Raw genomic sequence first — 57,671 nt, 5'->3', positions numbered from 1 at the left:
GTTTCATATATGTAAACCGATGTCAGTAGGTGCTTAAAATTCTGAAGTTTCATTTTTTGCGAAAATTTCTGTTGACATGGTGAGCGTATATTGATACAATTCAATTCATAAAATATAGACAATTTCATAAATTTCAAATCAGACGAAAATTGAATCTGATTTCTCTTATCAAGAGAGGTGGAGGGACTGTGCCCTGTGAAGCCCGGCAACCGTCAACTTATGTTGAAATGGTGCCAATTCCTGCAAAGCGAATGCTTTGAGAGATGAGAGAGAGGGATAATGTTGTTATATACGCATATAAACCTTTCTGCTTCTCTAAAGCAGAAAGGTTTTTTTATTGTTTGAATGTGGAGGACATTCAAATAATAAAAGTAATGATAACAGTGGACTACACGCATTAAAAATAAAAAATTGCGGAGTCGACCTAAACAAAAAAGGGGTGAACATCATGATTCTATTAGAGAATGTAAGGAAAATATATAAGGCGAAAAGCGGTGATGTCACTGCTGTAGATAACGCCAATTTAAAAATAGAAAAAGGCGAAATATTTGGTGTTATCGGATATAGCGGCGCTGGGAAAAGTTCTTTAATCAGATTGTTTAATCAGTTAGAGAAACCGACTTCTGGCCAAATTACAATTGCGAATCGTGTCATATCAGCAATTACAGGAAGTGAACTTCGTAAGGCAAGGCAAGAAATCGGAATGATTTTTCAGCACTTCAACTTACTTTGGTCACGAACTGTACGTGAAAATATAGAGTTTCCACTTGAAATTGCAGGTGTTGATAAAACGAAGAGAAGAAAACGTGTTGATGAATTAATTCATCTTGTTGGATTAGAAGGAAGAGGAGACGCGTACCCATCTCAGCTGAGCGGGGGACAAAAACAACGCGTTGGGATTGCAAGAGCATTAGCTAACAACCCACAAGTACTTTTATGTGATGAAGCAACGTCAGCTCTTGATCCAGAAACGACAGATCAAATTTTGGATTTACTATTAGACATTAATAAGCGCCTTGGTTTAACAATTGTACTCATTACACATGAGATGCACGTAATTCGAAAGATTTGTAATCGAGTGGCGGTAATGGAGAGAGGAAAGATTGTAGAAACGGGTCCAGTACTTGATGTATTCCGTAATCCGAAGCAAGATATTACGAAACGATTTGTACAGCAGTTAACAGATTCTGAAGATACAAATGAAACGATTGAAAGTTTAATTGAAAAATATCCAGATGGAAAAGTGATTCGTTTGCAGTTTATCGGTGAGGCTGTAGAAAGACCAGTGCTTCAACGATTGATGCAACGCAGTGATATAGAAGTTAGCATTTTGCAAGGAAATATCGCACAAACGAATAACGGTTCTTACGGTAGTTTAGTTGTTCATTTAAATGGTGAGGAAACAGCGATCCAGCAAGCAATAGAAGGAATTCATCAAGATCAAGTAGAGCTGGAGGTGATTGCACATGGATAAGTTACTTGCAAATGTTGATTGGAATCAAATGTTAGAAGCAACTGGTGAAACGTTATATATGACGGCAATCGCAGCTCTTGCGACATTTGTTTTAGGACTAATTTTAGGATTGTTACTTTTCATGACAGCGAAAGATAATTTATGGGAAAACAAATCAATTAATACGGTGATTGGAGCATTCGTAAATATATTCCGTTCTATACCGTTCATCATTTTAATTATTTTATTAATCCCATTCACAAAGATTCTTCTTGGAACAATTCTTGGAGCAAGTGCAGCGCTGCCAGCTTTAATTATTGGGGCGGCACCATTCTACGCGAGAATGGTTGAAATCGCACTTCGCGAAATTGATAAAGGTGTAATTGAAGCTTCAAAAGCAATGGGAGCAAAAACAAGCACAATTATTTTAAAAGTATTGATTCCAGAATCGTTACCAGCATTAGTATCTGGTATTACGGTTACAACAATTGCTTTAGTAGGCTATACAGCAATGGCGGGAGTTGTTGGTGCTGGTGGCCTTGGAACACTTGCTTACTTAGAAGGATTCCAAAGGGGAAATAACGATGTAACAATCGTTGCGACAATTTGTGTATTACTAGTTGTATTTTTAATTCAGTGGATTGGTGATAGTTTAACGACTCGAATAGATAAACGATAATAAAAACGGGAGGATGTTTCAAATGAAAAAATTATTACTTACGGCACTTATTTCAACTTCAATTTTTGGTTTAGCTGCTTGTGGCGGGAAAGATAAAGATGAAAAGAAACTCGTTGTTGGTGCTTCTAACGTACCGCACGCTGAAATTTTAGAAAAGGCAAAACCGTTACTTGAGAAAAAAGGAATCGAGTTAGAAATTAAAAAATTCCAAGACTACGTATTACCAAATAAATCGTTAGCGGATAAAGATTTAGATGCAAACTACTTCCAGCACATTCCGTATTTAGAAAAAGAAATTAAAGATAAAAAATATGATTTTGAAATAGCGGGGAAAATTCATTTAGAACCAATTGGTGTATACTCTCAAAAGTATAAGAGCCTAAAAGAACTTCCAGACGGGGCGACAATCATTATGAGTAATTCCGTTACTGACCATGGACGTGGTTTAGCAATTTTACAAAAAGAAGGCATTTTAAAAATTAAAGACGGAGTAGAGCCAGTTAATGCAACTCCAAAAGATATTGCAGATAATCCGAAAAACTTAAAATTTAAAACAGATATCGAGCCTGGTTTATTGCCACAAGTGTATAACAATAAGGAAGGCGATGCTGTTTTAATTAACTCTAACTATGCAATTGATGCGAAATTAAACCCAGAAAAAGATGCAATTGCAATTGAAGGTGATGATTCACCGTACGCAAACATAGTAGCTGTTCGTAAAGGTGATAAAGATAAAAAAGAGATTAAAGAGCTTGTAGAAGTATTGCATTCTAAAGAAATCGAAGACTTTATTAATAAAGAATATAAAGGAGCGGTTGTTCCTGTAAAAGAATAATTGCTGAAAAGGCTGGTGTATGCCAGCCTTTTTTATAACTACATAACTATAGGGGAGAAGGGGACATCATATGAAAAAGATTCTATTGTCAGTTGTTACAGCGCTGTCTGTATTTACATTAGCTGCTTGCGGAGGAAAAGAAGAGAATAAGCTTGTTGTTGGAGCTTCTAACGTGCCGCATGCTGTTATTTTAGAGAAAGCACAGCCAATCTTAGAGAAAAAAGGCATTAAGTTAGAGATTAAAAAGTTCCAGGATTATGTACTGCCAAATAAAGCGTTAGCGGATAAAGAGATTGATGCGAACTACTTCCAGCATATTCCGTATTTAGATAAGGAGATCCAAGAAAAGGGATATAAAATTGTAAACGCAGGAAAAATTCATTTAGAGCCAATGGGTATTTATTCTAAGAAATATAAAAGCTTAAAAGACTTACCAGATGGCGGGACAGTGATTATGAGTAATAACGTAGCGGAGCGAGGCCGTATGTTAGCATTGTTACAAAAAGGCGGCGTGATTAAGCTTAAAGATGGTGTAGATGTGGTTAAGGCGACAGTAAAAGATGTAGTCGAAAATCCGAAAAACTTAAAATTTAAAACAGATGTTGAACCTGGACTTTCACCGAAGTTGTATGAAAATAATGAGGGAGATGCTTTATTCATTAATTCGAACTACGCAATTGATGCAAAATTAAATCCAACGAAGGATGCAATTGCGATTGAAGGAGCAGACTCTCCGTATGCAAACATCATTGCAGTTCGTAAAGGTGATGAGAAGAAAAAAGAAATTAAAGAGCTAGTAGAAGTGTTACATTCAAAAGAAATTCAAGATTTTATTAATAAAGAATATAAAGGTGCTGTACTTCCGGTAAGTGAATAAATATAAGGAAAGGACTGGGAAATTACCAGTCCTTTTTTCTTTATATAAATAAGAAGAAAGGTGTATCATAGAAAGATGTAAAGGAAATACTTATATACATTTGTGAAAAAACGGTTACTTTTTTTCGTCGTTTGCGATATCATTTTATTTGATATAAAATTAGAATGAGAATAAAATGAGAATATGAACGTTTTAGGAATTTTTAAAATGTATATATAGGATTAATGGAGGTATTGAGATGGCTGGTTCTACATTAACGGTTAAAGACTTACACGTATCAATTGACGGCAAAGAAATTTTAAAGGGTGTAAACCTTGAAGTAAAAGGTGGAGAAATCCACGCAATTATGGGACCTAACGGAACAGGTAAATCAACTTTATCTTCTGCAATTATGGGTCACCCAAAGTATGAAGTAACAGAAGGTAGCATCATCATTGACGGTGAAGATGTATTAGAAATGGAAGTAGACGAGCGCGCACAAGCGGGTCTATTCCTAGCAATGCAATATCCAAGTGAAATTAGCGGAGTAACAAACGCTGACTTCTTACGTTCTGCAATTAACGCACGTCGTGAAGAAGGCGATGAAATTTCTCTTATGAAATTTATCCGTACATTAGATAAAAACATGGAATTCCTAGAAATGGATCCAGAAATGGCACAACGTTACTTAAACGAAGGTTTCTCTGGTGGAGAGAAAAAGCGTAACGAAATTCTTCAATTAATGATGATTGAGCCAAAAATCGCAATCTTAGATGAAATCGACTCAGGTCTTGATATCGATGCATTAAAAGTTGTATCTAAAGGTATTAACCAAATGCGCGGCGAAGAGTTCGGTTGCCTAATGATTACGCATTACCAACGCTTATTAAACTACATCACTCCAGACTTCGTTCACGTTATGATGAACGGTCGTATCGTTAAATCTGGTGGCCCTGAGCTTGCACAACGTCTAGAAGCTGAAGGTTACGACTGGATTAAAAAAGAATTAGGTATTGAAGACGAAACAACAGAGCAAGAAGCGTAAGAGAGGAGCATAAACATGACAATCGGTACATTACCTTTCGATCAAGAAACAATCCGTCAACGCGCAAGCGAAGTAAACGAAGCTGCTTGGTTGACTGAGTTCCGCTTACAAGCTCTTGCACAAGCAACAGAACTTCCAATGCCAACGCCTGATAAAACGAAAATTGAAAAATGGGACTTTATCGGAAAAGGCGACGCTGCTAAGCAAGAGCCTGTAAGTTCTTTAACAGAGCTTCCAGAAGCAGTGAAAAACTTAATCGATGAAAATAACAGCGTATTAGTGCAACGTACTGGTACAACTGCGTTCGTTTCTTTAGCAGACGAAGCAAAAGACAAAGGTGTTATTTTCACAGATATCGTAACAGCTGCAACAGAGCATGCTGAATTACTACAAAAGTATTTAATGAAAGACGGAGTGAAAGTAGACGAGCATCGTCTAACTGCACTTCATGCTGCATTAATCAACGGCGGTGCATTCGTATATGTTCCGAAAAACGTTGTTCTTGAAACTCCACTTCAAGCTGTATTCTTAGTAGACGGCGAAGAAGCTAACGTATATAACCACGTATTATTCGTAGCTGATGCGAACAGTACTGCAACTTATGTAGAAAACTATGTTGCAAATGAAAATGCTAAAGGTATTGCAAATATCGTAGCAGAAGTAATTGTGGAACAAGGCGCACAAGTGAAATTCGGTGCGGTTGATCTATTAGCAAAAGACGTAACAACTTACGTTAACCGCCGCGGTGTTGTTGGACGCGACGGCCGCATTGATTGGGCTCTAGGCCTTATGAATGATGGAAACACAATTTCAGAGAACGTTACGAACTTAATGGGCGACGGTTCATATGCTGATACGAAAACAGTAACAATTGGCCGTGGTAACCAAACACAAAACTTTACAACTAAAGTTGTTCACTTCGGTAAACACTCTGAAGGTTGGATTTTAAAACACGGTGTACAAAAAGATAGTGCAACATCTATCTTTAATGGAATTGGTAAGATTGAACACGGTGCATCTAAATCAAATGCACAACAATCTTCTCGCGTTCTTATGCTAGACGAAAAAGCTCGCGGTGATGCGAATCCAATTCTTTTAATTGATGAAGATGATGTTATGGCAGGTCACGCAGCTTCAGTAGGCCGCGTAGATCCGTACCAATTATACTACTTGATGAGCCGTGGTATTCCAAAACGCGAAGCAGAACGTTTAGTCATCCATGGATTCTTAGCACCTGTAGTAAATGAGCTTCCAATTGAAGGAGTAAAAGCACAGCTTGTTGAGGTAATTGAAAGGAAAGTTCGCTAATGAATATTCATGAAATACGCAAACAGTTTCCAATTCTTGATCAAAAAGTGAACGGCAAACAACTTGTTTATTTCGATAGTGCAGCAACTTCTCAAAAACCAATTCAAGTCATTGAAACGTTAGAACGTTACTATAAAGAATATAATTCTAACGTGCATCGCGGTGTTCATACGCTCGGTACGAAAGCTACCGACGCGTATGAAGGTGCACGTGAGAAAGTTCGCAAGTTTATTAACGCGAAATCAATGGAAGAGATTATTTTCACGCGCGGAACGACAACTGCATTAAATACAGTAGCGGCTAGCTATGGCCTTGAAAATGTAAAAGAAGGCGATGAAATCGTTATTTCTTACATGGAACACCATAGTAACATCATTCCGTGGCAACAAGTTGCGAAGAAAACTGGCGCAACTTTGAAATACCTTCCGCTTCAACCAGACGGTACAATTTCTTTAGAAGATGTTCGTCAAACTGTTACACCGAATACAAAAATCGTTTCTATTATGCAAGTATCAAACGTACTTGGAACGATTAACCCTGTAAAAGAAATCGGAGCAATCGCACACGAAAACGGAGCAATTATGGTCGTTGATGGTGCACAAAGTACACCTCACATGAAAGTGGATGTGCAAGATTTAAACTGTGATTTCTACGCATTATCTGCTCATAAGATGTGCGGACCTACAGGTATCGGCGTATTATATGGTAAGAAAGAATTGCTAAACAATATGGAGCCAATTGAATTTGGTGGTGAAATGATTGATTTCGTAGATTTACAAGAATCTACTTGGAAAGAGCTTCCGTGGAAGTTTGAAGCGGGTACACCGATTATCGGTAATGCAATCGGACTTGGTGCGGCAATTGATTTCCTAGAAGAAATCGGTCTTGATAATATTGAAAAGCATGAGCATGAATTAGCGCAATACGCTTTAGAAAGACTATCAGAAGTAGATGGCGTTACAATTTATGGTCCAAAGCATCGCGCTGGTCTTGTTACATTTAATATTGAAGACGTACATCCTCACGATGTAGCGACTGTATTAGATGTAGAAGGCATTGCAGTTCGCGCAGGACATCACTGTGCACAACCGCTTATGAAGTGGCTAAAAGCTTCTTCAACAGCACGTGCGAGCTTCTATTTATATAATACAAAAGAAGAAATTGATACATTTGTTGAATCGCTAATCAAGACAAAGGAGTATTTCACAAATGTCATTTAATAATTTAGATACGTTATATCGTCAAGTTATTATGGATCATTACAAAAATCCTCGTAACCATGGCGTGTTAGAAGATAGTGTTACCGTTAACTTGAACAATCCAACTTGCGGCGATCGTATTCAACTTACGATGAAAGTAGAAGAAGGTATTGTGCAAGAGGCGAAGTTTGAAGGCGAAGGATGTTCAATCTCAATGTCTTCAGCTTCAATGATGACACAAGCAGTAAAAGGTAAGAAAATTGAAGAAGCACTTCAGCTTTCGAAAATTTTCTCTGACATGATGCTAGGAAAAGAGTACGATGACAGCATCGATTTAGGAGATATTGAAGCATTACAAGGCGTATGCAAGTTCCCTGCACGTATTAAATGTGCAACATTAGCGTGGAAAGCGTTAGAAAAGGGCTTAAACGAAGATAAGTAATGTTAAAGGTTCCTAAAAATGAGGTTATCTAAGGAGGGACACACCAACATGGCGAAGCAACTGCCAGATATCGGCGATTACAAATATGGTTTCAAAGACAAAGACGTTTCGATTTTCCGTGCTGGACGCGGTTTAACAAAAGAGATCGTTGAAGAGATTTCACGTATGAAAGAAGAACCACAGTGGATGTTAGACTTCCGTTTAAAATCACTGGATAAGTTCTATGAAATGCCAATGCCACAATGGGGCGGCGACTTAAACGACTTAGATTTCGATGAAATTACGTACTACGTAAAACCATCTGAGAAATCTGAGAAGTCTTGGGATGAAGTACCTGATGAAATTAAAGCAACATTTGATAAATTAGGTATTCCAGAAGCTGAGCAAAAATATTTAGCTGGTGTATCTGCACAGTACGAATCTGAAGTTGTATACCACAACATGAAAGAAGACCTAGAAGCTCTAGGAATCGTCTTCAAAGATACAGATAGCGCATTAAAAGAGAACGAAGATATTTTCCGTGAGCATTTCGGAAAAGTAATTCCACCAACAGACAACAAATTCTCTGCATTAAACTCTGCAGTTTGGTCTGGTGGATCATTCATCTACGTTCCAAAAGGTATTAAAGTTGATACACCACTTCAAGCGTATTTCCGTATTAACTCTGAAAATATGGGACAATTCGAGCGTACGCTTATCATCGTAGACGAAGGCGCACACGTACACTACGTAGAAGGTTGTACAGCACCTGTTTACACTACTAACTCACTTCACAGTGCGGTAGTAGAAATCATCATTAAAAAAGATGCGTATTGCCGTTATACAACAATCCAAAACTGGGCGAACAACGTATACAACCTAGTTACAAAACGTGCGGTTTGTGAAGAAAACGCAACGATGGAATGGATTGATGGTAACATCGGTTCTAAATTAACGATGAAATACCCAGCAGTTATCTTAAAAGGCGAAGGCGCTCGCGGTTTAACATTATCAATCGCGATTGCTGGTAAAGGCCAACACCAAGATGCTGGTGCGAAAATGATTCACTTAGCACCAAACACGTCTTCAACAATCGTTTCTAAATCGATTGCGAAGCATGGTGGTAAAGTAACTTACCGTGGTATCGTACACTTCGGACCAAAAGCGAAAAACTCTCGCTCTAACATCGAGTGTGACACGTTAATCATGGATAACCAATCTACATCTGATACAATTCCTTACAACGAAATCAAAAACGATTACGTTTCACTTGAGCACGAAGCGAAAGTATCGAAAGTATCAGAAGAACAATTATTCTACCTAATGAGCCGTGGTATTTCTGAGCAAGAAGCTACAGAAATGATCGTAATGGGCTTCATCGAGCCATTCACTCGCGAACTTCCAATGGAATACGCAGTTGAAATGAACCGTCTAATCAAGTTTGAGATGGAAGGTTCTATTGGTTAATAGATAAAGTAGAAGCGCCCTGCTGTGCAGGGCGCTTTTTTGTTTTGCGGATTTGTCTTGGCTTGGGAGATGATACCCGGGTGGGTGTTCAGCTAAATATATCAACGATTTTTCAAATATATCGATCATAAACGGGAATATATCAACGATTATTTCAATATATCAACGTTTCGACAAGGAATATCGATTTGTCGACAAGATAAGACAAAAGAAAATCCTCACATACCCCAAACATTTTATAAGAACAGAGAACGACTAGGTTTAAGACAAAGATACTGACAAATCCACTTGAACAACCACCCACTGAATTCTCTATTAAACTTTTTGACAAATCCACCCCTCCCTCCACTATCTGGAATTCTTTCCTGCATTAGCAAAAGTTTCTCATATGAAAAGGACAATCTTTTGCTTTTTCTCACAATGCGAGTACAATGTAAAATAGCAAGAAAAGACGAAAAGTATTTACAGGATTATTGTGTGCGCATAGCGTAAATGGCAGTAAGGAACTGAGAGGAGGTTTTTTCTCTGAATACAAATAAAGAAACAATCATCCACCTTTATCATACAAACGATATACATAGTCATTTTGAAAATTGGCCGCAAATTTCTCGGTTTGTTCTAGGGGAGAAAAAGCGAAGACAGGAAGCGGGAGAGACTGTTTTGACGGTTGATATCGGTGATCATGTGGATCGTTTTCATAGTATTTCGGAAGCGACAAATGGCCTTGGGAATACGAAGCTTTTAAATGAGGCGTTATATGATTATGTAACGATCGGAAATAATGAAGGCATTACGTTAGCGAAGGAGCATTTGAATCGTCTATATGATGATGCTGGATTTGAGGTGCTCGTTGCGAATTTATTTAAAAAAGAAGGGGTACGTCCAGCGTGGGCGAAGCCTTATAAATTACATACGACGACAGATGGGATTATCATTGCTTTTATCGGATTAACGGTAGCTTATCCAGAGTTTTATCATATGCTCGATTGGCATATTGAAGATCCGCTTATCCATTTAGAGTCTATTTTAGAAGAAGTGAAAGATGAGGCGCATATTACCGTTGTCCTATCTCACCTTGGAAAAAGTATGGATGAGTATATGGCAGAGCATTATGATATAGATGTTATTTTAGGTGCACATACGCATCATTTATTTGAGCGTGGTGTTCTACTGAACAATACTTTACTTTGCTGTTGTGAAAAGTGGGGACGTTACGTTGGCCACGTTCAGCTTACTGTGGATAAAGAGACGAAGAAGCTGTTGAAAAAGGACGGTAGAGCGATTAAGACGGAACGGTTAGGTGCTTATAGCGAGCCGTTATCCACAATTGAAATACTGCAGGAAGAAAGTAATCATATAATGGCAGAGCCTGTCGTTCATTTAAAAGAGTCATTACCGGTTGATTGGTTTCAGGAGACGCCGTTTTCTCATATGTTAGCAAGTGCGCTGAAAACATGGTGCGATGCAGAGATTGGCATGGTGAACGCCGGTGTACTTCTTGAAGGGCTAGAAGAGGGTGTTGTAACGCGCGGAGATATTCACAGAATTTGTCCACATCCAATTAATCCGTGTGCTTTGAAAGTTCCAGGAAAGATATTAAGAGAAGTTATTTTGAAAGCACGTAAACCGAACATGGAGAATCTTGAGGTGAAAGGATTCGGATTTCGGGGGAAAGTGATGGGGAAAATGATTTATGCTGGTGTAGAAGTCATTCCAGATACGATTCCTGGCAATAAAATTTTATTAGAAGATGTATTGATTAACGGCGAATCGCTGGAGTTAGACCGTATATATACGGTAGGAACAATCGATATGTTTACGTTTGGATACTTATACCCAGAGCTATCCACACTTTCTGGCAAACAATATTATATGCCAGAACTACTTAGAGATGTGTTAACGGATATGTTAATAACTCATACAACTTCCGTTAAACTATAGGCTAGTTAACTTGTAACACTCATTTTTCTCTTGTCATACAGATAAGAAAGAGAGGAGTGTGAACTATGGTTAATGTGGAGCCAATTATAATTGATAATTATACGTTTATTGCGGTTAGCGTGAAACTTCCAAAGACGAATTTGCTAGCTGTAATGAGCGATAAAGGATATATTATGTGTGGTGCATTAGATGTAGGTCTTTTAAATGAGAAATTAGGTGATCGAGGAATTATTGCTGGCCGTGCGGTTGGTGTAAGAACGATTGAACAACTTCTTGAAGCGCCACTAGAATCGGTAACGACTGGAGCTGAAACGTTAGGCATTCCAGTAGGAACGATTGGAAAAGAAGCATTATTAAAAATGAGATAAGCATATATCGTCCCTCCTTCTTGCATAGAAATGATATAAGAAGGAGGTTTTTTTATGAGTATATTTCGCTCGAAAAACTCGCGGTTTCGAAGGGGACCTATTGCCTTTCGGTATATACTGCTTATGTCGTTTATTCTTTTTGTTATATTACTTACGCAAGGGTTGTGGATTGTGAATAATAGTATTCAGCCGACCTTAATTAAATATGGGGAAGTAGAGACACATAAAATGGCGACAGCAATTATGACGAAGGCGGTAAAGGATAGAATTAATGAAGGATTCGATGTCGATTCATTAATGAAAGTACAGAATGATAAAAACGGAAAAGTATCCACAATTAATTTAAATACGAAGCAAGTAAATGAAATCGTAACGTCAACGACCACGTACATAGAAAAATATTTGCAGCAAGTAGAACAAGGGAAGTTGAAGGAGCTAGGTATTTCTGAAAAAAACGGGGCGACTATGGCAGTTCCTTTTGGACGTGTAACTGATAATGCACTTCTTGGTAATATAGGACCAGATATTCCGATTCATTTCACGCCAATTGGGCATGTGAATACAGATATTAAACAAAAAATTGAGCCGCATGGAATTAATACTACAGCGATTCAAATTGTTATGGAAATGGAAGTAACATTGCAAGTAATTATTCCATTTCATACGAAAGAGATAACTGTGAAACAAAATGTTCCGATTGCGACGCGTATCGTTCAAGGGGAAGTGCCTACGTATTATGGAAGCGGAAGTGTTGCTGTACCTGATAAAAAGAAAACAGATAGTTAGTTGCATATAAAGTGAAACTCAGCTGAGCCGAGCTGTTACTGGATAAAAAATAACCGTAGCAATGCAGCTACGGTTATCTTTTTGTATTTGCTCGTTCTTTGCGTTCCCAAAGGCTTAAATGCATGTATGGATCGAAGGCCCATTCTGTATAGCCATTGTCTTTATATATGCCAAAATGTAAGTGGGGTGGGAATTTTCCGGCTGTACCAGGAGGTCCATAACCAGTGCTACCAACAAATCCAATTACTTTTCCTGGCTCAACAATTTGTCCAAGCTGTATTTCTTTTGAGAACCCGCCTAAATGAGCGTAATAATGGTAATTGTTATGAAGGTCACGAATACCAATGCGCCATCCACCAAGGCGGTTCCAGCCTTTTGTTTCAATAATGCCATAGCAAGTCGATCTTACTGGCACGCCATATCCGGCGAAAATATCGGTTCCTTCATGAATTCGTCTTCCGCCAAAACTTCTTCCAGCGCCGAAAGTACTACGGTAGCTATGGTCACTACGAATCGGAAGAGGAAAAGCATTTCCTTCTAAATTAATACGTCCATAATGTTTATAAATTTGGGCGTACTCGCTAATTAAATCAACTGTTTTTGCACGTCTATAATATTCCCAAAGCATAATTTTAATACGGTCTTCTGACGTTCCTTGTTTCCTTAAAATAGTCGCTGCGGTATGCAGAAGATCACGGTCGCTATTTGCATTTGCAAATCCATCTTTGTCACCATCTAAACCTATTCCGCCAAATAGAGAAATTGTATGGGGGAGAGTATCGTTACTATTAACAGGTCCAGCCCATATTTCTGGTTTGAAATAAAGGGAAATGATGGCATCTGGTTTTTTTGGAATATCTTTTCTTACGCTCCGTATATTTCTTTCATATTGATCCATTGCAGCTAAGTAATACCATGGAATGCCTGAAGACTGCTCGGTTTCTTTATATAGTGCCATGCGCTTTTCGTATATGCTTTGCTGATTATCTTCACCGTAAGCGATGTTTTGGTGGAGAAGAAAACAAATAGAAAGCAAAAGAGAAATTTTTCGAAGCATGAAATAGACTCCTTTCACAACATCACTCTTTTTAGTGTGGGATATACGGAGTATTTCATTATAGGGAACGATTGGAAAAAATCTTAGAATCTTCATTTGAGCAAATCGCTTTCATACGTTAGAATAGATATGTTACATTGAAAGAAGCGAACACGGTAAACTATTTCATATTGTGCGGAGTTGATAACCATGACAAAACAAACAGAATATAAGCGCAAGCCCGAATGGTTGAAAATTAAGTTAAACACGAATGAAAACTATACAGGCTTAAAGAAAATGATGCGTTCTAAAAATCTTCATACCGTTTGTGAAGAGGCAAAATGTCCGAATATTCATGAATGCTGGGCTGTAAGAAAAACAGCAACATTTATGATTTTAGGTGCGGTTTGTACACGTGCTTGTCGTTTTTGTGCGGTTAAAACAGGCTTACCAACTGAGCTTGATTTACAAGAACCAGAACGCGTAGCAGATTCAGTAGTACAAATGGGCTTAAAGCACGTTGTTATAACAGCGGTTGCACGTGATGATTTAAAGGACGGCGGAGCAGCTGTTTTTGCTGAAACAGTACGAGCAGTACGTCGTAAAAACCCATTCACGTCTATCGAAGTATTACCATCTGATATGGCTGGGGTAGAAGAAAACTTAAAAATGTTAATGGATGCAAAACCAGATATTTTAAACCATAACATTGAAACAGTACGTCGATTATCTAACCGAGTTCGCGCTAGAGCAAAGTATGACCGTTCATTAGAGTTTTTACGTCGAGCAAAAGAAATGCAGCCTGATATTCCAACTAAATCGAGCATTATGGTCGGCTTAGGTGAAACAAGAGAAGATTTAATTGAAGCAATGGATGACTTACGTGCAAACAATGTGGATATTTTAACTCTTGGACAATATCTACAACCATCTAAGAAGCATTTACCAGTTATTAAATATTATCCACCAGCAGAATTTGCAGAGCTTAAAGAAATTGCACTTAGCAAAGGATTTAGCCACTGTGAAGCTGGCCCACTTGTGCGTTCTTCTTACCATGCGGACGAGCAAGTACGTTCTGCAAAAGAAAAAACAGCAGAAGCTAAATAATGAAAAAAGAGAGCTAACGATCAGCTCTCTTTTTGTTTGTACTCTAAAACGGTATTTGTACATGTTAATAAAATCTTTTTTAATTCTTCTGTGGATAATTCAATTGTAAATTCAGGTACACCAGGTGTAATTAAAATTTTATCGTACGTATAAATAGCGTTATCCACAATAATTGTTACATCGTGTGAATATCCGAAAGGAGCCACACATCCCGGCGTACAACCAGTTTTGTCTCGCAGTTCATCAGGAGAACAGAGAGATAAGCGTTCTCCTGTTAGTTCTTTCATCTCTCCCCGGTTAAGCCTTGTGCCCTCTAACGTAAAAAATACGTAATAATCTCCAGACTTTGATTTTAAAAATAAGCTTTTACTTGGAGTGCCTTGTAAGCCAAGTCTCTCGCGTACGATCCGATCCGTCTCATAATCGAGTACTGGTTCGTGTTCGAATTTTTCATAAGAAACATTTGTTTTATGTAGTAAAGCAAGTACGTCTTCGTACATATGAAATGATACCCCTTTCTATTGTTAGAACAGTCTCTTCTCGTGGCGTCAACTGAATGTTTTGGAAAGGGATATTACTTGGACGATGCTTCCCATAAGCGTGTTATGATACATTGTTCGTCGATTGTAATTTCGTAAATATCAGGATTCGTTAAAGTTCTCCATTCATTAAAGCCAATCGTATGATCAAAATGCTTTAAAATGAGCGTAAGTAAATTGCCATGTGTAACAAGTAGTGTTGTCGTATGGTTTAATTGTAAAACGTCTTGAATAAGCGATATGGCACGGTCTGTTGCTTGTTTTGTTGACTCTCCGCCTGAAAAGGCAATATCTATATTCGTAAAAGTGGATTCTAGTTTTTGCATCCAATCATCCATTGGAACGTTGCTCAATATGCGTTCAGTTAATCGTTCATTTTCTTGGATAGATAAGTTAGCTTGGAGTGCATAGGGCCGAATGGAATCGATAGCTCGGACAAATGGGCTTGAAATAATATGATCGATTTGTAGAGTATTTTCTAAGAGGAATGTAGCAAGGGTATTTGCTTGGTCTTTTCCATCGGTCGTTAATTCAGCATCACATTCTTGCCCAGTTGCTGAACAATGTCGTATTAAAATAATTTTCTTCATAATTCATCCCCATCTTTCAAGTTGACGCTATATACTTCGACAAATGTGGAAAAAATTCCTTTTTATTGGAAACAGCATATGGATTTAAATATGTGGAAAAGTAATGTGGATAATAAAAAATTGAGGTGCAATGATGAAAAAAATGATATGTATCGTATTCATTATTTGTTTTCTTGCGCAATTGTCCACAACATATGCAGAATCCAACCGAAAACTAAATTATCCAAGCAATCAAAATAAGTCATTTGTGAGTGGGGATGTTTTTTATAAACAGTTAGATAAGAAAATTTATAAAGAGTACAAAAATGCAGCATATAGTGTTCGTAAAAAAATTTCATTTAAAGAAGTGGCTGATGAGGAATTTTCTTTCCTGCAAAAAACAGCTGTCGGTTGTCGAAGTAGAGTGGTGCTTCAAGATTTTTTTGTTCACCCTGATCGCCAAGTCTATTTTTTCGCTTCTTTTACTCAAAATGAAGTAGAAGCGTTTCATAAGTACATCGTTATAGATGCAGAAACAAAGAGGGAGCTGCAAGAGGGCAAAAGTTATCATCCATATAAAAAATAAACCACCAATTTTGGTGGTTTATTTTTTACTCCGGTACACTCATTAATTTCTCTTTCATTTTGCGAATAAGAACGACAGCGCCAATTGTACACAGAAGTGTAATTCCTTCGGCAACGAAGATGTTGATTGTTTTTGTTTGGTAAAGTGCCGCGAAAAAGTCTACAAATGCGTGGAATAGTATAGCGTATACTAGGAAGATGTATTTCTTCTGTTTTACTGCGTATAAAACAAGCATTGTAAAGGCGATTTGAAGCACGAGTGCCATAATTCTTTCTAAGCTACCAAGGAAGTATAAGTAGGCAGGTTGCTGAATTAACATGTCCTGTAAAATACTGAGCTCGGGTTTTTGTTCAATCAGTCGAGAGAAGCTACCATCGTTAATAGAATTAGCAAAAATTAATGCTTGTAATGCAGAAAAACCGCCAATTAAAATAGATTCAATTCCGCCGTGACCAATTCCATAAGCGAAGCCATCTTTATATTCTAGATATTTTTTTAGTAAGAAGAAGAAGGCAACGAAGCGTCCTAATTCTTCAAAAATACCAGCAGTCAATCCGCCATAAATTGCGAAGACAAACGGATTTTCTAAAAATGGAGCGATTGTTGGATTACCGCGCATAAATAGGTGGAATGGTGTTTCAAGAATTTGGGTGAATCCGATAAAGATAAGAACACCAACGCCGACTACTTTCCAATTAATATTATATTTTTTACGGAAATAAACGAGTACGATAATTGGGACCAGAATCGAGACAATGAGTTGAAAAATGATGCTGGCAATTACAGTATTTGAAACCATACTTTCACCGCTTTCTAATATATGTACATATCTATTATGCATGAAATAGGGGAGAGATGAAACTTTTAGAAAGAAAATGAATTTACTTATTGACTCTAACGTTGCGTCATACTTTATCGTATGTACTAAGGGGGAGATACAAATGACAATGAGAGTAAAAGAAGTAGCTGATTTAGTTGGAATTAGTGTGCGCACACTGCATCATTACGATGAAATTGGGTTGTTAACCCCAGATGAGACGACAGAGTCTGGATATCGTCTGTATTCCAATGAAAATTTAGAGACATTGCAGCAAATTTTGTTTTTTAAAGAGCTTGGCTTCCCTTTGAAGAAAATTAAAGAGATTATCATGAGTCCATCATTTGATCGCGAAGAGGCACTACAGCTTCATAAGAAGATGCTTCTTGAAAAGCGTGCCAGATTAGATAAGGTGATTGCGACGATTGATAAAACAATTCAGCATACAAAAGGAGAGATTGAAATGACGAATAAAGAGAAATTTGAAGGATTCGATTTCAGCCATAACCCATATGAAGAAGAAGCACGTGAAAAATGGGGAGATGCAGCTGTAGATAAAGCGAACGAATATGCAAAAGGTATGTCAAAAGAGAACCAAGAGGAGTTTAATGCTATTTATAGAAATTTAGCAACGCTTAGACACGATGCACCAGATTCTAAAGAGGCGCAGGCAGCTATCAAAGTATGGTACGATTACTTGCAAAACTTTAGTCACTATTCATTAGACGCTTTTAAGGGACTCGGTCAAATGTACGTCGCTGATGAGCGCTTTACGAAAAATATCGATAAGTTTGGCGAGGGGTTAGCGCAGTTTATGTGTGATGCGATGGAGATTTATGCGGATCGTAATAAAAAATAAAAAGTAAAACAGGTGGAGGTTCTCTCCACCTGTTTTACTTTTTAATCATATTATTTAAAGTCTGATCCCCCGTATTGTTCAAATGAGGATTTTTACTCATTTCACGTTTTAGCATATCGAGGCTTTGCGTATATTCTGTATCATTTAATGCGCCAGATTGAAGCCCTTGAATTTGAGAAATTAACTTTTGGTCTGTTGATACATATGCTTTATAATAGCGAGGGACGATGGACAAAGCGGTTTTATATACTTGATCTGCTACGAGTTTTGGATCCGTTGTGTTTGCACGGTATACAACAAATACTTCATCATCGGTAACGAGTGTAGCAGCGTTTGTAACGTCAGGAAGTTTGACTGTCATGCTTGTAATCATTTCAGCGACTTTCTCGCGATTAATGGCCCCTACTTGTTTGTTAGATACTTCATGCTTTTGTTTAGAAGAATAACCGACTCTTGTGAGTCTTGTATTTGTATTTTCCGTATGATACATGTCGTTTTTATTGGAAACAAGAACACGGCTTCCTTCTTCACGTTCCATTTCAGCTTTGTTCGCTGATTGGCAGCCTGCAAATAAGGAAAGAGTGAGAAGGGAAAGTAAAATTTGTTTTTTCACGATGTATCACCTCCTTCTCCATAGCATGTACTAATTTGCAATTTTTTGTATTTGAAATTGTTGGTTGTTATGCTTTGTGATACGATAAAAAGAAGAATGCTTAGAGAGGAAGTTAATGATGGAGCAAAAGCAAGAGCAAGAGATTCATGCTACGGTGAGCATTAATAATGTTCAGTACGAAGTAATTAAAAACTTTCGTGACGGTTTTAGTGAAGAAGCATTTAAAGAGCGCTATGCAGAAATTTTAAATAAATATGATTATATCGTTGGAGACTGGGGATATGAGCAACTTAGACTGCGAGGATTCTTTGATGATAGTAACCAACGTGCGACATATGATACGAAAATTAGTACGTTAACGGAGTATTTATACGAGTACTGTAACTTCGGTTGTGCACACTTCGTATTACGAAAAGTGAAGAAATAAAAAAATCCTCTTACAATTGTAAGAGGATTTTTTACATATTCTCGCTTATAAACAAATCGAGATATGATCGCCTTCAGAAAGTATTGCATTTGGTTTCATTTGTTGTCCATTTAATTGAATATCCCCATTTTTAATTTTATCCACAATGCGTGTACGGCTCCAGTCGGAAATATATGTGGATAAGGCTTTATCAATGCGGTGGGAACCGAAAACGATATCTAATACGATCGTGATTTCAGCTACGCCACTTTCTTTATGTTGCGTAATAGAAATAGTAGTACTTGTTTCTGTTTGATCTTGCTGAGTCATATCAATCGTTTCAACGTGATCAGTAAATGATTTATAAATACGCAGTTTTTGATTCCACGTATGATCTTTCGAACATTTATAAATGGCAAAGCGGTATATGTTTTTTCCATTGGCGTTATGCCTACGAATATTCGTATCAGTAAATAGGGTAGTACGTCCGCAATTTTTACAATATTTTTCGATTGTGTGTTGCTGATTTTCATATAAACTCCAAGAAAGTTGTACTTTCTGCATTTTCCTTCACCTCTTATAGTAGTGGCAAAGAAACGTAATACAGCTATTTGGATGTCTTGTAGTATGAAGACATGAGAAAAAGACAAAAATAAAAGGAGGTTCCCCAAAGAGGAACCTCCGTAAACATCATACTACAGATGCAATACGTTCCTTTGTAATGGGAATGGGCAGACTACTCCCTTGAAAAAGCGTGGTGCTTTTTTGAGAGTAATGCTATCCAATTGCTGGTCCATTACAAAGTAAATGTTGGCATACGTAGATAACGTCCTTTCTATCCAAATAGATTTATTCTTCATTATAACATATAATACTGAAAATTCGAAATAATGAAGGCGGAAAAACACCAGCTAAAATAGCTGGTGCATACGATAAATTATATAAGTTCAAATAAAAATGAGCGTAATTCTTCTGCAATTTCTTCAGTCATAGAAAATGCGTGCTCTAAGTAGCCTGGTTCGTTTAAATCGTCAGCACCGATAATTGCAAATTTATTACTTTGCATATCAAGTACAATTGTTTTACCGTAATGACGATCGGAGTATAAAAGCGCTAAATCGTGACGCTCATTTTCTCCCATAAAGCTAACGAAACGAGTTTTTGTAGCGACAGTGTCGTCGTACAGAAAGAAACGTTCTTCCATACACATGGCTCCTTTATTAAATATCTAAGTTTAAGTGTGGTTTATGATCTAAATGGTGATGTGTTTTAATGAATCGTACTGTTCTTGTTTTGTAACGCATTACGATAGAGTATGTTTCAGCTAAATCTCCGCCAAGGAATTTAACACCGTCTAATAACTCACCAGCAGATACACCAGTTGCTGAGAAGATTGCATCATCCCCAGATACTAAGTCATCTAACATAAGAAGTTGACGAGGGTCTTCTAATCCCATTTCACGACAACGAGCTTCTTCTTCTTCGTTCATTGGAACTAAGCGAGCTTGCATTTCACCTTCAAGGCACTTTAATGCTGCTGCAGAAATAACACCTTCTGGAGCTCCGCCAATACCTACGAATAAGTCGATACCCGTTCCAGGTAGTGCTGTTGCGATTGACGCACCAACATCACCGTCACCAAATAATTTTACGCGTGCACCTTTTGCACGAACACGGTCAATAATATCTTGATGACGTTCACGTTCTTGAACGATAACCGTTAGGTCACGAATCTTTTTATTGTTAGCTTCTGCTACAATTTCAATTGTTTTTTCAATTGGATCATCTAAGCTAATTTTACCAGCTGCTTTTGGACCAACCGCGATTTTTTCCATGTACATATCAGGAGCATGAAGAAGGTTCCCTTTGTCTGCGATTGCAATAACTGCCATTGCATTTGCAAGACCTTTTGCAACGATGTTTGTACCTTCTAATGGATCAACGGCGATGTCTACTTCCGGACCGTTACCTGTTCCTAGTTCTTCACCAATATACAACATCGGTGCTTCATCAAGTTCTCCCTCACCAATTACAACTGTACCTGCCATGTTTACTGAATCGAACATATCACGCATTGCTGTAGTTGCTGCATCATCTGCTTCATTTTTCTTTCCGCGGCCCATCCACTGTGCGGATGCTAAGGCTGCTGCTTCTGTTACACGGACAATTTCTAGTGCGAGTTCACGTTCCAAGATTCCATTCCTCCAATTTCAAAAATCATACAAATATAACTATAACAAATAACGGAGAAAAGGTGAATTCGAAAAATTGTCGATTTTTTCAGAAGAAAGCGTTACAATTAAAATGTAAATGCTTTAATTTCCAGGTAGGTGACATTCATGTATTTTGTAGACAGAAAGAAAATAGAACAAATGCTAGTATGTTTAGAACGAGCAACAAGTACATTTCAAGAGAAAAAGATATATGAAACCGAGTTTGAATTTTACGCATTAGAGCGCATAGCCCATCTTATTATTGATACTGTATTAGATGTAGGAAATGCGATGATCGATGGATTTATTATGCGCGATCCAGGAAGCTATGAAGATATTATTGATATTTTAATGGACGAGCGAGTGATAAGTGAAGAAGATGGCCAAGGGATGAAAGAAATTATCCTTCTTCGAAAAATGCTTACGCAAGATTATATTCAAATGAATCATGATGAATTATATAAGACGATTCAAAAACATATTGCAGTGGTGGAAAAGTACCCAGCAAATATTCGCAGTTATTTAGAAAAGGAATTAGGACCTGTATCTGCATTTGTACCAGAATAATTATGCTTATAAGATCCCCAGAGAATACCTTTTGGGGATCTTATATTGTATGTGAGAAAGAAAAGGGAGAAGGGTGAAGTATGGGGGAAGCACGTACTACGAAAGACGAGATTGTACAATTGTTGAAAGTAAAGGGAGAGCACACAGTAGCTGAACTAGCTGACGTTTTAGAGATTACAGAAATGGCAATCAGAAGACATTTAAGTAATCTTGAGAAAGACGGACTCATTTATTCTAAGATGGTAAGGCAACATGTCGGAAGACCAACTTATTTGTATGGATTAAGTGAAAAGGGAGAAGATACATTCCCGAAAGAGTATAAGCAATTTGCGATTGATATGCTAGAAGATTTAGCTCGAATGGGCGATGAAAAAATACTTCGTTACGTTTTAAAAGAGAGAACGAAGCGAATGGAAGAACAGTTGCAAAAGAGAGTAAGTAATCAAAAGAATTTAGCATATAAAGTGCAAGAGATAGCAGCTATGCAAGAGAAAAATGGTTATATGGTTCAAATAAAGAGAGATGGAGAGAACTCTTTCGTAATTGAAAAACAAAACTGTCCGTTAAAAGAAATTGCAGAGAGATTCCCGCAAGTATGTGAAGATGAAAAAGAGATGTATAAGCGTTTATTTACGAACGCAGATGTGAAAACGCTAGCAAACATGTGCGAGGGCGATTGTAGTTGTTCTTACCAAATAAAAGAGAAAAAATGAACGTTATGGGGCGCTTTAAGGTAAAGCGTTTTTTTCTTTGGAAAAAGCGGGTAATATAAGAGTGGTATGATAGGTGAGAACGTTAGCATAGAAGGAGAGACATAATGATGTATAAAGGTTACTTAATTGACTTAGACGGTACGATGTATCGCGGAGAAGAACAAATTGAAGAAGCGAGCGACTTCGTAAAAGCTTTAGGAGAGCGCGGCATTCCTTATTTATTCGTTACGAATAACTCAACGCGTAAACCAGAACAAGTGGCAGAAAAACTTGTTCGTTTCGATATTCCAGCGAAAGCAGAGCAAGTATTCACAACGAGTATGGCGACTGCGAACTTCATTTATGAACGTAAACAAGATGCAACTGTATATATGATTGGTGAAGAAGGCTTACACGATGCACTTGTGGAAAAAGGATTTGAACTTGTGGATGAAAATCCTGATTTCGTTGTTGTTGGTTTAGATCGTGACATCACATATGAAAAGTTAGCAAAAGCGTGTCTTGCTGTGCGTAACGGCGCAACGTTTATTTCCACAAATGGGGACATTGCCATCCCAACTGAGCGCGGGTTATTACCAGGTAACGGTTCATTAACATCGGTTGTAGCAGTATCGACAGGTGTGGATCCAATCTTTATCGGAAAACCAGAATCAATCATTATGGAACAAGCTTTAAAAGTTCTTGGTATAGGAAAAGATGAAGCATTAATGGTTGGGGATAACTATGATACAGACATTTTAGCAGGAGTAAATGCTGGTATGCATACGCTTCTTGTCCACACTGGAGTCACAACTGTGGAGAAGTTAACAGAATACGAAGTTCAACCGACGCAAGTTGTGCATAACTTGACGGAGTGGATTGAGAAGATGTAATGAAAAAAGCTGTTCCAAACTTTGGAACAGCTTTTTTATTCCTGCTATTTACAGACAGCCCGATTGATATGGGCTAATAATCAGTTGTGACTAGTGTCGATTTTTGTCGGTAAGTCGATATATTTAGAAAATCGCTGATATAAATTTATTTAAAACGCACGATTCACAACATCTTTAACTTCTTCAAGATATTGTTTACGCACATTATTATCCACAGAAGGAACACTCGTATAGAATGTATGCTCAATTGTTTCAATACCTGTAAATTCAAAAATACCAACATCCGCTGTTTTCTTCATTGCATCAAACATGCCGCCTGCTGTGTATGCCTCTTTCGTATTACCCATTGTAGATAATAACAATCCTTTTTTACCGCTTAATAACTTTTCAATGCCGTTTTCACCGTAAGCATAAGCAAATCCATGGCTAAACACACGGTCAACGTATCCTTTTAAAATAGCAGGAAGTCCCGCCCACCAAACTGGATAAATAAATGTAATGCTATCAGCCCAAGAGATATGCTCTTGTTCTTCTTTAATATCTTCGGGTGTATTTCCTTGAGAAAATGAGATGAAATCGGAAGCGCCTAATACTGGATTGAAGTTTAATTCGTATAGATCGCGAACGCGTACTTCATGACCTTTTTCTTCTAATTCACGTTTTACCGTTTCTAAAATTGCATGGTTGAAGCTTTCTGTATTTGGGTGTGCATAAACGATTACATGTTTCATTGTTCTTCCTCCTATTTGTGGATATGTGAATAGCTATTTGTATATCTGTAACCATTATGGTTACTACCTTTATAGAAGTCAAGTAATACATATGTATGTATAAAAAGACGCTCGAAAATCGCCTTTTTATACCCCGCTCATACAAAGTACAAAGAAGACGAATAAAATGATAACAATACCAATGCCAAAGTTAAATACGAGAGTACTATCCATATATGTAGCCTCCTTGTTTGAAAGTAAAAAGCACTCTAGTTAAGAGTGCTTTTTTTATTTTGAATCTACTTTATAACTTTTAGAGAGTGATTCATGCGTGTAATGATTTACATTATTTTATGTATTTATACTTTGAAATGAGTAAGTCCTTGTTAGATATAGAAAAAAGACACTCGTTCGAGTGTCTTTTAAGATGACAAAATGTGCCAATTGCTTGAGGTTGATAAGACGCTAATTTCCGTGTTAACGCCTTTTCTTTAATCAAGAAGTGTAGCAACAGCGATTCAAATAAATTGTACCATCTGTTTAATCGCGGTGCGTATGCAATTGTGCATATTATGATCATGAGGTAGGTAATGAACTGTGAATAATTTGAAGTGATTTATTTACGATTTCTTCTGCGGCATATATGCCGATTGCGTCTGTTTTTAAAATATGGGGTTGTAAGTTATCATGCATTGCCCCTAACTCACCATGAAGTGGTGCGAAGGCATGGTTCGCCTTTTCAAGCATACATAAATCAAGTAAAGAATCCCCAGCTGTAATAATCGTATCTATTTGCAAAATTTCTTTTATATATTGCACGGCGTCCCATTTATTAATTGGTTTTGGTACAAAGTATAGCTTTCTACCTTGAAGTGAATGATTCCAGCCGTGTTTGTCTAACCAGGAAGTGAAGGATGATAATTCATCATAAGGAATGTTCTCCCGTTTAATAATGCAATAATGGAATAGATCATCAGCTGTTTTTTGTGATATAACCCAATCTTTATGAGCTATTTGTCCAAATTCCTTTAGTATGTCGTTTCTCTCTATACATTCAACCGATAGTCTTTCTTTTACTGTCCTGTTCCAAGTCCCATCTTGTTTCCCGTTATGAAGGATATTACCGCCGTTACTTGTAATGGCGTATTCGGGAATGATTTCGTTTTGGAATAAAGCAATACGCTGAAACTGCTCAATAGTTCTTGTTGTAACTGGGATGAAATGTGAGTGCAGTTGTAATTTTTTTAGTAGTGAAATGGTTTTATGTGATATGAAAGAAATTTCTTTTCCATCTAAAGTTTCAATGAGTTGAATTGATTCATCTTCTATAGGGGCACGAAACGATTTCCGGGAATAAATAAGCGTTTGATCAAGATCACTGGCGAAAATCATATTGTTTCCTTCCTAAGAGGCTTAATGAGCCCGCAACATGAATAAGCCATATTCTCATAGATTTCAATAGGGACATTCTTTTCTTTAGCGAGAAGTAAAATATGCTTTAAATCGGGATTGTTTTGCTGGCTTATTAAAATTTTCCACGGTATTCTCCGGAGTAATACGCGAGTTGTTTCACCGACTCCTGGCTTAATTAAGTTAATATCGTCAATTTTAAAGTGATTTTGGATAGACTGTATATCTTTTAATCCTTGCCAAGAGGGATCAGTGTAAGTTGAAGTAATATAACGTAATTGATTATCTATATGAGAATGAACAGAAGGGAATAAATCTGTTACCTCATCAACGAAGAAATTTGATAAATCTTCTTGTTCTAGCTCTTTATAATATTTAACACCATGAAAATCATTTGGACGGATATAGGTGTCATTTAGTACAGTGCGGCTAATTAGTCCAGAGACTGTTGCATTTAAGCAAGCGCTAGGAATAAGAAAATCTTCACGTGTACCGTAAATTGAAGTACAGTAACCGGGATCAGCAAGCACAGCCATACAATGAGAAATGTGTGTATTATTTCGTTCGTTAAATGTGTGTACTGCATATTCTAATTCTTTTTTTATTGCACCTTTCCCAGTCCATCCATCAATGAATTGAATTGTTTCTTTAGGGTGATGTTCTAAAATATAATGGAGTGCATTTTCATCAATACCGCGTCCGCGAACAATAGAAATACAATAGTGAGGTACATCAAGGTTGTATTGATAGCGTATGTAGCGTTTGATAAGAATGCCAATAGGTGTACCAGCACGAGCTAATGAAACGAGGACAAGGTTAGTTCCTTTAGTTTGTATAATCTGTTCGGCGACAACTCCAACAGCGATGGCTAGTTTGTGTTTGTATTGTTGCAGGGAAGAAAAGAATAAATCCATATACGCTTTAGATGGTTTATATTCCATTGGTAACATTTCGGAATAATGTGTGCCAGCTTGAATTGCTTGTTCTCTAGTTTCCGTGGAACTTTCTTTCATTAAATCACTAATATCTTTTAATAGAAAAATAGCATCATTTGGATTGTAACTACTAATATGAGAATTTACTTTTACCATAATTATCAACCTTCCTTTTCTATACTATTTGAAAATGAGACGATATGAATAAAGGGAATAACTGTTTGTAACTGCTGTAGAAGAGGAAACAGGGCTTTTTCTCCTAAATCACGCTCAATAAAAACAAATACTTCATCGTAATCATGAGGTGAAATATTATAAAAGTAATTTGTAATAGTAGAATCTTCAGGACTTGGATATGAGAAATGGTTATGAATGGCATAGTTCACATCATTTGAAACAGGATGGATAGGGCTTCTTGTTGTAGATTGATATAAAATATTTTCACCCATTTCAGCAGCAATTTTCATTGGGATATACATAAATTCACCCGTTCCGAGACAGAGTGTTCGTTTTCCAACTCTTTCTCTTTTTAAAGCTTTTCCTGCTTCTTGAGCGAAAGAATGAATGTGCTTTTGTTCATATGCTGAAATGCCAAATCGCCCAGTATATTTTATATAATTTGATGTATAGGGTGATTTTGGGCAGGTAAGGGTATGCTTTTTGAAATCAGGTTTTATTTCTTTAATTTGAATATCTGTTTTTGCAATATTTAATGGTTGGCCAGTTGTATGAATACTGCCTTCTAATAAAGAAATAACATGAATCTTAATTTGAAGTTCTTCTTCTAATTGTTTAAATTGTTTTCTATTAGTATGAGAACGCCAGTCTAATAAAGAAGCAATTATATATTCTCCTCTTGGGAATTTATTTTGAATAGATCTAATAATATTTAATGCTGTTTTTCCTGTTGTCATCTCATCATCTACGAGAACAATTGGATTGTTATTTTGAAAAAAGCTTTCATCTACATAACAACGGTGCGATGTTGCATGAGAATGTTCTTCCTCAAATGTAATGACAGATTCTAGGTGGGGTATCGATTCCCTAGTTGTATGCACATACTTTGCATTTTGAAAGCATTGAAACATAGAATGACCAAGTGCTGTCGCTGTTTCAGCGAATCCGATGAACAAAACTTCTTCTTGCAGAGGATATTGATAACGAAATACTTCCTCTGGGATTTCATCAATTTCTAATGAAATGAGATTTAAAATTTCTTTTTGAAATGGATGAGAAATATTATGTAGTATTTCCATATATCTTGCAGCGAGAGCAACTCCACTTGATAGGGAGACTGCAGGTTTAATAGGAAGATGCTTTCCAAGGATTGTACTCACAAATAAAAAACTACGTTTCTTATTTATTCTCGCAGCCATTTGAAAAAGCTTGTCTAGCGCTAAATTATATGGATTATCACGTACTTCTACATGGACTTGTATATTATTTAAAACGTTATACGTGTTGCTTTGCGTTTGTAATAAGGAGATCGGTGAATTGTTTGTTTTCATGTAGCACCCCGTAAATATTAGATTTTAAAATGGTTTTGCGAGCCCAGCCATAATGAGGTTTTACTTCATTCATTTTGTTAGAAAAACTGCTTTTTAGCACTCCATTATACGTATCTGCATTTTGTAAAATTGATCTCGCATCTAAATAATCTTCCATTGTGACAATGTGCATTGCCTGTACAACTTTAATATGAGATGGGTGAATAACTGTCTTTCCGATTAATCCATTTGCATGGTCGAGTGATACCTCTTGGATGAGCCCTTCTTCATAATCATTAGAAAAATATTCCCATACACATCCTGAAATAATATATTCATTTGTTGCCCTTGAGAAAACGTTAATAATGTCCGAAATACAATCACGAACAACAGTAATATGATAGATAGGTGTGTATTTATTACGCCGAATACTAAATATACTTGAAAAGTCAGTAGCACCAATACGTACATTTAAGATGTGATCACGATAGGAATCTAGTAAATCCTTTATTTGTAATAATGATTCTATCCGTGTTTCTTTATACATAATTTCTGGTGATTCTAAAATCGGCATGCCATATAGCGATAATGAGTATACCTCGTTTATATATGCAAGCTGATTGATATAAGCCTTTCCATTAATCGGTGTGAATTTTGGAAAGACAAAACCACATAAACAATGAACAGCACTACCTAATTCAGTAACAATTGTCTTCATTTGACTTGGCTGTCGAACTCTAATAAAAAGAAGCGGGATGTCTGCTTGATTTAGTATGTTGGCACTGACTAAGTTGGCGATTTGCTGTATTTGAACGACGATGTTTTGCTCTGCAAGTTTTACTTCTTCATCGCTGATAGCGTCCTCTAGACAAAGAATAATTGAGGTAGCATCCACATGTTTCTTTCTAATTATATCTTCCGCAATCGTTTCTTTCGTGCCAGGAGTATATAGTGTAGCGCCTAGTGCGTAAGCTAGTTGTTCTTTCCCTATATTTTTTGAAAAACTAAGAGGTTCTTTATAGAAAAAATTTTGCCGTTCTTCTAAGGAGAGGTAAGAAAAGTAATTCACATTGTCACCACCTTATTCGTAATGATTCTGTTTAATCGTAACATAATAAGAAAAATCTTCCATTAAAATGAAGCGATAAATAAAAAAAACATATTGAGAAAGATGAATTATAAGATGAATATCGAATATTGTTAATAGAAATATAATAGGGGGAAAGAGAAAGTGGATATACATAAGTTAACAGAAGAAGAAGCAAATGAGATAAATACGTGGATGTACGAGGAACCATATAGTTTATATAGTTTTTCAGGCGAGAAAGAAGTAATAGAAGAGCTATTAGATGGAACTTATTATGGCTGTTGTGATGATCAAGGAGAGTTCATCGGCTATTTTTGTTTTGGAGAAAATGCACAAGTACCGGGTGGCAGAGATGCTAATTTATATGGTGGAGAAGAAGCGATTGATATGGGACTTGGTATGAAGCCGGCGTTAACTGGGAAAGGAATGGGGAAAGAATTTTTCCAAGCTGGAATAGCGTTTGCCACGAAAGAGTTTAACGCAAACATGTTTCGATTAAGTGTAGCAACATTTAATACAAGAGCGATTACGTTATATAAAAATATCGGATTTAAGCAAGGGCTTATTTTTTTGAGCCGCGGAAGAGAATTTATGCTTATGGAATACGAAAGACCGTCAGCATGAAACTGACGGCCTAGAAAACATTATTATTCTGAGTGCTCAGCTCGGTGCGCTAAACGGCTTGATGCAGCGGCAGCGATTCCGCCAACGATATCATCAAGGAACGTGTGCACCTTTCCAGTTGATTTATCATTTAAGTATTCTAAAATACCAGGTTTTAATTTATCAATATATCCAAAGTTTGTGAAACCGATAGAGCCGTACACGTTCACGATAGAAAGTGCGATAACTTCATCAATTCCATATAAGCCTTCATCACGTTTTACAATATCTTGTAACGGTTCACTTAGCATTCCTTTTTCAGCAAGGACATCAAGTTCGATACCTGTAATCAGTGCGTTTTGTACTTCACGTTTTGATAGTACACGTTCTACATTGTAACGGCATTCTGACATCTCTAAATTTGGATGGTATTTTTTTTGAAGAAAATGAACAAGTTCAGCAATATCGTCAATTGTTACACCGCGTTCTTGTAATAGTTGTAATGCTCTTTCTTGTAGTTGATTTGATTCTTTCATGTTTATCACCTTTTTTTCTTTTTAGTATTTGTATACGTTTCGTTGCTTTATCATGTGCATAGGAATGAAAGGCGAGCACAAGCTCATATATATAAAGAAAAACCATAGGTGGCGACTGCGATGATTCAGCATATTTATGAGCATTATCACATGCATGTTAAAGAATTAATCCCCCTTGGCCCCTATAAAAGCTTTTGGATTCGCAACAAAATTTATGTACTTGTTCCAATTGGAGAAATGGAGGAAGAAGTACTTGTAGAGATGAAAAAGCTCAGTGATTATATGAACCAGCAAGGGGATATAACTGTAGCGACTTTCGTTCCGACTATACACGGCTACTATGTAAGTGAGATAGAAGAACAAAATTATTGCTTATTAAAAGGTATGCGCACGTTAGAACGACATGCTATGTCATTAGGAAATGAACTTTCTATATTCCATAAACGAGGTGCATTCTTTCCAGAAGAAATCGAGCAATTAAGCCGCATTGGTGAATGGAAAGCGTTATGGGAAAAGAGACTCGATCAGTTAGAAAAGTTTTGGCAATCGCAAGTGATGAACCACCCTACAGACGTATTCGATCAATTGTTTATTGAATCCTTCCCGTATTACTTAGGAGTTGCAGAAAATGCCATTCAATATGTTGTTGATACAGAAATGGATGATACGCCGCAACTAACGGATGCAGCGACAATTTGCCAAGAACGATTCACACCTTTATTATGGCATCAAACGAAGCGTCTCAAACTCCCTTTTGATTGGGTGTATGATCACCCAACTCGAGATATAGCAGAATGGATTCGCTATATGATGATTGAAAAAAAGAAAGACTGGGATCAAACAATCGTTCAATTTGTTACAGATTATGAACGAAATTACTCGCTGTCCTCATTTGGTTGGCGCTTATTATTTGCAAGGCTCCTGTTCCCGCTTCACTATTTTGAAACGGTCGAACGATATTACCAAACTGGAAACGAAGAACAAAAAAGCATATATAGAGATCGCTTAGAAGCCATTTTACACGATGTGAACCGCTCAGAGCAATTTATGAAGCATTTTTATGGCTCACTTCGTTTACCAGTAGATAAGCTCGGGATTAGAAAATTAGATTGGCTATCTTAAAAATATAAAAAAGAGACCGAGTGAGGTCTCTTTTTTATATACCACAATTTTATGTAATACATTATGCCCCTACCTGCTGATCTGTACATATATTTAAAACGAATTGATGCCTTTCGAGCTTTTCATTTACTTTACCTAATAATTCTTGCTGGATTTCTTTAAATAAAAATTGATAGCTTGTATTCCATGTTGGTATAACGGATGAAAGGCCTAATAAATACTCTTTTTTCTTTTCTAGGTCTTGAATTGTTACAAAAGTGTTCCCCATTTTTGGCATTTGTCGTCCCCCTATGTTTTTTTACTGTATATGTGTGAACGATTCACTATATAGTATTAATTATCGCATTTTTTGAGAAGGATTTCCAATTTTGTTTTATGATGTTAACGGATAAATGTGATTTGAATAAAAAAAGGAGACCAAATTTGGTCTCCTTTTAGAAGGCGATTCTGAGCGAGCCGCTTCCGCTTTTAGATTAAAATACTTGTTCTACTTCGATAACGCCTGGTACTTCTTCAAGTAACGCGCGCTCGATACCAGCTTTTAGTGTGATTGTAGAACTTGGGCAGCTTCCGCATGCACCCATAAGGCGTAGTTTTACGATACCTTCTTCAATGTCTACTAATTCAACGTCTCCGCCATCGCGAAGTAAGAATGGACGTAATTTATCTAATACTTCTAATACTTGTTCTTGCATATGTGGGTTTTCCATTTTTATCGACTCCTTTCATCAGTTTTATTATAATCAAGATAGAGGGGAAAATCTATTTTTTCTCTTCTTGTTTTATTGTCGAAATATTGTATCGTGTTTTTTCAGTATAGGGGTATGGAATAAGTTTGTAAAATGATGTGCTTATGTAATAAGACATCTGAATATACTGTTGGGACAAGAAGTGGGGGAGAAGAAATGGTTAATGTTCAAGTGTATGGGACGAAAGTAATTTGTGCGAGCTGCGTCGGAATGCCATCTTCAACAGAAACGTTTGAATGGTTACAAGCGGCAATTGGTCGTAAATATGAAGGACAAGAAAATAAATTTAATTTCGAGTATATTGATTTCCAAGAAGAACAAGAAGAGGCAGATAAAAAAGCATTCGCAGAGCGCGTAGTGGAAGAAGATTTATTTTATCCGGTCGTTCTTGTAAATGGAGAAATTGTTGGAGAAGGAAATCCTCGTTTGAAGGATGTTTATGAAGAAATCGAGAAATATTTATAAAACAAGAAGTCTTTGCGAATTTGCAAAGGCTTTTTTTATTGGAGGGATAGATATGAAAAATGGAGTGAAGCATGCGTTACCAACGGAAGTACAACAGTTAATGGAGCGGTACACAGTAGAATTAAAAGAAATTTTTTTAGATGAAAAAATAGTAGGGGTATATATTTACGGCTCCATCGCACTTGGTGCATTTTATGCAGAAACGAGCGATGTTGATTTTGTTACAGTAATAAGTGATTCCGTGAATGAAGCTGAAAAACAGCAGCTTGTGGAACTACATAAGAAACTTAGTGATAATACGCTAGGTAAAAGAATGGACGGTATGTATATTCTGCTTGCTGACTTAGGGAAATACAATGATGAAATGAACGAGTACGTGTATTGTGCAGATGGTAAAGCTAATGTTGGTCATTGGGACATTAATGCGGTCACATGGTGGACGTTGAAAAATCAAGGCATTACAGTTACAGGAAAAGAAGCAGAAGATCTTCCGCTGCAAATACAATGGAATGATGTAGTAAATACGATGAAATACAACGTAGAACAGTACTGGAGTGAAAAGGTGAAGAAGCCATATTTATTTTTTATAGAAGAGTGGATAGAATCAGCTGTCGTTACGATGGGACGCATTTTATATACACTAGATTATAAAACAATCGTTTCAAAAGATAGAGGATTGCAATACTTGTCAGAACGTTCAGCGGAAGAATGGGAGCTTTTATTAAAAGAAGTAGCTAGAATACGGCAGAACCCAAAAGAAAAGCGAATGCTCTCAAGGTGGAGAAGAGCAGATATGACGAAGAGGTACTTACTGCATTTAATTGAGATGTGTAGAGAGAAATGGTAGGGAAGAAAATGGACAATACAGTGGGGTGTATTGTCTTTTTTTATGTTAAATTTGGTATATAATGGTTTAAAAAGTTTAATTATACTGGAGGGGATAGGATGAATATAGAATTAGCTACATATGAAGAAAAGAATGAACAAATGAGTATGCGCCAAGTAATTAGCATTCTATTAATTATTTTTGGGGTCATGCATGGAATTGGTTTTTTGAACCTTTTATATGATTCTTCCTTATACCCATGGTATGTAAATCATCTTATTCCACCTTTCACGTTTTGTATGATTATCGTAATGTATGCACCGGCAAGAAATTGCTGCTTACATTTAATAAAATCATTACAATTCAATAATTTTAAACACTATGTAACGATAGTAATGACAGCGATTGTAATGCTTATATATCTTGCAATATTAAATTTAGTTCTACCACATGGGCTTGGTGTGGATGAGTCTAGTATAGTAATAAAGCCTACTAAAAGTGAAATCATTTTATACGTAGTTGTGCTCACCATCTTTGCACCAATTTGGGAAGAACTTTTATTTCGAGGGATATTTTTCACGAAATTATCTCAGTGCTTTTCTACACTTACTAGTGCCGTTATAAGTGCTTTCATATTTACTTTTGGCCATCCCCTTACAGTAGGTAGTATTTTATATATTTTTGGTATGGGTATATGTTTAGCATACACATATAAGAAAACGAAGAATTTACTCGTTCCAATTGGGATTCATTTATTAAATAATTCGTTTTATTTATTAGTAAATTTTCAACTATAAAAAGACGCCTTTTTGAAAAGGGCGTCTTTCGTATTTTGTAGTAAGTAGAAAGGGCTTTATACGCATTGTGTAGAGGCAAGGTAATACAAAATATAAATAGTTTCATGTGAAACATTTTTATTATCCAATATACAAAATGATTAACTTAGTGTATTAAACGTATCATTCATAAGTATTCTAATATATTTAAAAGTAAAATGAAATAAGAAACGGATAATTGTCGGAATATATTCGATTTCCGTTCATTTTTATGAAATATGTGTACTTTTTGTTAGATTCCTTCATTTTGTCCATATACAATAAATGTATATAGAAATAAGAAAAGGATGATGTACGTGAAGGACACTGTTTTACAAGAAACGATTTCTCCACAAGAATTACATAAAGTTGTTCAAAAGAATACAGCTTATTATGATTTTAAGTGGAGTAAAGTAGAAAACCCTGCGCAAGGGAATACATGGAATTGGGTAGCCTTTTTCTTCCCAACCTTTTGGTTAGCTTATCGCAAAATGTATAAGTTATTTATTATATTTGCGTTATTGGCTATACCTAGTATAGTTATAACCCCTTTTATAGATATTCCAGAGGGGATTTATGTAACATTTAGTTTAGCTCTTCAATTAGGAATGATGATATTTACTGGATGGCAAGGAAACCGTTTATATTATAAGCAGGCTGTTCGTGTTTTTCGTAAGGGAGAAGATGCGTCTGATCATGAGAAGGCGTATTTCTTACAATCTAAGGGTGGCGCTAGTGTAGCTGGTATGATTGGTTTACAAGTTATAGTCGGGATTGTGTTTGGCGGAGCTATGCTCGGACTTTCTCTTTTACCAACTGAGCCGAATATTAAAAACGTTGTTCGTTCAACTGGTGAAGGGGTTACTTTAGAGATTATGACTGATAATCCAACCTGGAAGTTTGTGAAGAAAGAAAAAGATTATGATGTAGTAGAGTTTACTGGCTATGATTATACAGAGAAGAAAAACGTGAAAATTAAATTTGCTGTTTATTTCGATGAAGATTATTTCGAGTGGCAAGAGGTATATGAAAATAATAAGAAGTTAAGTGAAGAAGAAGTAGAAGAATATCAAATTTATATTGAAGAAAATAATTGGGGTTTCTAGAGGGAACTCGTTCATTTTGAAAAGAAGAATCTTGTGAAGGTTCTTCTTTTATTTATTAGGGGGAGAGAAATAATTTCAGCATTAATAGAAGCTCTAATAGGATCTATTAGTTTAAGTACGGGTTTACACACGAAAAAGATTGATGCTAACATACTTTACTTGCAGCAGTATGAATGGTTTCGAATCATATATGAAGACGAGAAGTATCGAAAGTTATTTATTACGAACTACAAAGTTCGCTCATATTTACAAAGTAAGTTAAGAGTTCGATTGCTCGTAAAAAATAAAAATGCACAACGAAGATTTTTAAAATTAGTAGAAGAACAAATAGAAAAAAGGCATACGAATTGAAATTTTGTAAAATACAATAAAAAATGAGAATTTGAGGTAGGCTTGTCAATAACGTGAGACTATGGCACTATAAAGAAATGCTATACAAATTTTATTTATCGAGATGTAAACATCAATTTTGATTTTTACGTATAAATAATGAACGGAGGAAATGAATTTATGGCTACTTTACCAAATTGTCCAAAATGTAATTCAGAATATACGTATGAGGATGGCGTTCTTTTCGTATGTCCAGAATGTGCTCATGAGTGGGGCCAAGACGCAGAAGCTGAAAATAATGATGGTGCAAAAGTTGTAAAAGATGCGAACGGAAACGTTCTTCAAGATGGCGATGCAGTTACTGTTATTAAAGACTTAAAAGTAAAAGGAACTTCTTCAGTTGTGAAGATTGGTACGAAAGTAAAAAGTATCCGTCTAGTTGATGGCGATCACGATATCGATTGCAAAATCGACGGTTTCGGAGCTATGAAGTTAAAATCACAGTTCGTTAAGAAGGCGTAAGTAAATAAAAGAGGAGGCGAATAGCCTCCTCTTTTTATTATGTCACTTTTTGTCGGTAAATCGATATTTCGTACAAAATCGTTGATATATTCTGAGTTATGATAGATATATTTGAAAAATCGTTGATATATTGCAAGTTATGATAGATATATTGAAAAAATCGTTAATATAATTTCACTCACCGAGAACGATGCATCATTTACTGAGCGAAAGTTACGATTTACCTCGCATCATAGTCAACCTCTTTCAATTGACATCGCTTATTAAAGAACGTTTTATATCCAAGCTGTAAAAAGATAATGACAGCAAAGGCAGTACTTCCTGAAATACCGAGTATGATAGCGATTTGATATTGAATGGCTGTGAACGGCGATACACCGGATAATATTTGACCAGTCATCATGCCTGGTAAGCTTATAATCCCCATTCCGACCATAGAATTGATTGTCGGTAAAATAGCAGAATCAAAAGCGTCTCGAATGAGCGGAGCAGCTGCTTCTTTCGGTGTTGCTCCGAGCATAAGTGCACCTTCAATTTGACCTCTTTGCGACTTCATATTGTTTAAGAACGTATTTGCGCCGAGAGAAACACCAGTCATGGCATTCCCAACTAACATTCCTGTAATAGGGACGATATATTGCGGAGCATACCAAGGGTCATGACCGATAATAACGAAGATAAATAGTAGAAGTGGCCCAATTGATCCGGCGACCATGGAAAGGGCGGCTACTCGTTTTAATTCTTTAGACATCGGGATGTTAACTCGTTTATAAATATTAAAAATTGCAAAGGTAGTAATAGAAGTAATAAGAGCAATTGTATAAAATGGATTACTGTTTTCAAATACGTATGTAAGGACATATGCAACAAGTACGAGCTGAATGGTCATACGGAATGTTGCGAGCGCGATTTGTTTTTCGCGAGGTATTCCTTTTAATTTTACAAGTCCAATTAAAATAAGAATAAAAATATAGGCAGCTGCAAGTTGCCAAATTTGGAGTTCAATAACGCCCTTCAACAGAGAGCACTTCCTTTCTAGTTGCACCGTTTGCTTTACTAATCTCAATAATGTCGTCTGCAATTTCTTCTGGAAGTTGTTGTGAGTGTGTGATGAAGATAATTGTTTTTTTCTTTTTTCGTGCTAGTTCAGTAAATTGTTTCATAACGCGGCGTTCTGTATCACTGTCTAATGCTGAAGTTGGTTCATCTAATAAATAGACAGGCGGATCCATAAGTACGATACGTGCAAAGGCAAGTCTTTGTTTTTCACCGCCGGATAATGAGGAGGCGCTATCTTCTAATTGCTTGTCTAAGCTAACGGTTTGTAGTGCGCTCCGCAGGGCATCATCATTTGGAAATGGTTTTTCAGAAAGACGAAGTCCCATTAATAGATTTTCTTTAACGGTTCCATCAAAAAGAGGTGGAGTTTGCCCAAGCATAACTACGTCACGACGTAATTGAATAGGCGGATAATCAGAAATTAACTTTCCGTTATATTCAATTGTGCCGGATGTTGGAGATTGTAAATCGTTTAACATGCGAAGCAATGTGCTTTTTCCGCTTCCGCTTTCACCGATAATGCAAGTGATCTTTTCTTTTTGAATCTGTAAATAAGGAATGTGTAGTATATCTTTATATATAACGTCTTTTAATATAAACATAAATCGCTCCTTTCTGATTCTAGTTATATCGTATCAAAAAAGAGGGGGAAATGGTTATAACGAACAACGTTTTTTCTGCGTCTTGAGTTTTATTAATAAGTTAAGTAAACGATCTAATTCTTGGCTGAAAGAAATCACTTTATCATGAGTGAATCCGTATCGTTCAACGAGATAGATTAACTCTATCTTTTTCGCTTCTATTCGATTGTTTAGTTTCGATAAGTTCATAAGTGGAATGTAATGCCTCCTACAAAAGTATTTATAACATAAAAAATAAGACCGAATGAATTCGGTCTTCAAGGAAATAATAAAACAACTTACAAATAGCATACACTGTTTATCAATAGTTTTTAATATAAAAATGAAAAATAAATCATTATACATATTGAGAAAGATGTGTCTGATAATTTTTAAAAACTGATGCAAAGAAGCTGCCTACATAGTAGACAGCCTGTAAAGTATTAACCTTTATGATATTTGTACATCCAAAGAAGGCCGGATTTTAATAATCTTGGTACACGTCCCATTAACGGTTGATTTGCGAGTAAACCGAATCCATGCTTCTTACCAAGAGATCCTAGAACACCTTTTAATTTAATAACAGGTAGTTCATCAGGGAGTGGTTCATTATTCCAACGTTTTAATAATATTTGGACAATTTGTTCTCCTTGACCTTCAGCAAGTTGGGCAGATGGTGCATGTGGAAGTGCTGCGCAATCTCCTACAACGTAAACGTGCTCGTTGTTTGGAATATTGTGATATTTCGTTAAGACAACCCGTCCGCTACCGTCTTGTTCAACTGGAAGGTTTCGAACAACTTCATTTGCTTGAATACCAGCTGTCCAGACAATTGCATCACATTCAAGTGGTTCATCGTGATTATACACAATATTTGGTTCCACTTTTGTAATGTTAGAGTTTCTTATAATATTAACTTTATGTTTTACGAACCATTCTTCTACGTATCTACTTAATTTCTCTGGATACGGGAATAAAATTCTATCTTTTCGATCAAATAAATAGATTTTTAAATCAGAACGGCTTTCGCGAAGTTCACTTGCAACTTCCACACCACTTAAGCCAGCACCAACGACAGCTACTGTTGCATTTGGTTCTAGACTATTTAATTGTTCATATGTTTTACGTGTTTGTTCAATTGATTGTAGACTATGTGTATATTCCTTCGCCCCAGGAACGTTATGATATTTATCTTCACAGCCAAGTCCGATAATTAAATCATCATATTGGATTGCTTCACCGCCATCGAGATGAACCGCTTTTTCTTCGAGGTCAATATTTGTTATTGTGCCGTATTGAATATTGAGGCGTGGGTGCTCAGGAAACGGTATACGAATATGCGTTTCTGAAATAGTACCCGCAACTAATGCATAATATTCAGTTTTGAAGCAATGATATGGTACTTTGTCGATTAATGTCACTTGTACATCATCTGGAAGTTGGTTGCTTGGAAGTAGCCTTTGTAGAATTCTCATTCCACCGTAGCCGCCACCTAGTATTACGAGGTGTTTCATGATGGATTACCCCTTTTCTGTTGAAATATCCCCTAATCATAAAATTTTATATTAATAAAATATTTTGACTTTACTCAATCAAATTATATCGAATTTGTGAACAAATAACAATGCATGAATGAATACTCTGTTGTACAATAAGAAGAAAAGTAAAGTAAACTGTTTTGCCTTTTTAGTTACTATTTCATTGCAAGTAGCATGTTATATAAAATAAAATCATCTACTTTGAAGTGAAATAGTGAAGTAACTAAATAGTTTAGGATGTATAACGAAAACAACAAGAGACAGCTTAGTTTTCTTCTTATAGATGAAGTCAGAAGGTAATTTGTTTTGTAGTACAGGGGGGAGAATTTTGATTAAACCATTAATTGAATTTTGTGTAGGTAACCTTGCAAGTGGTTCACAAGCAGCTCTAGAAAAATTAGAAAAAGATCCAAATTTAGATGTAATGGAGTATGGTTGTCTAGGGTATTGTGGTATTTGTTTTGAAGGACCGTTTGCACTTGTAAATGGTGAAGTTGTACAAGGTGCAACAGTAGAAGAGCTTGTTAATAATGTATATGAGTATTTGGATGAAAATCCAATGTTTTAAGGTGTTGCGAATGAGCAACGCCTTTTTCATTTTATTTTAGATAAAACGTTATTTTGGAGGGTAGTTTAATACTATAGATAAATAAAAAAAGGCCCTTTTTAGAAGGGCTTTTTTCTTACACAATGTGTGTAAGAGTGGCTCATCGCCAAACGTTGTCAAATATGAGAAACGGGGGACATTCATATTGTGTTCTAAAAGCATGCATTCTATACTTAAAATAACAAATTATTTTTGGAGTGAATACAAATGAGCCAATTTTCTTTTACAAAAATGCATGGTCTTGGCAATAGTTATATATATGTAAATATGTTTGAAGAGCAAATTCCTGAAGAAGATTTAGCTCTTGTGGCGGAAAAGGTTTCAAATATTAATACTGGTATTGGAGCAGACGGAATGATTTTAATTTGTCCGTCTGATGTAGCTCCGGTGAAAATGCGTATGTTTAATAATGATGGATCAGAAGGAAAGAGCTGTGGTAATGGTTTGCGCTGCGTAGCGAAATATGCGTATGAGCATAAACTAGTAGAGGAAACAGTTTTCACAATTGAAACGTTAGCTGGCATTGTAACGGCAGAAGTAACGGTAGAAGATGGAAAAGTTATATTAGCGAAAATTGATATGGGTGCACCACGCTTAACACGCGAAGAGATACCGATGCTCGGTGAAGGTGAAACACCATTTATTCGTGAAAACTTCTTATACAATAATCATCGTTATGCATTTACGGCTGTTTCAATGGGGAACCCGCACGCGGTTATTTTTGTTGAGGATGTAGAGAAGGCACCTCTTACAACACTTGGTCCAGTTCTTGAGACACATGAAATGTTCCCAGAGCGAGTGAATGTTGAATTTATCGAGATTTTAAACGATGAAGAAATGAATTTCCGCGTTTGGGAACGTGGTTCTGGTGTAACGCAAGCTTGCGGAACAGGGGCATGTGCTGCCGTTGTAGCTGCTATTTTGAATGGCAAGATGGAACGTGGTAAAGAAATTACAGTCCATTTAGCTGGCGGCGATTTAATGATTGCGTGGACAGAAGAAGGAAACGTGTTAATGAAAGGACCTGCGGAAGTAATTTGCCGCGGAGTGTATGAGTACAAGATAGAAGCGTAAAGATGTATAATAGAATGAGAACAGAAAGGATGGTGTATTTCATGATTGAAGTAACAGAACAAGCAGCTTTTCAAATTAAAGATATGTTAAAAGATGCTGAAGATGGAGAGAAGTACGTGCGCCTTGCTGTACATGGCGGCGGATGTACTGGCCTTTCTTACGGCTTAGGATTTGAAGTAGAACCAAAAGAAGACGACACAGTTCTTGAGTTTTTCGGTGTTGAATTTGTTATCGATACAGAAAGTGCTCCAATTGTTAAAGGAGTAAAAATTGATTATAAACAATCTATGCTTGGCGGCGGATTCACAATCGACAATCCAAACGCAATCGCATCATGCGGATGCGGATCATCTTTCCGTACAGCGACGAATGCTGGTAAGCCAGAAGAGTGCTAAGTTTTTAGCCGAAATAGAAAAAGACCTTTTTAGCGATGGAATAAAATCGTTAAGGAGGTCTTTTCTTTTGCCGTAAAAGCCCGATTACCAAGGCTAATCAATATTTCACTTTATTTTTGCATAGATGCAAGTATCAGTTAGTTGTTTGCCGTCAGCTGAAAAATCTTCATTACGTAATATCCCTTCAAGTTCAAAGCCTAGTTTTTCAGGGAGTGCACGACTTTTCGTGTTATTACATTCACATCGTATTTCAATCCTTCTAAATTTGAATAACTGAAATCCAAGGTTTGTTAACGCACTTACTGTTTCTGTCATATATCCACTGCCACTAAATTGCGTGTTAATCCAGTATCCAATTTCACATTTAGAAACCTTCCAATCAATTCGATGAAGGCTAGCTGTTCCAACAAAATCATTCGTCTCTTTATGATAGATAAGATAGCGAAAGCTTTCTCTTTTCAAAAAATCTATATGTGCATTTCTCAGAAGAATTTCCGTTTCTTCAACAGTAGGAATGGACTGAAATAAAGACAACCATTGCTTTAATTCATTAATGGAATCTTTAATAGCTTGTTGTACTATATCCCCTTCACCAGCTTGAAGTGGTGCTCGAAGAATGAGTCTGTCTGTTTCTATTTGTAACGGAACATCTAATAAAATAGGGTTCATATCATTTCTCCTCTCGAAACCTTTAAATTAGGACAGAATGAAACTTATATCATAAAAAAACTTTCACCCAAAAGAAATAATTCTGGAGGACGAGAGTTGCAATTTATAATAAATGAATTGAAAAATACTTTATCTCACTAATAGAAAATCACGTCACAGCATCACTATTAGTTATTATAGAACTGTGCGAAGTACAGGAATATAGTAAAGCTTATCTCCCATAAAGGAACCTCTCAAAAACGAGTAAACAATAAATATATATTCAATTCATCATTTAGAAATCCCTTTTCACATATTGAAAACTAAACTATCAGTTGGTACAGCAGCATTAGGTTGTTAAACTAATGCATATGTTAATTGAATAAGGAGTTATTATTTTTTAACCTGCTTTAAATTGAACGCATAATTCACGATTGATTATCTAAACGCAATCGCATCATGCAGATTTGGATCATTTTTCCGTACAGCGACGAATGCTGGTAAGCCAGAAGAGTGCTAAGTTTTTAGCCAAAATAGAAAAGACCTTTTTAGCGATAGAATAAAATCGTTAGAAAGGTCTTTTCTTTTGGCGTTAAAACAGAAAATGCATGTAAAGTTACTTTAGAATTTAATTTGAATGTTATTATATATAGAATATATGATAATTATTGTGAATTCGACTTTCATATTGTTCGTTTAAGACAAGATTATGCAACAGAAATGTAAATGAATAGCAGAAATATACTATTTATTAGTTATATTTAATGTTAATATTTGTAACGAAGATGATTGGTGAGGGCTGATTAAAGTTTCATTTTATATAAAAAAGGTGCATGAGGGAGAAGGCTATAGCAAATTGTATAGAACTGAATAGTTCCGTATTAATTTAAATACGTTGATTACTAAATATTAAAAAATACCGGGGGGATTAGAGTGAAGTCATTTAAGAAAGTACTTATAGTAGGGATGGCGTTGACTACAGTATCGATTTTGGGAGCTTGTTCTAGCGATACAGACGTATTAACAAAAGTAGGAGCAAAGCAACCAGCGAAGGCGGAAGGTGACGTACTAAAAGATCAGAAGAAAACACCTATGACTACGAGTAAACGTGAAAGTATTAAAAATGAGGACGCTTCATCATCACAGAAGCGTTATATTTCTCATGATGAATCTCAAAAAATTGAGGAAGGTATGACGTATACGGATATTCTTAATACGATTGACTACGGTGGTGAGAACATAAAATATTATAATAACAATGAAAAACGCGTATTTTATACTGAAAAAGATACGGATGGTACATATGAAATTATGGTTGAATTAAATACATATGGTTACGTTGTGAATATTGAACGTACTGCTATAAAGGATACAGATAAAGATAAAGGTAAGGAGAATCGGGTATCTACGAAACGTATTGAAGAGCCTGTAAAGGAATATGAAGAAAAAAACGATCGTGTACCGTGGTATAAAGATGTAAATAACAATTCGGCAGCAGTAAGTTACAATCACTATTTGAAAATCAAAAAAGGTATGCCTGCGAATCAAGTAAAAGCTGCAATTGGACAGCCACATGTGATTGAGAAATATAAATCTTATTCAGTATATGACTATACTGGTTATGGTGGAGAAGGATCATTACGTGTAATCTTTGAACCGAATGGAACTGTTACGGATGTAGTGGAAGACGGTTTACCACGATAATAAATTAGTTACGGGAAGAGTTGTAGTAAAGTTGTCTTTGATTTTATAAAGTTTTTGGAGCATCCCCGAATATAGGTGGAAAAATAATTCTATTAGCCATGTTGATTATAGTATTAGTATTTACCGAAGTTTCTTCCCAATTCAATAGCGTTATTGTGCATGTTGTTGTCGTATTATTCTTGTTGGTATATACCGCAGTATGGCAGCAATTGTAACTGGACGTAAAAGGAAGCGGAGGAGTAGCAGCTTCCTTTTAAAAGAAGGAGGAAAATATGATGGAGGATATTCTTGAATTCATAGGGAGATACGTAATTAAACCTATTATTAGTTTAGTGAGATATCTTGTAATAGAGATTATAATTGAGGGGATAATAGAAGGCGTAATAAACGGTATAAGGAAATTACGTGATAAGTGGCGAAATTGGCGTGAAAGACGTTATTGGCGGTAGTGTAGCTGATGAGAGTGCAAAACAAAAACGTTATACAGAAGTTATGAAGAAGTTTAATGAAATGATAGCAAACCACCCGCATTTAGAATCTGTACTCGTTCCAATTGGTGATGGAATGACAATTTCTAAAGTGAAGAAATAATTATTATCTTACAAAAGTGTAATGTTCATGTCATGTTTTTGAATTTCTTCTTTAAGCTCCGGGCTTTAAGATAAGAATATAAGAAAAAACATATGAGGTGAAGGAAATGAAAAGATACATTGCACTATTTAGTATTTTAGTTGTATTTGCAAGTTTGTTAGTTGGTTGTGATTTAAACCGTATGGGTAAAGATGAGTATTATGTTCAAATTACAGTAGATGGAAAAGAATTTGATAGTAAAGCTAGTGATGGGCAGAAATTTAAAGATTATGAATACAAGCTGACTGGCTTTGATAAAGACGGTAAAGAGAAAGAATTAGAATTCATAGCTCAAAAAAATCTTCGTAAAGAAGCATTCCTACGCGTATACCACTCAGATAAAAAAGGTGTAACAGCTTGGGAAGAAGTGAAGAAAGACGAGCTTCCAGCGAAAGTGAAAGAAAAATTAGGCGTGAAATAAGACAGATAGAAAAGGAATTGACGAACAGGGTCAATTCCTTTTTTTGCTTTCAAATTCTTCTTCTGAAATGACTTTAAATCCGTGTCTTTTAAATAAAGCAGTAGTTACCCCGTAACCAGTTTGCTTATTGCCATTAAATTCACCAGTGTAAATCGTAGAACTGCCACAAGATGGACTATGTTCCTTTAAAATAATATATTCTGGATGTAAATTTTTAATTTGTTCTAATGCTTTATAAGCACCATTTACGAAAGCTTCTGTGACATCTTCACCATCTTTTGTCATCACTTTCGCTTTTCCGTCCAAAACGTCGTCGCCATTCCCGCCAATAATTTCAGCAGAAGGACGAGGTGTTGGCAGTCCTCCTAATACTTCAGGACAAATGAGGACTGTATCTTCTTTTTGTAGTAGCTTCTCTATTTTTGAAACGAGATTGTCATTTCCGTCATATCGACAAGCTATACCACCTAAACAAGCGCTAATTACGATCATATTTTCATCTCCATTAAAAAAATATTAAATTCCACGCCAAATTCTCTTCCTGCCTCTTACTTATAAATGAGGTGATATAAATGGGAAGCTTATATAATTTAATGAAACCATACAGTGAATTTCGAAGTAAAGAAGAGTTTAATGCATATCAAAAACAAGTTTTGAAGTGCTATCGATTTCAATTGAATAAAACGGATGCTACCATTATTCATTTTTTAGGAAAGTATGCGGTGAATGAGAAACAAAAAACAGTAGGAGTCGCCTGTCCGTTAATGGAGACGATTGCGAAGAATGTTGGAAAGAGTATTCGTACAGTACGCCGTTCAATTGCAAAGTTAGAGGAACTAGGAATTATAAAGCGTGTTGCAACAAAAGAAAGACATAAGCGCGGCGGGTATAGTGCGAACTTATATATTTTTCTTATATCTGCAATTGACCGCATGGATGACCGTATGAAAATGTCCGCATGTGAAAGTGAGGATTATACAGCTGGCTGTAGCGGAAAGGAGCAAAAAAGCGAGAGGGAAACAACTCTTTCTAAAAACATTCCACAAATAAAAGAGAAAAGAAAAATAACGTACGAGCTTGATGAGACGTATTGCCGTCATGATATACCGAAGCCTTTTATATACGCACTGGTACCGATGACGAGTAATCCGAAGAAAATTAATATATTTTGGAGTAAGGTCGAGCTTGCGTATAAAAAGAGCGGGTTACTAGAGCAAGGTGTTTTACTAGAGCAGATATTAGCTGATGAAGAAGTGTATGGAAATTTCATTTGGCGAGTGAAGAGTGTTGTGAGAGCTTATAAATATGGGGAAATCCGTAAAAATGTGAAGGCACTTTTATATAGTACAGTGCGAGATTTATTTTTAGAGGTTGGATTAGAATGGGGAGCAGCTGTGAGAAGAAGTAAGGGGATAGCGTTATTTGATCCATTTAAAAAGGAGCCATGCGTATAATACATGACTCCAAGTAGCTAGTCGAACTTTCTTACAACTGGAACACGAATCGCTACAAATAGTACGAAGACGATAACAGCAATTGCACCGCTTTTCATAACGGTTACGATTGGAATTCCCATTGCAAGTGCGATTGATGTGAATGCATAAGAGAGCGGGATAAAGCCCATGGATGATAGCATAAGTAAGCTCATTACGCGTCCCATCATTTCCTCTTTTACTGTCGATTGAATCATCGCCATAAGCGGAACGATAGCCATTGCAATTGTAATACCATAAAACATGCCGGCTAATAATGCTTGCCAAAGTACGGTGCTAAAGTTGATGGATAAGAAGAATACACCAGACAGTAGCATCATGATAATGCAAAATAGTCCGCGTCTACGATTAATATTTTTTAAACCGACAATGACAGCGCCTATTGCCATTCCGCCGCCTACAGATGCTTCTAAGTAACTGAAATGGAGCGAGTCACCGTGCAGAACATTTTTAACGAAAAGCGGGAAACCGACTTGCATCGGACCAATTAAAAATAAATTTAAAAAGGCGCTACAAAGAAGGAAAGTTGAAAGGAATGGCGATTCCTTTACATATAAGATTCCTTCTTTAATGGAAGTGAACATACCTTTATCTGTATCTTTTAGTTCTGGCATCGTAAATTGTATTTTTTGAACGAGTATGGCTGCGACAATCAGTAATAAAATTGTAATAGAAAATATTGTCTCGTAGTTTGTAAATTTGATCAGAATTCCGCCAAGTACAGGTCCTAAGATGACCGATGCTTGGTTCGTCATTTGTGTAAGTGAATTCGCTTGTGTTAACCGGCTTTTTTCTACCAATTCAGGTAAGATAGATCCATCTGCTGACCAGAAGAAAGCATCAGCAAGTCCAAAGAATAAAGCGAATAAAGCAAATGTATATAGTGTTACATCACCAACGATAAACCATGTGAGAATGGTTGCGACAAGAATCGCTCGAATAATATTGGAGTAAAACATAATGTTTTTTTTCGGGAATTTATCAGCTACAGCGCCGCCGATAATCATAAAAATAAGCCTTGGAACACTAAGAGCTACGAAAACAACACCGAGTGAAGCTTCAAGGTTTAATGTTTTTGCTATGTACCACGTTTGTGAAAAAGTAAAAAAGGCTAAAGCAAAGCTTGAAAAAAGAGTAGCTGCCCAAAGAAAAAGGAAATTCGTATTTTTTAATAACGGTTTTCCGCTTCCTTCTAAAGCAGTTTTATTTTGTTGTAGTTCCTCCATATTGCTTCCTTTCTATGTGACAAATTTAAACTAAAAAACCAGTAAACGCCCGATTGGTGAGGGCTAATACTCAATGGGAGATGCCCTCCGCTGAGTATAGTTTCACTTTATACAGTTTCTAATATTTCTATACTGCACTTTCTCATTGTAGACAATAATAATGGATTTGCCCAGTAGCTATTTAACGACAAAAAAAGATGCCGAATGGGCATCTTTTTTTAGGCTAACGCCATATAAATATCCAATTGTGCATGATTTGGGTCTAATGCTCTTTCGGCGTAAAGTTCAAAGTCTGTTGTGAAGGCACGTTTATTTTCTTTCGACCATTTCCAAATATATTCCCAAGCTTCGCAAACGACTTCAGCAACTGGTCCCTTTCTCGTTGTAAATACCGCATACGTAGCGGCAGGTATTGTTAAAGTTGTCATATTTTCAGGAACATCTTCTAATGAAGAAACGGGCATACCGATTGTAAATGTATATGTACCAGTTTCATCTGATTCGTAGTTGGAGTAGAAAGCGAATGTTTCTTTCGTTTGTTGATTTGGGATGTGATGCATCATTTGTTCTTGAAAGTATTTGTTCCAAAGCCCGGGGATTTTTCCTTCAGGAGATGTCTCTATTTCATTAGTTGTCGTAACCGAAACGCCGATTGCTTGGAAAGCTTCTTTTTTTACGATAATGGGTTCGTGTAGCATAAAAAATTCCTCCTTTCAAAAAGAACGTTTGTTCTTATTTAATATAACATATTTTTACATGTAACGGTTGTTATTTTTAGAAAATTTTAATCATAAAAAACAAACTGAAAATAACTAAAAAATGGTAAATTTTCTATTGTATGTATAAATAGGATGAGGAGTATGTTAAAATTTTTAAGTATCCTTTAACTGTTATATAAACCTATATAGCACGGTGTTTTTACTATATTAAAAGTATGGTAAAGGTTTGTATAAGTGTCCGATATATATGCTATTTTTGATAAATTAAAATAGTAATATTCTATGAGATTTATATTGTTGAAATTGGGATTTCAACGATACATTTTCATAGGTCGGATTGTTGCGAGTGGATATATATTGCTATGTATACGGCTACGAAATTAAGTAGACGGATAGCAAGTATATAGAAAGGAGAAAGGTAGAAAATATGAAGCAAGTATTGAAGTGTTTTAATGTCGTAACGATGATCACACTTCTCCTATCCATCATATTGCCTTCACCCAGTGCTTTTGCTACAGAGATAAATAAAAAAAGCTGGGATGAGTTACAAGGAAATGATGTGAAAATTAAGGCAGAGCAAGTAAATGCTGAAATATATAAGGGAGAAGTAGCGGAGAGGGAGCACGTATTTCAATATACGATTGAAAATACGGGAGCTACACCAATTCAAGAATTGGTGCTTAAACAAAATAATGAAAATGAAATTACGTTCCCTTCGCAATCTGTGAAAGTAAACGGAGAGAAGTTACCTGAAAATAAGGTAGCGGATTTCTATGTAGAGGAAAAAGATAAGGGAGGAGAGGTTCTTTCTTCTAATCTTAAAATTAAAGATTTAAAATCACATGAAAAAATGACTGTGTTAATAAAAGCTCGTCGTGCACAACATTTTAATAAAGAGTATAAGCAAAAAATTAGTGTGCAAAAGGATCAACTACAAATAGGAAACATGTCTGTAGATGTTGAAGGGATTCCTTCTGAAGACAAGGTTGAAGCTAATACCGATGATGAGGCTGACAGTAGTAAGAAAGAAATCGGATCACCAGCTGATGCTAAATCAAAAGAAGTGGATGGAAAATTAAAAGTATCTGCAGGAGATAAAAATAAACCTACAGCGAACACGGAACTAGTGAAGCAGCCAGTAGATAAAGATGAGAAGAAACTAGAAAAAGAAGCGGAAAATCAGAGCGATGCAAAAGTACAAGCTGCATCAGAGAATGCTTCGAAGGTTCAAATGCAAACAGGGGATAAGCAAGGATTTGGAGATCCACTGTATTCTACAATTACTGCTGGTAATTTAGTACAGACTGGTAATGTAACACTTGGTTTGACGACTGATCATTATGGCAGACAAAGTATGGGTTATAAAACGAATAAAATGACTGTGGACGTTGATAACGATGATAGTACTTTTAATTCGTCAACAGGTGCATTTCCTAACATTCCTGCCGGAAGTAAAGTGAAAAAGGCTTACTTATTCTGGACAGCAGCAATGGGGTTACCAGGAAATATTGCTGATAGAAAGGTTACCGAGGATCAAGTAAGGCAACCAGTCAAAATGAAAATGGGAAATAAAGAATATGCAGATGTAACTGCTGATAGCATACGAAAAGCGGATTACCTACCTTATATTTCTAATTACTCAGGTAGTGGCGCAGGATATGTTGCGTATGCAGATGTAACAAATGTAATTGCACAGCAAGGGATTTCACAAACGTTGACAGTTGCAAATGTGCCACAAATTAAAGATGTAACAGGTGGCGGCTATTACTGGGGTAACTGGAATCTTATATTAGTTTATGAAAACTATAAAGAAACAGTAAAAGACATGAAGATTTGGGAAGGGCTAGTCTCTCAAAAAAGTACAGCCTGGACAGATATTAGTGTTAATAAAATAAACACACCAAAAGAAGGTGCTTTTAAGGCGAAATTTAGTTATTTTTCATCGCAAGGTGACCCAGCTGAGAAAGATGGATATGCATATGATTATGGAGAATATGATTTTGGTGCTGGATATATAAAGATAAAAAATATTAACGGTAAAGACAATGATGCGAATGATTCGTCTATGACAGAAGTACAAGTAGACGGTACTAACGAGTTTGTTACAAAAAAATATCCAGGATATAACCCGGATTGGACAAATTCATTCAGTACTGACATTCATACGTATCATCTTGAAGGACCTACTCAAGTAAAAAATGATTTAAAAGAAGCAAAAATGCGTTTTAGAGCAAATGGTGGCGGTGGTGATATTTACGTATTAAATAACGCTACATTCGTTACAGAACATAATGCTCCAAACTTACAAGTTGATAAAAAGGCATTAGATAGTGCCGGTAAAGAAGTTAAGGAAATTAAAGCTGGTGAAGAGTTTACGTATCAAATTGAAGTGAAGAATGATACGAAAAATAACCAAGCACCTGTATCTAATGTAAAAGGTTTTGATAAATTAGATGATCGTTTAGAGTATGTTCCGGGATCTATACAATATATTTCTGGAAGTAATAAAGGAAATAAAACAGATAATGCAAGCGATGATGAAGCGGAGTTTGTAAATAATCAAATTGATTTCCGTGTTGGTGAAGGTGCTAATGCTAAAGACGGCGGTGTTTTAAAGCCTGGTGAAAGTGCCATTATTACATTCAAAGTAAAAGTGAAAGCTTCTGTACAATCAGATACAACAATAAAAAATATCGTTGCTGTAAAGGGAAAAGATAGTACCGAGGTAAATTATGAAACTACAGATGATGCAAATGTTACGGTTACGCTTCCGAAAGAAGTTCCGGGAGAAATAGAAGCAAGAAAAATAGCTTCTAATAAAACACCGAAGCTAGGTGACGAGGTAGAGTATCGTATTACATTTAAAAATAAGACAAAAGATGGACGTCTAGATGTATTGACAATTGAAGACGAATTACCAAGTAATCTTGAATACGTGAAAGATAGCTTGAAAGCAGAAGGTGCAAAACCAGAGCCAGTAGAGCTGAAGTTTAAAAATGGAAAAGTAATGGCAAAGTATCCAGAAATTATGGATATGGAAGAAAGAAGTATCGTCTTTAAAACAAAAGTAAAAGAAACTGCAAAAATTGGTGAAGAAATTGTTAATAAAGCAACCGTTAGTGATAAAACAAATCCACCAAAGGATTTAGAGGAGAAGATTACACCACAGCATAAGGCCGGTAAAATTGCTGCAAAGAAAAAAGCAACAAATAAAAAGCCGAAGCTAGGAGAAGAAGTTGAATATCAAATTAGCTTCAAAAATACGGTGGAAAACGGAAAACTAGATGCAGTTACAATAGAAGATGAAATTCCAGCTAACTTAGAATTTGTTCAAGGTAGTGAGAGAGCTGAAGGTGCTGAACCAAATCCAGTAGAGTTAAAAGTAGAAAATGGTAAGGTAATCGCAAAATATCCAGAGATTACGGATACAAAAGAGCGAAGCATTTCCTTTAAAGTGAAAGTAAAAGAAGAGGCAAAAGCCGGAGAAACGATTGTTAATAAAGCGGTTGTGAGTGAGCCAAATGGACAGTCTGAGCATCCAGAAGAAAAGATTACGCCGGATTATAAATACGGTAAAGTGGATGTTGAAAAAAGCGTAACGAATCAAACACCAAAACTAGGAGAAGAAGTGGAATACCGAATTACATTTTATAATACGGTAGAAAACGGAAAACTAGAAAAGGTGCTAGTAGAAGATACACTACCTAAAGGTGTTGAATACGTGAAAGATAGTTTGAAAGCTGAAGGTATAAAACCAGAGCCAGTAGAACTAAAAGTGGAAGACGGCAAAGTAATGGCAAAGTATCCAGAAATTACGGATACAGAAAAAAGAAGTATTGTATTTAAAGTGAAAGTAAAAGATTCGGCAAAAGTAGGGGAGGCAATTGTAAATAAAGCAATTGCAAAAGATCCGAAAAATGAGCCTGCTGAATCGAAGGTTGTTATTACACCACAAAGTAAAAAAGGTGAAATTGCTGCTACAAAGGTAGTTAATAATAAGAAACCGAAGCTAGGCGAGGAAATCGAGTACCGCATTAGTTTTCATAATACGGTTGAGAACGGAAAACTAGAAGAGGTGCGAGTGGAAGATACAATTCCAAAAGGTCTTGAATATGTAGAAAATAGTATCAAGGCCGAAGGAGAAGCACCTGGACCAGTAGAATTAGCTGTTGAAAATGGAATAGTCAAAGCTAAGTATATCGATATTATGGATATGAAAGAAAGAAGTATCGTCTTTAAAGTAAAGGTGAAGGAAGAAGCAAAAGTAGATAAAGAGATTGTCAATAAAGCAATTGTTGATGATACGAAAAATCCACCGATTGAGCCGGAAGAAAGAATTACTCCGCAATATAAGGATGGAATAATTGATTCGAAGAAGACAGTAGATAATCCATCACCAAAACTAGGAGAAGAAGTAGAATACCGAATTAGCTTTAAAAATACGGTAGAAAACGGAAAACTAGAAAAGGTAACGATAGAGGATATAATTCCTAACGGTTTAGAGTATGTAAAAGGCAGTGAAAAGGCTGAAGGTGAAAAACCAGCTCCATTAAAGTTAAGTGTGAAAGATGGAAAAGTCATTGCTGAATACGAAAATATTACAGATATGAAAGAAAGAAGTATTGTCTTTAAGGTAAAGGTGAAGGAAGAAGCGGAAGTAGGTAAGGAAATCATTAATAAGGCAATTGTTGATGATATGAAACATCCGAAAGAACCAGAAGCAAAAATCACACCATTACACAAAGATGGAAAAATTAAAGCGAAGAAAATCGTAAATAATGAAACACCGAAGTTAGGAGAAGAAGTAGAATACCGAATTAGTTTTAAAAACACGGTAGAAGACGGAAAACTAGCAGAGGTGAAAATAGAAGATACTTTACCCGAAGGTTTAGAGTACGTAGAAAACAGTGTGAAAGCAGAAGGTTCTAAGCCGGATCCAGTAGAATTGAAAGTGGAAAATGGTAAGGTAATGGCGAAGTATCCAGAGATTACGGATACAGAAGAAAGAAGTATCACTTTTAAAGTGAAAGTAAAAGATGAAGTGAAAGTCGGTAAAAAAATCGTCAATAAAGCAATTATTGATGATACGAAAAATGAGCCAGAAACACCGACGGCAGAAATTACTCCACAGCATAAAGACGGAAAAGTGGAAGCGAAGAAGACGGTAAATAATGAAACGCCGAAGTTAGGAGAAGAAGTGGAATACCGAATTAGCTTTAAAAATACGGTAGAAAACGGAAAGCTAGCAGAGTTAAAAATAGAAGACGATTTACCAAATGGATTAGAGTATGTGAAAGATAGTTTACGAGCAGAAGGTTCTAAGCCAGATCCGGTAGAACTGAAAGTGAAAGATGGAAAAGTAATCGCAAAATATCCAGAAATTACGGATACAGAAGAAAGAAGTATCGTCTTTAAAGCGAAAGTAAAAGAAGAATTTAAGGTTGGTGAAGGCATTGTCAATAAAGTAGTTGTTGATGATACAAAAGATCCAACAACTTCAGAAGTAACAATTACGCCAGAATATAAAGACGGTAAGCTTAAAGCAGAGAAATTTGTAAACAATAAAAAACCGAAATTAGGAGAAGAAGTAGAATACCGAATTAGTTTTAAAAACACGGTAGAAAACGGAAAACTAGTAGAGGTTAAAGTAGAAGATGAAATTCCAGCTGGATTAGAGTTTGTAGAGAACAGTTTACAAGCAGAAGGATTTAAGCCTAGTCCGGTAGAATTAAAATTTGAAAACGGCAAGGTAATGGCAAAGTATCTAGAAATTGCGGATACAAAAGAAAGAAGTATTATTTTTAAAGTGAAAGTAAAAGAAGAGGCAGAAATAGGCAAGGAGATTGTTAATAAAGCAATCGTAGTAGATACAAAAAATGAGCCAGAAGAGCCTCGTGTGGAAATTACTCCGCAATATAAAGATGGTAAAATTGCTGCGCAGAAAGTAGCCAATAATCATAAACCGAAACTAGGAGAAGAAGTAGAATATCGAATTAGTTTTAAAAATACGATAGAAAACGGGAAACTAGCAGAGGTAAATATAAAGGATGCCTTACCAAATGGTTTAGAGTATGTAGAAGGCAGCATCACAGCAGAAGGTTCTAAACCGAAACCAGTAGAGCTACAGGTGAAAAATAATAAAGTAATGGCAAAGTATCCAGAAATTACAAATACAGAGGAAAGAAGTATTGTCTTTAAAGCGAAGGTAAAAGAAAGCGCAAAAGTGGGAGAAGAAATCGTAAATGAGGCAATTGTAGATGATACAAAGAATCTACCAGAAGAGCCTTATGTACCGATTACACCACAATATAAAGATGGAAAAATTGAGGCAAGAAAAGAAGTAAGTAATCGTGAACCGAAGTTAGGTGAGGAAATCGAATATCGAATTATTTTTAATAATACGGTGAAAGATGGAAAACTAGTAGAGGTAAAGATAGAAGATAAAATTCCAGCTGGATTAGAGTTTGTAGAAGGAAGCGAAAAGGCTGAAGGTGAAGAGCCAAAACCAGTGGAGTTGAAAGTAGAAAATGGTAAGGTAATGGCAAAGTATTCAGAGATTATGGATACGAAAGAAAGAAGTATCGTCTTTAAAGTGAAGGTGAAAGATTCGGTTACAATAGGTAAGGACATTACAAATAAAGCGATTATCCATGTTGATGATCCGAACCATCCAGTAATTGATCCAACAGCAAAAATTACACCGCAATATAAAGACGGTAAAATTGCTGCTCATAAAAAGGTGAATAATCATAAACCGAAGCTAGGTGAAGAAATCGAATATCGAATTTCATTTAATAATACGGTGAAAGATGGAAAACTGGCAGAGGTCAAAATTGAGGATGAAATTCCGTTTGGTTTAGAGTATGTGAAAGATAGTCTAAAAGCAGAAGGTGATAAGCCGGCCCCAGTAGAGTTGAAAGAAGAAGCTGGTAAGGTTAGTGCGAAGTATGAAAATATCACTGACATGAAAGAAAGAAGCATTATCTTTAAAGTGAAGGTGAAAGATTCCGTTGAAGTGGACAAGGCAATTGTAAATAAAGCAATTGTTGATGATACAAAAAATCCACCAGAGCGACCGGAAGTAGATATTACACCGCAGCATAAAGATGGTAAATTTAAAGCTAATAAAAAGGTAAGTAAAAAAGATCCAAAGCTAGGAGAAGAAGTAGAGTACCGAATTAGTTTTAATAATACGGTAGAAAACGGAAAACTAGCAGAAGTGAAAATTGAGGATCAACTACCAAATGGATTAGAGTATGTGAAGGATAGTTTAAAAGCAGAAGGTAATGAACCAAATCCAGTAGAGCTAAAAGAAGAAGCTGGAAAAATCACAGCGAAGTATGAAAATATTACTGATACAGCTGAGCGTAGCATTATCTTTAAGGTAAAAGTAACAGAAGCAGTAAAAGTCGGGAAGAAAATCGTGAATACGGCAATTGTGGATGATGATAATCCGAAGAATCCTCCGCAAAAACCAGAAGCGATTATTACACCGGAGTATAAGAATGGAAAAATAAAAGCTGAGAAAACAGTAAATAACCCAGCTCCAAAATTAGGAGAAGAAGTAGAGTATCGAATTACGTTCCGTAACGTAGTTGAGCACGGAAAATTAGCGAAGGTGAAAATTAAGGATGAATTACCAAACAGTTTAGAGTTTGTAGAAGGTAGCGAAAGAGCTGAGGGGGATAGTCCAAAACCGTTGCATGTTAAAGTGAAAAACGGCACAGTACTCGCAGAATATCCAGAAATTACGGATACGAAAGAAAGAAGCATCGTCTTTAAAGGAAAAGTGAAAGAAAAAGCTAAAATTGGCGAAGCGATTGTGAATACGGCGGTTGTGGAAGATACTATAAATCCGCCAGAGAAACCAAATGTCGCTATACAGCCTCAACATAAAGATGGTGCATTACAAGCAGAAAAAACAGTAAGCAATCATGAACCGAAGTTAGGAGAAGAAGTAGAATATCGAATTAGCTTTGAAAATACGGTAGAAAACGGAAAACTAACTGAGGTAAAAGTAGAAGATAAAATTCCAGCCGGTTTAGAATACGTACAGGATAGTATAAAGTCTGATGGGCCGGAACCAAATCCAGTAGAACTTAAAGTTGAGAATGGAAAAGTAACAGCAAAGTATCCAGAAATTACGGATACGAAAAAAAGAAGTATCATCTTTAAAGCGAAAGTACAAGAAACGGTACAAGTAGGAAAAGAAATTATAAACAAGGCGGTTGTGGATGATAATAATCCGACAAATCCACCGGTTGAGTCACTTGTACCAATTACACCGCAATATAAAGATGGGAAACTAGAGGCAAGGAAAGAAGTAAGTAATCATGAACCAAAGCTAGGGGAAGAAATCGAATATCGAATTACTTTTAACGGCATAGTAGATGGCGGGAAGTTAGTTGATGTAAAGATTGAAGATGAAATTCCGTCTGTTTTAGAGTATGTGAAAGATAGTCTGAAGGCCGTAGGTGATAAGCCTGTACCAACAGAACTTAAAGTTGAGAATGGAAAAGTAACAGTGAAGTATCCAGAAATTACGGATACGAAAGAAAGAAGTATCATCTTTAAAGTAAAGGTAAAAGAATCAGTAAAAGTTGGAGAGGAAATAACAAATAAAGCGATTATTCACGTAGATGATCCAAATCATCCAGTTATGGAACCGACAGCGACAATAAAGCCAGAATATAAAGATGGTAAGGTAAAAGCAACGAAGACAGTAAGTAATAAAGAACCGAAGCTAGGAGAAGAAATCGAATACCGAATTAGCTTTGAAAATACGGTAGAAAACGGAAAAATAGCAGAGGTAAAGATAGAAGATGAAATTCCAGCCGGTTTAGAGTACGTGCAAGATAGTATTCGATTTGAAGGGGCTGAACCAAATCCAGTAGAGTTAAAAATGGAGTTTGGAAAAGTAATAGCGAAGTATTTAGAAATTACAGATACAAAAGAACGTAGTATTATTTTTAAAGCGAAGGTAAAAGCAGCACCAAGTAAAGGGATAACAAATAGAGCGATAGTGGACGATAGAATAAATCCACCACTTGAGCCTACAGTTACAATTTTACCGAAAACAAAAGAAGATTTTAAGATACCGGAAGATCCGAAAGAACCGAAAGAACCGAAAGAACCAGAAGTGAAACCGGAGGATCCGAAAGAACCGAAAGAACCAGAAGTGAAACCGGAGGATCCGAAAGAACCGAAGGAGCCAGAAGTGAAACCAGAGGATCCGAAAGAACCGAAGGAACCAGAAGTGAAACCGGAGGATCCGAAAGAACCGAAGGAACCAGAAGTGAAACCGGAGGATCCGAAAGAACCGAAGGAGCCAGAAGTGAAACCGGAAGATCCGAAAGAACCGAAGGAGCCAGAAGTGAAACCGGAGGATCCGAAAGAACCGAAGGAGCCAGAAGTGAAACCAGAGGATCCGAAAGAACCGAAGGAGCCAGAAGTGAAACCGGAGGATCCGAAAGAACCGAAGGAACCAGAAGTGAAACCGGAGGATCCGAAAGAACCGAAGGAGCCAGAAGTGAAACCGGAAGATCCGAAAGAACCGAAGGAGCCAGAAGTGAAACCGGA

The 57,671-nt window shown here is 36.4% G+C and carries 60 protein-coding genes, 1 pseudogene and 1 riboswitch (1 of these 62 running past the window's edge); of the genes and pseudogenes, 37 read left to right on the top strand and 24 right to left on the bottom strand.

The window, feature by feature from the left end; genetic code table 11:
* The 13 genes from AC1Q51_RS15670 to yunB all read left to right on the top strand — a co-directional run.
* On the top strand, positions 1–37 hold the end of the coding sequence (locus AC1Q51_RS15670) for a hypothetical protein (protein ID WP_001242140.1). 308 nt of this gene lie to the left of the window's left edge; 37 of the gene's 345 nt are visible here — the last part of the coding sequence; its start codon lies beyond the left edge, outside the window; it ends in the stop codon at positions 35–37.
* A gap of 125 nt (positions 38–162) precedes the next feature.
* Positions 163–270, top strand: a riboswitch (SAM riboswitch).
* A 178-nt stretch (positions 271–448) separates the two neighbouring features.
* Positions 449–1,474 carry a methionine ABC transporter ATP-binding protein gene (locus AC1Q51_RS15665; RefSeq protein WP_000601791.1) on the top strand — a complete coding sequence of 342 codons (1,026 nt, stop codon included), beginning with the start codon at positions 449–451 and terminating at the stop codon, positions 1,472–1,474.
* Entirely contained in the window at positions 1,467–2,132 is a 666-nt protein-coding gene (locus AC1Q51_RS15660) for a methionine ABC transporter permease (RefSeq protein WP_000359401.1), read from the top strand. The genes AC1Q51_RS15665 and AC1Q51_RS15660 overlap by 8 nt, the downstream gene beginning before the upstream one ends.
* Positions 2,133–2,154: 22 nt before the next feature.
* Positions 2,155–2,967, top strand: a complete 813-nt coding sequence (metQ, locus tag AC1Q51_RS15655; RefSeq protein WP_000735080.1) for a methionine ABC transporter substrate-binding lipoprotein MetQ — start codon at positions 2,155–2,157, stop codon at positions 2,965–2,967.
* A 70-nt stretch (positions 2,968–3,037) separates the two neighbouring features.
* Positions 3,038–3,844, top strand: a complete 807-nt coding sequence (gene metQ / locus AC1Q51_RS15650; RefSeq protein ID WP_000722399.1) for a methionine ABC transporter substrate-binding lipoprotein MetQ — start codon at positions 3,038–3,040, stop codon at positions 3,842–3,844.
* Between the two features lie 238 nt (positions 3,845–4,082).
* Positions 4,083–4,868, top strand: a complete 786-nt coding sequence (sufC, locus tag AC1Q51_RS15645; RefSeq protein ID WP_000929163.1) for a Fe-S cluster assembly ATPase SufC — start codon at positions 4,083–4,085, stop codon at positions 4,866–4,868.
* Between the two features lie 15 nt (positions 4,869–4,883).
* Positions 4,884–6,176, top strand: coding sequence for a Fe-S cluster assembly protein SufD (gene sufD / locus AC1Q51_RS15640; RefSeq protein WP_000152173.1), 1,293 nt, complete (start codon positions 4,884–4,886; stop codon positions 6,174–6,176).
* Positions 6,176–7,396: a cysteine desulfurase SufS gene (gene sufS / locus AC1Q51_RS15635; protein WP_001020767.1), complete on the top strand. Its 1,221-nt coding sequence runs from the start codon at positions 6,176–6,178 to the stop codon at positions 7,394–7,396. Before sufD ends, sufS begins: the two co-directional genes overlap by 1 nt.
* Positions 7,386–7,817: a Fe-S cluster assembly sulfur transfer protein SufU gene (gene sufU, locus AC1Q51_RS15630; RefSeq protein ID WP_000009523.1), complete on the top strand. Its 432-nt coding sequence runs from the start codon at positions 7,386–7,388 to the stop codon at positions 7,815–7,817. The genes sufS and sufU overlap by 11 nt, the downstream gene beginning before the upstream one ends.
* Before the next feature lie 48 nt (positions 7,818–7,865).
* On the top strand, positions 7,866–9,263 hold the full coding sequence (sufB, locus tag AC1Q51_RS15625) for a Fe-S cluster assembly protein SufB (protein WP_001118824.1): 1,398 nt from the start codon (positions 7,866–7,868) through the stop codon (positions 9,261–9,263).
* A 525-nt stretch (positions 9,264–9,788) separates the two neighbouring features.
* Positions 9,789–11,204, top strand: coding sequence for a bifunctional metallophosphatase/5'-nucleotidase (locus tag AC1Q51_RS15620; protein WP_318588182.1), 1,416 nt, complete (start codon positions 9,789–9,791; stop codon positions 11,202–11,204).
* Between the two features lie 65 nt (positions 11,205–11,269).
* Entirely contained in the window at positions 11,270–11,572 is a 303-nt protein-coding gene (locus tag AC1Q51_RS15615) for a YunC family protein (RefSeq protein ID WP_492331591.1), read from the top strand.
* A 54-nt stretch (positions 11,573–11,626) separates the two neighbouring features.
* On the top strand, positions 11,627–12,358 hold the full coding sequence (yunB, locus tag AC1Q51_RS15610) for a sporulation protein YunB (protein WP_000021807.1): 732 nt from the start codon (positions 11,627–11,629) through the stop codon (positions 12,356–12,358).
* 73 nt (positions 12,359–12,431) lie between these two features.
* Here yunB and AC1Q51_RS15605 read toward each other — a convergent pair whose 3' ends face one another.
* A complete protein-coding gene (locus tag AC1Q51_RS15605; RefSeq protein WP_000944681.1) occupies positions 12,432–13,415 on the bottom strand; it encodes a M23 family metallopeptidase in 984 nt (327 codons plus the stop codon).
* A gap of 189 nt (positions 13,416–13,604) precedes the next feature.
* Here AC1Q51_RS15605 and lipA point away from each other — a divergent pair, with 189 nt between their 5' ends.
* On the top strand, positions 13,605–14,501 hold the full coding sequence (lipA, locus tag AC1Q51_RS15600) for a lipoyl synthase (protein WP_000166367.1): 897 nt from the start codon (positions 13,605–13,607) through the stop codon (positions 14,499–14,501).
* 20 nt (positions 14,502–14,521) lie between these two features.
* On the opposite strand, the gene AC1Q51_RS15595 is transcribed toward lipA, so the two are convergent.
* Both AC1Q51_RS15595 and AC1Q51_RS15590 read right to left on the bottom strand, forming a co-directional pair.
* Positions 14,522–15,001 carry a YbaK/EbsC family protein gene (locus AC1Q51_RS15595; RefSeq protein WP_000272748.1) on the bottom strand — a complete coding sequence of 160 codons (480 nt, stop codon included), beginning with the start codon at positions 14,999–15,001 and terminating at the stop codon, positions 14,522–14,524.
* A gap of 74 nt (positions 15,002–15,075) precedes the next feature.
* Positions 15,076–15,630, bottom strand: a complete 555-nt coding sequence (locus AC1Q51_RS15590) for a histidine phosphatase family protein (RefSeq protein ID WP_090978057.1) — start codon at positions 15,628–15,630, stop codon at positions 15,076–15,078.
* A 133-nt stretch (positions 15,631–15,763) separates the two neighbouring features.
* On the opposite strand from AC1Q51_RS15590, the gene AC1Q51_RS15585 reads away from it, so the two are divergent.
* Positions 15,764–16,195 (top strand): hypothetical protein, encoded by a 432-nt coding sequence (locus AC1Q51_RS15585; protein ID WP_000738182.1) that lies wholly within the window; start codon positions 15,764–15,766, stop codon positions 16,193–16,195.
* Positions 16,196–16,220: 25 nt separating this feature from the next.
* Here the strand turns inward: AC1Q51_RS15585 and AC1Q51_RS15580 are convergent, their stop codons facing one another.
* Entirely contained in the window at positions 16,221–17,036 is an 816-nt protein-coding gene (locus AC1Q51_RS15580; protein WP_002094186.1) for a YhfC family intramembrane metalloprotease, read from the bottom strand.
* Between the two features lie 100 nt (positions 17,037–17,136).
* Here AC1Q51_RS15580 and AC1Q51_RS15575 point away from each other — a divergent pair, with 100 nt between their 5' ends.
* Positions 17,137–17,871 (top strand): MerR family transcriptional regulator, encoded by a 735-nt coding sequence (locus AC1Q51_RS15575; RefSeq protein ID WP_000178777.1) that lies wholly within the window; start codon positions 17,137–17,139, stop codon positions 17,869–17,871.
* A gap of 34 nt (positions 17,872–17,905) precedes the next feature.
* Here AC1Q51_RS15575 and AC1Q51_RS15570 read toward each other — a convergent pair whose 3' ends face one another.
* Entirely contained in the window at positions 17,906–18,484 is a 579-nt protein-coding gene (locus AC1Q51_RS15570) for a YhcN/YlaJ family sporulation lipoprotein (RefSeq protein ID WP_000744131.1), read from the bottom strand.
* A gap of 115 nt (positions 18,485–18,599) precedes the next feature.
* Here AC1Q51_RS15570 and AC1Q51_RS15565 point away from each other — a divergent pair, with 115 nt between their 5' ends.
* Entirely contained in the window at positions 18,600–18,911 is a 312-nt protein-coding gene (locus AC1Q51_RS15565) for a YutD family protein (protein WP_000970508.1), read from the top strand.
* 45 nt (positions 18,912–18,956) lie between these two features.
* On the opposite strand, the gene AC1Q51_RS15560 is transcribed toward AC1Q51_RS15565, so the two are convergent.
* From AC1Q51_RS15560 to glpX, 3 genes are all read right to left on the bottom strand, one after another.
* Positions 18,957–19,454 (bottom strand): hypothetical protein, encoded by a 498-nt coding sequence (locus AC1Q51_RS15560; RefSeq protein WP_001174588.1) that lies wholly within the window; start codon positions 19,452–19,454, stop codon positions 18,957–18,959.
* Positions 19,455–19,827: 373 nt separating this feature from the next.
* Positions 19,828–20,094 carry a DUF3055 domain-containing protein gene (locus AC1Q51_RS15555; RefSeq protein ID WP_000392611.1) on the bottom strand — a complete coding sequence of 89 codons (267 nt, stop codon included), beginning with the start codon at positions 20,092–20,094 and terminating at the stop codon, positions 19,828–19,830.
* 16 nt (positions 20,095–20,110) lie between these two features.
* The gene (glpX, locus tag AC1Q51_RS15550) at positions 20,111–21,082 is read right to left on the bottom strand and encodes a class II fructose-bisphosphatase (RefSeq protein WP_000439090.1); all 972 of its coding nucleotides are present in this window, start codon (positions 21,080–21,082) and stop codon (positions 20,111–20,113) included.
* 147 nt (positions 21,083–21,229) lie between these two features.
* On the opposite strand from glpX, the gene AC1Q51_RS15545 reads away from it, so the two are divergent.
* The 3 genes from AC1Q51_RS15545 to AC1Q51_RS15535 all read left to right on the top strand — a co-directional run bounded on the left by AC1Q51_RS15545 (position 21,230) and on the right by AC1Q51_RS15535 (position 23,255).
* A complete protein-coding gene (locus AC1Q51_RS15545; protein ID WP_000274010.1) occupies positions 21,230–21,670 on the top strand; it encodes a DUF86 domain-containing protein in 441 nt (146 codons plus the stop codon).
* An 80-nt stretch (positions 21,671–21,750) separates the two neighbouring features.
* The gene (locus AC1Q51_RS15540; RefSeq protein WP_000503347.1) at positions 21,751–22,383 is read left to right on the top strand and encodes a helix-turn-helix transcriptional regulator; all 633 of its coding nucleotides are present in this window, start codon (positions 21,751–21,753) and stop codon (positions 22,381–22,383) included.
* Between the two features lie 107 nt (positions 22,384–22,490).
* Positions 22,491–23,255 (top strand): TIGR01457 family HAD-type hydrolase, encoded by a 765-nt coding sequence (locus AC1Q51_RS15535; RefSeq protein WP_000276470.1) that lies wholly within the window; start codon positions 22,491–22,493, stop codon positions 23,253–23,255.
* 149 nt (positions 23,256–23,404) lie between these two features.
* Here AC1Q51_RS15535 and AC1Q51_RS15530 read toward each other — a convergent pair whose 3' ends face one another.
* From AC1Q51_RS15530 to AC1Q51_RS15510, 5 genes are all read right to left on the bottom strand, one after another.
* On the bottom strand, positions 23,405–23,986 hold the full coding sequence (locus AC1Q51_RS15530) for an NAD(P)H-dependent oxidoreductase (protein ID WP_090978053.1): 582 nt from the start codon (positions 23,984–23,986) through the stop codon (positions 23,405–23,407).
* 555 nt (positions 23,987–24,541) lie between these two features.
* On the bottom strand, positions 24,542–25,357 hold the full coding sequence (locus tag AC1Q51_RS15525) for an HAD family hydrolase (protein WP_000575379.1): 816 nt from the start codon (positions 25,355–25,357) through the stop codon (positions 24,542–24,544).
* The gene (locus AC1Q51_RS15520; protein ID WP_144477019.1) at positions 25,354–26,466 is read right to left on the bottom strand and encodes a cysteine protease StiP family protein; all 1,113 of its coding nucleotides are present in this window, start codon (positions 26,464–26,466) and stop codon (positions 25,354–25,356) included. The genes AC1Q51_RS15525 and AC1Q51_RS15520 overlap by 4 nt, the downstream gene beginning before the upstream one ends.
* Positions 26,467–26,471: 5 nt before the next feature.
* Positions 26,472–27,818: a phosphoribosyltransferase family protein gene (locus AC1Q51_RS15515; protein ID WP_069356409.1), complete on the bottom strand. Its 1,347-nt coding sequence runs from the start codon at positions 27,816–27,818 to the stop codon at positions 26,472–26,474.
* Positions 27,763–28,866, bottom strand: coding sequence for an HpcH/HpaI aldolase/citrate lyase family protein (locus tag AC1Q51_RS15510; RefSeq protein WP_063548939.1), 1,104 nt, complete (start codon positions 28,864–28,866; stop codon positions 27,763–27,765). The genes AC1Q51_RS15515 and AC1Q51_RS15510 overlap by 56 nt, the downstream gene beginning before the upstream one ends.
* Positions 28,867–29,028: 162 nt before the next feature.
* On the opposite strand from AC1Q51_RS15510, the gene AC1Q51_RS15505 reads away from it, so the two are divergent.
* A complete protein-coding gene (locus tag AC1Q51_RS15505; RefSeq protein WP_090978046.1) occupies positions 29,029–29,508 on the top strand; it encodes a GNAT family N-acetyltransferase in 480 nt (159 codons plus the stop codon).
* Positions 29,509–29,531: 23 nt separating this feature from the next.
* Here AC1Q51_RS15505 and AC1Q51_RS15500 read toward each other — a convergent pair whose 3' ends face one another.
* The gene (locus AC1Q51_RS15500; RefSeq protein WP_000665103.1) at positions 29,532–30,023 is read right to left on the bottom strand and encodes a phosphatidylglycerophosphatase A family protein; all 492 of its coding nucleotides are present in this window, start codon (positions 30,021–30,023) and stop codon (positions 29,532–29,534) included.
* Positions 30,024–30,143: 120 nt separating this feature from the next.
* Between AC1Q51_RS15500 and yutH the strand changes: the two genes are divergently transcribed.
* Positions 30,144–31,145: a spore coat putative kinase YutH gene (gene yutH / locus AC1Q51_RS15495; RefSeq protein WP_000614216.1), complete on the top strand. Its 1,002-nt coding sequence runs from the start codon at positions 30,144–30,146 to the stop codon at positions 31,143–31,145.
* A 61-nt stretch (positions 31,146–31,206) separates the two neighbouring features.
* On the opposite strand, the gene AC1Q51_RS15490 is transcribed toward yutH, so the two are convergent.
* Together AC1Q51_RS15490 and AC1Q51_RS15485 are read right to left on the bottom strand one after the other, a co-directional pair.
* Positions 31,207–31,422, bottom strand: a complete 216-nt coding sequence (locus AC1Q51_RS15490) for a carbonic anhydrase (RefSeq protein WP_097924591.1) — start codon at positions 31,420–31,422, stop codon at positions 31,207–31,209.
* 196 nt (positions 31,423–31,618) lie between these two features.
* Complete coding sequence (locus tag AC1Q51_RS15485) at positions 31,619–31,855, bottom strand: NifU family protein (RefSeq protein WP_000431159.1); 237 nt, start codon at positions 31,853–31,855, stop codon at positions 31,619–31,621.
* A 195-nt stretch (positions 31,856–32,050) separates the two neighbouring features.
* On the opposite strand from AC1Q51_RS15485, the gene AC1Q51_RS15480 reads away from it, so the two are divergent.
* The 6 genes from AC1Q51_RS15480 (at position 32,051) to phnA (ending at position 35,958) form a co-directional block, all read left to right on the top strand.
* Positions 32,051–32,359 (top strand): YuzD family protein, encoded by a 309-nt coding sequence (locus tag AC1Q51_RS15480; protein ID WP_098284313.1) that lies wholly within the window; start codon positions 32,051–32,053, stop codon positions 32,357–32,359.
* 52 nt (positions 32,360–32,411) lie between these two features.
* Entirely contained in the window at positions 32,412–33,206 is a 795-nt protein-coding gene (locus AC1Q51_RS15475) for a nucleotidyltransferase domain-containing protein (protein WP_141549212.1), read from the top strand.
* Between the two features lie 98 nt (positions 33,207–33,304).
* Positions 33,305–33,982: a CPBP family intramembrane glutamic endopeptidase gene (locus AC1Q51_RS15470; protein ID WP_098235657.1), complete on the top strand. Its 678-nt coding sequence runs from the start codon at positions 33,305–33,307 to the stop codon at positions 33,980–33,982.
* 326 nt (positions 33,983–34,308) lie between these two features.
* Positions 34,309–35,106, top strand: coding sequence for a DUF2628 domain-containing protein (locus AC1Q51_RS15465; protein WP_139213310.1), 798 nt, complete (start codon positions 34,309–34,311; stop codon positions 35,104–35,106).
* Between the two features lie 69 nt (positions 35,107–35,175).
* Complete coding sequence (locus AC1Q51_RS15460) at positions 35,176–35,457, top strand: hypothetical protein (protein WP_033657549.1); 282 nt, start codon at positions 35,176–35,178, stop codon at positions 35,455–35,457.
* A 159-nt stretch (positions 35,458–35,616) separates the two neighbouring features.
* On the top strand, positions 35,617–35,958 hold the full coding sequence (gene phnA / locus AC1Q51_RS15455) for an alkylphosphonate utilization operon protein PhnA (protein WP_000212735.1): 342 nt from the start codon (positions 35,617–35,619) through the stop codon (positions 35,956–35,958).
* A 220-nt stretch (positions 35,959–36,178) separates the two neighbouring features.
* Here the strand turns inward: phnA and AC1Q51_RS15450 are convergent, their stop codons facing one another.
* From AC1Q51_RS15450 to AC1Q51_RS15435, 4 genes are all read right to left on the bottom strand, one after another.
* On the bottom strand, positions 36,179–36,976 hold the full coding sequence (locus AC1Q51_RS15450; RefSeq protein ID WP_000679260.1) for an ABC transporter permease: 798 nt from the start codon (positions 36,974–36,976) through the stop codon (positions 36,179–36,181).
* A complete protein-coding gene (locus AC1Q51_RS15445) occupies positions 36,960–37,619 on the bottom strand; it encodes an ABC transporter ATP-binding protein (protein WP_000470263.1) in 660 nt (219 codons plus the stop codon). The genes AC1Q51_RS15450 and AC1Q51_RS15445 overlap by 17 nt, the downstream gene beginning before the upstream one ends.
* A 54-nt stretch (positions 37,620–37,673) precedes the next feature.
* On the bottom strand, positions 37,674–37,847 hold the full coding sequence (locus AC1Q51_RS15440; RefSeq protein ID WP_141549211.1) for an aspartyl-phosphate phosphatase Spo0E family protein: 174 nt from the start codon (positions 37,845–37,847) through the stop codon (positions 37,674–37,676).
* Between the two features lie 233 nt (positions 37,848–38,080).
* Complete coding sequence (locus AC1Q51_RS15435) at positions 38,081–39,151, bottom strand: NAD(P)/FAD-dependent oxidoreductase (protein WP_000682065.1); 1,071 nt, start codon at positions 39,149–39,151, stop codon at positions 38,081–38,083.
* 352 nt (positions 39,152–39,503) lie between these two features.
* On the opposite strand from AC1Q51_RS15435, the gene AC1Q51_RS15430 reads away from it, so the two are divergent.
* From AC1Q51_RS15430 to AC1Q51_RS15420, 3 genes are all read left to right on the top strand, one after another.
* Complete coding sequence (locus AC1Q51_RS15430) at positions 39,504–39,743, top strand: YuzB family protein (RefSeq protein ID WP_000595026.1); 240 nt, start codon at positions 39,504–39,506, stop codon at positions 39,741–39,743.
* A gap of 246 nt (positions 39,744–39,989) precedes the next feature.
* Complete coding sequence (dapF, locus tag AC1Q51_RS15425) at positions 39,990–40,856, top strand: diaminopimelate epimerase (RefSeq protein ID WP_000077394.1); 867 nt, start codon at positions 39,990–39,992, stop codon at positions 40,854–40,856.
* Between the two features lie 41 nt (positions 40,857–40,897).
* Positions 40,898–41,251, top strand: coding sequence for a HesB/IscA family protein (locus AC1Q51_RS15420; protein ID WP_000573830.1), 354 nt, complete (start codon positions 40,898–40,900; stop codon positions 41,249–41,251).
* Positions 41,252–41,356: 105 nt separating this feature from the next.
* Here the strand turns inward: AC1Q51_RS15420 and AC1Q51_RS15415 are convergent, their stop codons facing one another.
* Positions 41,357–41,920, bottom strand: coding sequence for a GNAT family N-acetyltransferase (locus AC1Q51_RS15415; RefSeq protein ID WP_001068190.1), 564 nt, complete (start codon positions 41,918–41,920; stop codon positions 41,357–41,359).
* Positions 41,921–42,326: 406 nt separating this feature from the next.
* Between AC1Q51_RS15415 and AC1Q51_RS15410 the strand changes: the two are divergent.
* From AC1Q51_RS15410 to AC1Q51_RS15395, 4 genes and pseudogenes are all read left to right on the top strand, one after another.
* Positions 42,327–42,419 (top strand): annotated as a pseudogene (locus AC1Q51_RS15410) (iron-sulfur cluster assembly accessory protein); the annotation flags it as partial.
* Positions 42,420–42,832: 413 nt separating this feature from the next.
* Complete coding sequence (locus tag AC1Q51_RS15405; RefSeq protein WP_016513190.1) at positions 42,833–43,603, top strand: hypothetical protein; 771 nt, start codon at positions 42,833–42,835, stop codon at positions 43,601–43,603.
* Positions 43,604–44,008: 405 nt separating this feature from the next.
* Positions 44,009–44,194 carry an O-methyltransferase gene (locus tag AC1Q51_RS15400; protein ID WP_002094183.1) on the top strand — a complete coding sequence of 62 codons (186 nt, stop codon included), beginning with the start codon at positions 44,009–44,011 and terminating at the stop codon, positions 44,192–44,194.
* Positions 44,195–44,300: 106 nt separating this feature from the next.
* Positions 44,301–44,654 carry a YxeA family protein gene (locus tag AC1Q51_RS15395; protein ID WP_000833143.1) on the top strand — a complete coding sequence of 118 codons (354 nt, stop codon included), beginning with the start codon at positions 44,301–44,303 and terminating at the stop codon, positions 44,652–44,654.
* A 30-nt stretch (positions 44,655–44,684) separates the two neighbouring features.
* Here the strand turns inward: AC1Q51_RS15395 and AC1Q51_RS15390 are convergent, their stop codons facing one another.
* Positions 44,685–45,146: a 2-thiouracil desulfurase family protein gene (locus AC1Q51_RS15390; protein ID WP_492331590.1), complete on the bottom strand. Its 462-nt coding sequence runs from the start codon at positions 45,144–45,146 to the stop codon at positions 44,685–44,687.
* Positions 45,147–45,226: 80 nt separating this feature from the next.
* Between AC1Q51_RS15390 and AC1Q51_RS15385 the strand changes: the two genes are divergently transcribed.
* A complete protein-coding gene (locus AC1Q51_RS15385) occupies positions 45,227–46,108 on the top strand; it encodes a helix-turn-helix domain-containing protein (protein ID WP_000535237.1) in 882 nt (293 codons plus the stop codon).
* A gap of 17 nt (positions 46,109–46,125) precedes the next feature.
* Here AC1Q51_RS15385 and AC1Q51_RS15380 read toward each other — a convergent pair whose 3' ends face one another.
* Complete coding sequence (locus AC1Q51_RS15380) at positions 46,126–47,373, bottom strand: MFS transporter (RefSeq protein ID WP_000391931.1); 1,248 nt, start codon at positions 47,371–47,373, stop codon at positions 46,126–46,128.
* A 218-nt stretch (positions 47,374–47,591) separates the two neighbouring features.
* The gene (locus AC1Q51_RS15375) at positions 47,592–48,071 is read right to left on the bottom strand and encodes a GyrI-like domain-containing protein (RefSeq protein WP_098236321.1); all 480 of its coding nucleotides are present in this window, start codon (positions 48,069–48,071) and stop codon (positions 47,592–47,594) included.
* A 448-nt stretch (positions 48,072–48,519) separates the two neighbouring features.
* Between AC1Q51_RS15375 and AC1Q51_RS15370 the strand changes: the two genes are divergently transcribed.
* On the top strand, positions 48,520–57,671 hold a 9,152-nt coding region (locus tag AC1Q51_RS15370), incomplete at its 3' end, for an isopeptide-forming domain-containing fimbrial protein (protein WP_492331589.1).

The sequence above is a fragment of the Bacillus sp. MT94 genome, from assembly GCF_058792475.1.
Note: the sequence above shows the minus strand (reverse complement) of the source record. Positions and strands in the feature narration are given on the sequence as shown.

Bases quoted from the DNA above. Each gene is read 5' to 3' on its own strand.
- AC1Q51_RS15665 (WP_000601791.1), top strand. From the start codon at position 449: ATGATTCTATTAGAGAATGTAAGGAAAATATATAAGGCGAAAAGCGGT.
- AC1Q51_RS15660 (WP_000359401.1), top strand. From the start codon at position 1,467: ATGGATAAGTTACTTGCAAATGTTGATTGGAATCAAATGTTAGAAGCA.
- metQ (WP_000735080.1), top strand. From the start codon at position 2,155: ATGAAAAAATTATTACTTACGGCACTTATTTCAACTTCAATTTTTGGT.
- metQ (WP_000722399.1), top strand. From the start codon at position 3,038: ATGAAAAAGATTCTATTGTCAGTTGTTACAGCGCTGTCTGTATTTACA.
- sufC (WP_000929163.1), top strand. From the start codon at position 4,083: ATGGCTGGTTCTACATTAACGGTTAAAGACTTACACGTATCAATTGAC.
- sufD (WP_000152173.1), top strand. From the start codon at position 4,884: ATGACAATCGGTACATTACCTTTCGATCAAGAAACAATCCGTCAACGC.
- sufS (WP_001020767.1), top strand. From the start codon at position 6,176: ATGAATATTCATGAAATACGCAAACAGTTTCCAATTCTTGATCAAAAA.
- sufU (WP_000009523.1), top strand. From the start codon at position 7,386: ATGTCATTTAATAATTTAGATACGTTATATCGTCAAGTTATTATGGAT.
- sufB (WP_001118824.1), top strand. From the start codon at position 7,866: ATGGCGAAGCAACTGCCAGATATCGGCGATTACAAATATGGTTTCAAA.
- AC1Q51_RS15615 (WP_492331591.1), top strand. From the start codon at position 11,270: ATGGTTAATGTGGAGCCAATTATAATTGATAATTATACGTTTATTGCG.
- yunB (WP_000021807.1), top strand. From the start codon at position 11,627: ATGAGTATATTTCGCTCGAAAAACTCGCGGTTTCGAAGGGGACCTATT.
- AC1Q51_RS15605 (WP_000944681.1), bottom strand. From the start codon at position 13,415: ATGCTTCGAAAAATTTCTCTTTTGCTTTCTATTTGTTTTCTTCTCCAC.
- lipA (WP_000166367.1), top strand. From the start codon at position 13,605: ATGACAAAACAAACAGAATATAAGCGCAAGCCCGAATGGTTGAAAATT.
- AC1Q51_RS15595 (WP_000272748.1), bottom strand. From the start codon at position 15,001: ATGTACGAAGACGTACTTGCTTTACTACATAAAACAAATGTTTCTTAT.
- AC1Q51_RS15590 (WP_090978057.1), bottom strand. From the start codon at position 15,630: ATGAAGAAAATTATTTTAATACGACATTGTTCAGCAACTGGGCAAGAA.
- AC1Q51_RS15585 (WP_000738182.1), top strand. From the start codon at position 15,764: ATGAAAAAAATGATATGTATCGTATTCATTATTTGTTTTCTTGCGCAA.
- AC1Q51_RS15580 (WP_002094186.1), bottom strand. From the start codon at position 17,036: ATGCATAATAGATATGTACATATATTAGAAAGCGGTGAAAGTATGGTT.
- AC1Q51_RS15575 (WP_000178777.1), top strand. From the start codon at position 17,137: ATGACAATGAGAGTAAAAGAAGTAGCTGATTTAGTTGGAATTAGTGTG.
- AC1Q51_RS15565 (WP_000970508.1), top strand. From the start codon at position 18,600: ATGATGGAGCAAAAGCAAGAGCAAGAGATTCATGCTACGGTGAGCATT.
- AC1Q51_RS15560 (WP_001174588.1), bottom strand. From the start codon at position 19,454: ATGCAGAAAGTACAACTTTCTTGGAGTTTATATGAAAATCAGCAACAC.
- AC1Q51_RS15555 (WP_000392611.1), bottom strand. From the start codon at position 20,094: ATGGAAGAACGTTTCTTTCTGTACGACGACACTGTCGCTACAAAAACT.
- AC1Q51_RS15545 (WP_000274010.1), top strand. From the start codon at position 21,230: ATGTATTTTGTAGACAGAAAGAAAATAGAACAAATGCTAGTATGTTTA.
- AC1Q51_RS15540 (WP_000503347.1), top strand. From the start codon at position 21,751: ATGGGGGAAGCACGTACTACGAAAGACGAGATTGTACAATTGTTGAAA.
- AC1Q51_RS15535 (WP_000276470.1), top strand. From the start codon at position 22,491: ATGTATAAAGGTTACTTAATTGACTTAGACGGTACGATGTATCGCGGA.
- AC1Q51_RS15530 (WP_090978053.1), bottom strand. From the start codon at position 23,986: ATGAAACATGTAATCGTTTATGCACACCCAAATACAGAAAGCTTCAAC.
- AC1Q51_RS15525 (WP_000575379.1), bottom strand. From the start codon at position 25,357: ATGATTTTCGCCAGTGATCTTGATCAAACGCTTATTTATTCCCGGAAA.
- AC1Q51_RS15520 (WP_144477019.1), bottom strand. From the start codon at position 26,466: ATGGTAAAAGTAAATTCTCATATTAGTAGTTACAATCCAAATGATGCT.
- AC1Q51_RS15515 (WP_069356409.1), bottom strand. From the start codon at position 27,818: ATGAAAACAAACAATTCACCGATCTCCTTATTACAAACGCAAAGCAAC.
- AC1Q51_RS15500 (WP_000665103.1), bottom strand. From the start codon at position 30,023: ATGAAAGAATCAAATCAACTACAAGAAAGAGCATTACAACTATTACAA.
- yutH (WP_000614216.1), top strand. From the start codon at position 30,144: ATGATTCAGCATATTTATGAGCATTATCACATGCATGTTAAAGAATTA.
- AC1Q51_RS15490 (WP_097924591.1), bottom strand. From the start codon at position 31,422: ATGCCAAAAATGGGGAACACTTTTGTAACAATTCAAGACCTAGAAAAG.
- AC1Q51_RS15485 (WP_000431159.1), bottom strand. From the start codon at position 31,855: ATGGAAAACCCACATATGCAAGAACAAGTATTAGAAGTATTAGATAAA.
- AC1Q51_RS15480 (WP_098284313.1), top strand. From the start codon at position 32,051: ATGGTTAATGTTCAAGTGTATGGGACGAAAGTAATTTGTGCGAGCTGC.
- AC1Q51_RS15475 (WP_141549212.1), top strand. From the start codon at position 32,412: ATGAAAAATGGAGTGAAGCATGCGTTACCAACGGAAGTACAACAGTTA.
- AC1Q51_RS15470 (WP_098235657.1), top strand. From the start codon at position 33,305: ATGAATATAGAATTAGCTACATATGAAGAAAAGAATGAACAAATGAGT.
- AC1Q51_RS15465 (WP_139213310.1), top strand. From the start codon at position 34,309: ATGATGTACGTGAAGGACACTGTTTTACAAGAAACGATTTCTCCACAA.
- phnA (WP_000212735.1), top strand. From the start codon at position 35,617: ATGGCTACTTTACCAAATTGTCCAAAATGTAATTCAGAATATACGTAT.
- AC1Q51_RS15445 (WP_000470263.1), bottom strand. From the start codon at position 37,619: ATGTTTATATTAAAAGACGTTATATATAAAGATATACTACACATTCCT.
- AC1Q51_RS15440 (WP_141549211.1), bottom strand. From the start codon at position 37,847: ATGAACTTATCGAAACTAAACAATCGAATAGAAGCGAAAAAGATAGAG.
- AC1Q51_RS15435 (WP_000682065.1), bottom strand. From the start codon at position 39,151: ATGAAACACCTCGTAATACTAGGTGGCGGCTACGGTGGAATGAGAATT.
- dapF (WP_000077394.1), top strand. From the start codon at position 39,990: ATGAGCCAATTTTCTTTTACAAAAATGCATGGTCTTGGCAATAGTTAT.
- AC1Q51_RS15420 (WP_000573830.1), top strand. From the start codon at position 40,898: ATGATTGAAGTAACAGAACAAGCAGCTTTTCAAATTAAAGATATGTTA.
- AC1Q51_RS15415 (WP_001068190.1), bottom strand. From the start codon at position 41,920: ATGAACCCTATTTTATTAGATGTTCCGTTACAAATAGAAACAGACAGA.
- AC1Q51_RS15395 (WP_000833143.1), top strand. From the start codon at position 44,301: ATGAAAAGATACATTGCACTATTTAGTATTTTAGTTGTATTTGCAAGT.
- AC1Q51_RS15390 (WP_492331590.1), bottom strand. From the start codon at position 45,146: ATGATCGTAATTAGCGCTTGTTTAGGTGGTATAGCTTGTCGATATGAC.
- AC1Q51_RS15385 (WP_000535237.1), top strand. From the start codon at position 45,227: ATGGGAAGCTTATATAATTTAATGAAACCATACAGTGAATTTCGAAGT.
- AC1Q51_RS15380 (WP_000391931.1), bottom strand. From the start codon at position 47,373: ATGGAGGAACTACAACAAAATAAAACTGCTTTAGAAGGAAGCGGAAAA.
- AC1Q51_RS15375 (WP_098236321.1), bottom strand. From the start codon at position 48,071: ATGCTACACGAACCCATTATCGTAAAAAAAGAAGCTTTCCAAGCAATC.